The sequence below is a fragment of the Amycolatopsis sp. PS_44_ISF1 genome (assembly GCF_032335455.1).
In the GTDB taxonomy this organism is placed as follows: Bacteria; Actinomycetota; Actinomycetes; order Mycobacteriales; family Pseudonocardiaceae; genus Amycolatopsis.
The window spans coordinates 3314381-3371761 of record NZ_JANUXO010000001.1; the positions used below are offsets into that span (position 1 = coordinate 3314381).

The 57381-nt window shown below is 71.9% G+C and carries 50 protein-coding genes and 1 pseudogene (1 of these 51 running past the window's edge); 22 read left to right on the forward strand and 29 right to left on the reverse strand.

Annotation, left to right across the window (positions count from 1 at the left end; all coding sequences use genetic code 11):
• Positions 1-123 precede the first annotated feature (123 nt).
• A complete protein-coding gene (locus NYF13_RS36705; RefSeq protein ID WP_396287175.1) occupies positions 124-267 on the reverse strand; it encodes a hypothetical protein in 144 nt (47 codons plus the stop codon).
• A gap of 38 nt (positions 268-305) precedes the next feature.
• Here NYF13_RS36705 and NYF13_RS36710 point away from each other — a divergent pair, with 38 nt between their 5' ends.
• Positions 306-752 carry an SDR family oxidoreductase gene (locus tag NYF13_RS36710; RefSeq protein WP_396287177.1) on the forward strand — a complete coding sequence of 149 codons (447 nt, stop codon included), beginning with the start codon at positions 306-308 and terminating at the stop codon, positions 750-752.
• Positions 753-843: 91 nt separating this feature from the next.
• Here NYF13_RS36710 and NYF13_RS14815 read toward each other — a convergent pair whose 3' ends face one another.
• Entirely contained in the window at positions 844-2001 is a 1158-nt protein-coding gene (locus NYF13_RS14815) for a saccharopine dehydrogenase NADP-binding domain-containing protein (RefSeq protein ID WP_315657026.1), read from the reverse strand.
• 426 nt (positions 2002-2427) lie between these two features.
• Here NYF13_RS14815 and hrpA point away from each other — a divergent pair, with 426 nt between their 5' ends.
• Complete coding sequence (gene hrpA / locus NYF13_RS14820; RefSeq protein ID WP_315657348.1) at positions 2428-6303, forward strand: ATP-dependent RNA helicase HrpA; 3876 nt, start codon at positions 2428-2430, stop codon at positions 6301-6303.
• 266 nt (positions 6304-6569) lie between these two features.
• On the opposite strand, the gene NYF13_RS14825 is transcribed toward hrpA, so the two are convergent.
• Complete coding sequence (locus NYF13_RS14825; protein WP_315657027.1) at positions 6570-8405, reverse strand: bifunctional 3'-5' exonuclease/DNA polymerase; 1836 nt, start codon at positions 8403-8405, stop codon at positions 6570-6572.
• A 165-nt stretch (positions 8406-8570) separates the two neighbouring features.
• Between NYF13_RS14825 and NYF13_RS14830 the strand changes: the two genes are divergently transcribed.
• Positions 8571-10217: an acyl-CoA synthetase gene (locus tag NYF13_RS14830; RefSeq protein ID WP_315657028.1), complete on the forward strand. Its 1647-nt coding sequence runs from the start codon at positions 8571-8573 to the stop codon at positions 10215-10217.
• 3 nt (positions 10218-10220) lie between these two features.
• On the opposite strand, the gene NYF13_RS14835 is transcribed toward NYF13_RS14830, so the two are convergent.
• On the reverse strand, positions 10221-11153 hold the full coding sequence (locus NYF13_RS14835; RefSeq protein ID WP_315657030.1) for a hypothetical protein: 933 nt from the start codon (positions 11151-11153) through the stop codon (positions 10221-10223).
• A 328-nt stretch (positions 11154-11481) separates the two neighbouring features.
• On the opposite strand from NYF13_RS14835, the gene NYF13_RS14840 reads away from it, so the two are divergent.
• Genes NYF13_RS14840 through NYF13_RS14855 form a run of 4 tightly spaced genes read left to right on the forward strand, consistent with a single transcriptional unit; the run spans position 11482 to position 14887 of the window.
• The gene (locus NYF13_RS14840; protein WP_315657032.1) at positions 11482-12234 is read left to right on the forward strand and encodes an SDR family oxidoreductase; all 753 of its coding nucleotides are present in this window, start codon (positions 11482-11484) and stop codon (positions 12232-12234) included.
• Complete coding sequence (locus NYF13_RS14845) at positions 12231-13298, forward strand: phosphotransferase family protein (protein WP_315657033.1); 1068 nt, start codon at positions 12231-12233, stop codon at positions 13296-13298. Before NYF13_RS14840 ends, NYF13_RS14845 begins: the two co-directional genes overlap by 4 nt.
• A gap of 2 nt (positions 13299-13300) precedes the next feature.
• Positions 13301-13957: a histidine phosphatase family protein gene (locus NYF13_RS14850; RefSeq protein WP_315657035.1), complete on the forward strand. Its 657-nt coding sequence runs from the start codon at positions 13301-13303 to the stop codon at positions 13955-13957.
• Between the two features lie 9 nt (positions 13958-13966).
• Positions 13967-14887, forward strand: coding sequence for an SMP-30/gluconolactonase/LRE family protein (locus tag NYF13_RS14855; RefSeq protein ID WP_315657037.1), 921 nt, complete (start codon positions 13967-13969; stop codon positions 14885-14887).
• A 192-nt stretch (positions 14888-15079) separates the two neighbouring features.
• On the opposite strand, the gene NYF13_RS14860 is transcribed toward NYF13_RS14855, so the two are convergent.
• Together NYF13_RS14860 and NYF13_RS14865 are read right to left on the reverse strand one after the other, a co-directional pair.
• On the reverse strand, positions 15080-15907 hold the full coding sequence (locus tag NYF13_RS14860) for an enoyl-CoA hydratase family protein (protein WP_315657038.1): 828 nt from the start codon (positions 15905-15907) through the stop codon (positions 15080-15082).
• Entirely contained in the window at positions 15904-16614 is a 711-nt protein-coding gene (locus NYF13_RS14865; protein ID WP_315657039.1) for an SDR family oxidoreductase, read from the reverse strand. The genes NYF13_RS14860 and NYF13_RS14865 overlap by 4 nt, the downstream gene beginning before the upstream one ends.
• Before the next feature lie 47 nt (positions 16615-16661).
• Here NYF13_RS14865 and NYF13_RS14870 point away from each other — a divergent pair, with 47 nt between their 5' ends.
• The 5 genes from NYF13_RS14870 to NYF13_RS14890 all read left to right on the forward strand — a co-directional run bounded on the left by NYF13_RS14870 (position 16662) and on the right by NYF13_RS14890 (position 21514).
• Complete coding sequence (locus NYF13_RS14870; RefSeq protein ID WP_315657041.1) at positions 16662-17477, forward strand: PaaX family transcriptional regulator C-terminal domain-containing protein; 816 nt, start codon at positions 16662-16664, stop codon at positions 17475-17477.
• Positions 17478-17485: 8 nt separating this feature from the next.
• Positions 17486-18277 (forward strand): tryptophan 2,3-dioxygenase family protein, encoded by a 792-nt coding sequence (locus NYF13_RS14875; protein WP_315657042.1) that lies wholly within the window; start codon positions 17486-17488, stop codon positions 18275-18277.
• Positions 18274-19467, forward strand: a complete 1194-nt coding sequence (locus NYF13_RS14880; RefSeq protein WP_315657043.1) for a kynureninase — start codon at positions 18274-18276, stop codon at positions 19465-19467. Before NYF13_RS14875 ends, NYF13_RS14880 begins: the two co-directional genes overlap by 4 nt.
• Before the next feature lie 158 nt (positions 19468-19625).
• Positions 19626-20699 carry a Glu/Leu/Phe/Val dehydrogenase dimerization domain-containing protein gene (locus NYF13_RS14885; protein ID WP_315657044.1) on the forward strand — a complete coding sequence of 358 codons (1074 nt, stop codon included), beginning with the start codon at positions 19626-19628 and terminating at the stop codon, positions 20697-20699.
• The gene (locus NYF13_RS14890; protein ID WP_315657045.1) at positions 20696-21514 is read left to right on the forward strand and encodes a serine hydrolase; all 819 of its coding nucleotides are present in this window, start codon (positions 20696-20698) and stop codon (positions 21512-21514) included. The genes NYF13_RS14885 and NYF13_RS14890 overlap by 4 nt, the downstream gene beginning before the upstream one ends.
• A 235-nt stretch (positions 21515-21749) precedes the next feature.
• Here the strand turns inward: NYF13_RS14890 and NYF13_RS14895 are convergent, their stop codons facing one another.
• A complete protein-coding gene (locus NYF13_RS14895; protein ID WP_315657046.1) occupies positions 21750-22715 on the reverse strand; it encodes a LysR substrate-binding domain-containing protein in 966 nt (321 codons plus the stop codon).
• Positions 22716-22915: 200 nt separating this feature from the next.
• Between NYF13_RS14895 and NYF13_RS14900 the strand changes: the two are divergent.
• Positions 22916-23563, forward strand: a pseudogene (locus NYF13_RS14900) (MBL fold metallo-hydrolase); the annotation flags it as partial.
• A 265-nt stretch (positions 23564-23828) separates the two neighbouring features.
• Here the strand turns inward: NYF13_RS14900 and NYF13_RS14905 are convergent.
• The 10 genes from NYF13_RS14905 to NYF13_RS14950 all read right to left on the reverse strand — a co-directional run bounded on the left by NYF13_RS14905 (position 23829) and on the right by NYF13_RS14950 (position 34575).
• Complete coding sequence (locus NYF13_RS14905; protein ID WP_315657048.1) at positions 23829-24014, reverse strand: DUF5302 domain-containing protein; 186 nt, start codon at positions 24012-24014, stop codon at positions 23829-23831.
• An 81-nt stretch (positions 24015-24095) separates the two neighbouring features.
• On the reverse strand, positions 24096-24533 hold the full coding sequence (locus tag NYF13_RS14910; protein WP_315657049.1) for a hypothetical protein: 438 nt from the start codon (positions 24531-24533) through the stop codon (positions 24096-24098).
• 89 nt (positions 24534-24622) lie between these two features.
• Positions 24623-25489 carry an alpha/beta hydrolase gene (locus NYF13_RS14915; RefSeq protein ID WP_315657050.1) on the reverse strand — a complete coding sequence of 289 codons (867 nt, stop codon included), beginning with the start codon at positions 25487-25489 and terminating at the stop codon, positions 24623-24625.
• Between the two features lie 247 nt (positions 25490-25736).
• On the reverse strand, positions 25737-26375 hold the full coding sequence (locus tag NYF13_RS14920; protein ID WP_315657052.1) for a TetR/AcrR family transcriptional regulator: 639 nt from the start codon (positions 26373-26375) through the stop codon (positions 25737-25739).
• Positions 26376-26487: 112 nt separating this feature from the next.
• On the reverse strand, positions 26488-28182 hold the full coding sequence (locus tag NYF13_RS14925) for an NAD(P)/FAD-dependent oxidoreductase (RefSeq protein WP_315657053.1): 1695 nt from the start codon (positions 28180-28182) through the stop codon (positions 26488-26490).
• Complete coding sequence (locus tag NYF13_RS14930; protein ID WP_315657055.1) at positions 28179-28958, reverse strand: carbon-nitrogen hydrolase family protein; 780 nt, start codon at positions 28956-28958, stop codon at positions 28179-28181. Before NYF13_RS14930 ends, NYF13_RS14925 begins: the two co-directional genes overlap by 4 nt.
• Positions 28955-30385 carry an amino acid permease gene (locus NYF13_RS14935; RefSeq protein ID WP_315657057.1) on the reverse strand — a complete coding sequence of 477 codons (1431 nt, stop codon included), beginning with the start codon at positions 30383-30385 and terminating at the stop codon, positions 28955-28957. Before NYF13_RS14935 ends, NYF13_RS14930 begins: the two co-directional genes overlap by 4 nt.
• A gap of 117 nt (positions 30386-30502) precedes the next feature.
• The gene (locus NYF13_RS14940; protein WP_315657058.1) at positions 30503-31792 is read right to left on the reverse strand and encodes a HAMP domain-containing sensor histidine kinase; all 1290 of its coding nucleotides are present in this window, start codon (positions 31790-31792) and stop codon (positions 30503-30505) included.
• A gap of 533 nt (positions 31793-32325) precedes the next feature.
• On the reverse strand, positions 32326-33009 hold the full coding sequence (locus tag NYF13_RS14945) for a response regulator transcription factor (protein WP_315657060.1): 684 nt from the start codon (positions 33007-33009) through the stop codon (positions 32326-32328).
• Between the two features lie 528 nt (positions 33010-33537).
• Positions 33538-34575, reverse strand: coding sequence for a LacI family DNA-binding transcriptional regulator (locus NYF13_RS14950; protein ID WP_315657062.1), 1038 nt, complete (start codon positions 34573-34575; stop codon positions 33538-33540).
• Between the two features lie 37 nt (positions 34576-34612).
• Between NYF13_RS14950 and pip the strand changes: the two genes are divergently transcribed.
• From pip to NYF13_RS14975, 5 genes are all read left to right on the forward strand, one after another.
• On the forward strand, positions 34613-35575 hold the full coding sequence (pip, locus tag NYF13_RS14955; protein WP_315657064.1) for a prolyl aminopeptidase: 963 nt from the start codon (positions 34613-34615) through the stop codon (positions 35573-35575).
• A 515-nt stretch (positions 35576-36090) separates the two neighbouring features.
• Positions 36091-36885, forward strand: coding sequence for a lysophospholipid acyltransferase family protein (locus NYF13_RS14960; protein ID WP_315657065.1), 795 nt, complete (start codon positions 36091-36093; stop codon positions 36883-36885).
• A 75-nt stretch (positions 36886-36960) separates the two neighbouring features.
• The gene (gene lpdA / locus NYF13_RS14965; protein ID WP_315657067.1) at positions 36961-38346 is read left to right on the forward strand and encodes a dihydrolipoyl dehydrogenase; all 1386 of its coding nucleotides are present in this window, start codon (positions 36961-36963) and stop codon (positions 38344-38346) included.
• 888 nt (positions 38347-39234) lie between these two features.
• The gene (locus NYF13_RS14970; RefSeq protein ID WP_315657069.1) at positions 39235-41142 is read left to right on the forward strand and encodes a S8 family serine peptidase; all 1908 of its coding nucleotides are present in this window, start codon (positions 39235-39237) and stop codon (positions 41140-41142) included.
• A gap of 113 nt (positions 41143-41255) precedes the next feature.
• Complete coding sequence (locus NYF13_RS14975; RefSeq protein ID WP_315657071.1) at positions 41256-41549, forward strand: DUF1905 domain-containing protein; 294 nt, start codon at positions 41256-41258, stop codon at positions 41547-41549.
• 186 nt (positions 41550-41735) lie between these two features.
• On the opposite strand, the gene NYF13_RS14980 is transcribed toward NYF13_RS14975, so the two are convergent.
• Entirely contained in the window at positions 41736-42401 is a 666-nt protein-coding gene (locus NYF13_RS14980) for a methyltransferase domain-containing protein (RefSeq protein WP_315657072.1), read from the reverse strand.
• A gap of 35 nt (positions 42402-42436) precedes the next feature.
• Between NYF13_RS14980 and NYF13_RS14985 the strand changes: the two genes are divergently transcribed.
• Positions 42437-43174 carry an SDR family oxidoreductase gene (locus NYF13_RS14985; protein WP_315657074.1) on the forward strand — a complete coding sequence of 246 codons (738 nt, stop codon included), beginning with the start codon at positions 42437-42439 and terminating at the stop codon, positions 43172-43174.
• Position 43175: 1 nt separating this feature from the next.
• On the opposite strand, the gene NYF13_RS14990 is transcribed toward NYF13_RS14985, so the two are convergent.
• Entirely contained in the window at positions 43176-44210 is a 1035-nt protein-coding gene (locus NYF13_RS14990; protein WP_315657076.1) for an SDR family oxidoreductase, read from the reverse strand.
• Between the two features lie 70 nt (positions 44211-44280).
• On the opposite strand from NYF13_RS14990, the gene NYF13_RS14995 reads away from it, so the two are divergent.
• The gene (locus NYF13_RS14995) at positions 44281-45159 is read left to right on the forward strand and encodes a LysR family transcriptional regulator (protein WP_315657077.1); all 879 of its coding nucleotides are present in this window, start codon (positions 44281-44283) and stop codon (positions 45157-45159) included.
• A 377-nt stretch (positions 45160-45536) separates the two neighbouring features.
• On the opposite strand, the gene NYF13_RS15000 is transcribed toward NYF13_RS14995, so the two are convergent.
• Positions 45537-47012 (reverse strand): ABC transporter substrate-binding protein, encoded by a 1476-nt coding sequence (locus NYF13_RS15000; RefSeq protein ID WP_315657078.1) that lies wholly within the window; start codon positions 47010-47012, stop codon positions 45537-45539.
• A 101-nt stretch (positions 47013-47113) separates the two neighbouring features.
• On the opposite strand from NYF13_RS15000, the gene NYF13_RS15005 reads away from it, so the two are divergent.
• Positions 47114-48448, forward strand: a complete 1335-nt coding sequence (locus tag NYF13_RS15005) for a hypothetical protein (protein ID WP_315657080.1) — start codon at positions 47114-47116, stop codon at positions 48446-48448.
• Here NYF13_RS15005 and NYF13_RS15010 read toward each other — a convergent pair.
• The gene (locus NYF13_RS15010; RefSeq protein WP_315657081.1) at positions 48438-49334 is read right to left on the reverse strand and encodes an alpha/beta hydrolase; all 897 of its coding nucleotides are present in this window, start codon (positions 49332-49334) and stop codon (positions 48438-48440) included. The two genes, NYF13_RS15005 and NYF13_RS15010, sit on opposite strands and share 11 nt — an antisense overlap.
• 41 nt (positions 49335-49375) lie before the next feature.
• On the opposite strand from NYF13_RS15010, the gene NYF13_RS15015 reads away from it, so the two are divergent.
• On the forward strand, positions 49376-49837 hold the full coding sequence (locus NYF13_RS15015; RefSeq protein ID WP_315657082.1) for a MarR family transcriptional regulator: 462 nt from the start codon (positions 49376-49378) through the stop codon (positions 49835-49837).
• An 81-nt stretch (positions 49838-49918) separates the two neighbouring features.
• Here NYF13_RS15015 and NYF13_RS36715 read toward each other — a convergent pair whose 3' ends face one another.
• The 8 genes from NYF13_RS36715 to NYF13_RS15050 all read right to left on the reverse strand — a co-directional run.
• Entirely contained in the window at positions 49919-50296 is a 378-nt protein-coding gene (locus NYF13_RS36715) for a transposase (RefSeq protein ID WP_396287190.1), read from the reverse strand.
• Complete coding sequence (locus tag NYF13_RS15020) at positions 50257-50739, reverse strand: transposase (RefSeq protein ID WP_315657083.1); 483 nt, start codon at positions 50737-50739, stop codon at positions 50257-50259. Before NYF13_RS15020 ends, NYF13_RS36715 begins: the two co-directional genes overlap by 40 nt.
• Before the next feature lie 119 nt (positions 50740-50858).
• On the reverse strand, positions 50859-52481 hold the full coding sequence (locus NYF13_RS15025; protein ID WP_315657084.1) for an alpha-amylase family glycosyl hydrolase: 1623 nt from the start codon (positions 52479-52481) through the stop codon (positions 50859-50861).
• Positions 52482-52515: 34 nt separating this feature from the next.
• Positions 52516-53433 carry a carbohydrate ABC transporter permease gene (locus tag NYF13_RS15030; RefSeq protein WP_315657085.1) on the reverse strand — a complete coding sequence of 306 codons (918 nt, stop codon included), beginning with the start codon at positions 53431-53433 and terminating at the stop codon, positions 52516-52518.
• Positions 53434-53442: 9 nt separating this feature from the next.
• Positions 53443-54411, reverse strand: a complete 969-nt coding sequence (locus NYF13_RS15035; protein ID WP_315657087.1) for a sugar ABC transporter permease — start codon at positions 54409-54411, stop codon at positions 53443-53445.
• Positions 54389-55780, reverse strand: a complete 1392-nt coding sequence (locus NYF13_RS15040; protein WP_315657089.1) for an extracellular solute-binding protein — start codon at positions 55778-55780, stop codon at positions 54389-54391. The genes NYF13_RS15035 and NYF13_RS15040 overlap by 23 nt, the downstream gene beginning before the upstream one ends.
• A gap of 196 nt (positions 55781-55976) precedes the next feature.
• Positions 55977-56993 carry a LacI family DNA-binding transcriptional regulator gene (locus NYF13_RS15045; RefSeq protein ID WP_396287193.1) on the reverse strand — a complete coding sequence of 339 codons (1017 nt, stop codon included), beginning with the start codon at positions 56991-56993 and terminating at the stop codon, positions 55977-55979.
• 325 nt (positions 56994-57318) lie between these two features.
• Positions 57319-57381, reverse strand: partial view of a discoidin domain-containing protein gene (locus NYF13_RS15050; RefSeq protein WP_315657091.1) — the 3' end only. It continues 2145 nt past the right edge of the window; 63 of the gene's 2208 nt are visible here — the last part of the coding sequence; its start codon lies off the right edge, out of view — the gene reads right to left on this strand; its stop codon occupies positions 57319-57321.

The following is a 57381-nucleotide window of genomic DNA, read 5'->3' on the forward strand; positions in this document are numbered from 1 at the left end:
AGCGGCGGTGCCGAGCCTGGGGCGGCGGCTGCTGCGGCTGAGCGTGCGGGACCCCGCGCTGCGCGAGGCCCTGACCCCGGACTACGCGCTGGGCTGCAAGCGGCTGCTGATGTCCAGCACCTCCTACCGGGCGCTGAACCGGTCCACTGTGGACCTCCACCCGACCGCCGTGCGCGCGGTCGAGGGCTCCCGGGTCTTCGGCGCCGACGTCTCCTCGGCCGAGGTCGGCGCGATCATCTTCGGCACCGGCCACACCTCGGCCGTCATGATCATGGAGGCTCAGTTGCGGCGCGGGGGCGCTGGAGGTGCGGCGCGAGGCGCAGGACCGGTTCAACGCCGAGGTGCAGGCCGCGCTGCCGGGCACCGTGTACCAGTCGGGCGGGATGTTCCAGCTACTACACCGATGTCAACGGGCGCAACAGTTTCAGCTGGCCGCTCCGACCGGGAGGCTGCGCGGCCGGGGCATCGGCCTCGCGACCGCCGCGGAGTTCGCCCGCGCGGGCGCCGCGGTGTGCGTGGGCGACCTGGACCTCGCGGAAGAAGCCGCCGCGGCGTACGGCGGCCGGGCCTGCACGCTGGACGTGCGTGAGCGGGATTCGCCCGCAGCCTTCGCCGACGCGGTGACCGAGGCGTTCGGCCGGATCGACGTGCTGGTGGACAACGCCGGGGTGATGCCGCGGCGGTCTGCAACGCGAGCAAGTTCGCGGCCGGCGGCTGGGACCTGCTGTCCGCCCGCACCCCGGAGCCGCTGATGGCGCGCGCCCTGATCAGGGACGACCGGGCGTTGACCGAGCTCGACCCGCTGGCCGGGTCCCGTCTACGCGGACCGGGTCGCCGCGCAGGTCAAAGGGTCCGGAAAGTCATCCCGGCGCGACTGAGCCGGGTGGTCAGCGCGTCGCCCATCGCGGTCGCCGTGGTGACCTGGCCCGCGGTCTCGGGCAGTGGGTCGAAGGCCAGGCAGAGAGCGGATTCGCCGAGCATCTTGGCCGTCTCGTCGTAACCGGGGTCGCCGCCGGAGACCTCCGTGCGCACGTGCTCGCCGCCGCCGGTGCCCTCGAAGCACACGGAGAACCACGACCGCGCCCGGCGTTCCGCACTCGGCCCCTGCCCCGGCGCCAGCCTTCGGGAGAGGGCCCGCCGCGCCGGTGGCAGCTGCGCGGCGGTGAAGAGGGCACCCAGGCCGAGGGCTCCGGCTGCGACCGAGGGCAGGTGCGAGAACGCCGCGAAGTGCCGGTAGCGGAAGTCGGGGCCGTACCGTTCGCAGGACCGGGCCGAGTGGCCCACCACCTGCGGGTCGATCGTGGGGAGCGGCACGGCCCACTGCCCGCCGGGGGAGCGGTGCGGGGTGCCCGCCGGTGTCCGCACGGTGCGGCCGGGTATCCCGCCCTCGGCCGCGGCTCGGTCGCGGGCCGCGCGGGCGGTCTGGGGCAGGCGTGACATCGCCGTCATCGCGGTGAGCAGGGTGCCGCCCGAAGGCATCGCGCCGGCGCGCACGTAGCCGTCCACCCGGAGCGGGACGCCCTCGGGCAGGAGCTGCACGGTGTAGCGGACGCCGAGGTCGTGCGGGATCGAGTCGAAGCCGCAGCAGTGGACCAGCCGCGCGCCGGTCTCGGCCGCCTTCGCGTGGTGGGCGAGGTACATCCGGTCGACGAACTCGGCCTCACCGGTCAGGTCGACGTAGTCGGTGCCCTCCGCGGCGCAGGCCGCGACCAGCGGTTCGCCGTACTCCAGGTACGGGCCGACGGTGGTGATCACGACCTTCGAGGCCGCGGCGACGGCCCGCAGCGAGCCCGCGTCCGTGACGTCCGCGGTCAGCAGCGGCAGCTCGCCGAGCCGGTCGTCGATCCCGGCGAGCCGGGTGCGCAGCGCGTCCAGCTTGCCGGGGTTGCGCCCCGCCAGCGCCCAGCGGCAGCCGGACGGCGCCGAGCGCGCCAGGTACTCCGCGGTCAGGGCGCCGGTGAAGCCCGTGGCGCCGAACAGGACCACGTCGTAGTCGGCCATCGGGGTGCCTCCCGGTAGGTGGGTGGGACCTGAGGTTACCGCCGGGTCACCCCGGCCGCCTCCCCCCGCGTGACCGGTGGCCGACCGGTGGTCCACAGTGGACTTCCAGGGTGGCGGATGTTAAAGGGATGGTAAATTCGAAGCTGCGATGACTGCTTGGTGCCCGATCTCGCCGCGGGGGTGTTCGCGGCCCGGCTGCACTCGGTCGACCGGCGGGCCGGGGTGGACCTCGGCCCGACCGGGCCGACCCGGGGTGAGTTCTCCCTGGTGCTCGCGGCCCTGGCCCCGTTCGTCGCGGGGCACGTGCTGCTCCGGTCGGAACGGCTGCCCCCGGGCGGCCGCGCGCCGCCCGGTGAGCGGGGATTGTGTCACTCGCGGCATATTCGGGAGCCCGGCCGGGCGGGCCCGACTATCCTCGGGGCCAGTATGTCCACTCAATCCCCGCTCGAAGCGCTGCGCGCCCGGCTGCCCGAGTTGATGTCGCGTGACCAGCACCGGCTGCGGCGGCGGCTGGACGGCGCCCGCCGGGCCCGTGACCAGCAGTCCGCCGCCGAGAAGCTGGCCGCCGACTTCAACGCCGCCGAGCTGCGGGTGCGGCGGCGGCGCGAAGCCGTGCCCGAGATCGAGTACCCGGCCGAGCTGCCGGTCAGCCGGCTCAAGAACGAGATCGGCGACGCGATCCGCGACCACCAGGTGGTGATCGTCGCGGGTGAGACCGGCTCGGGCAAGACCACCCAGCTGCCGAAGATCTGCCTGGAGCTGGGCCGGGGGATCCGCGGCCAGATCGGGCACACCCAGCCGCGGCGGCTGGCCGCGCGCACGGTCGCCGACCGGATCGCCGCCGAGCTGAAGACCGAACTGGGCGAGGCCGTCGGGTTCAAGGTCCGGTTCACCGACCAGTCCGGGCAGCACACCCTGGTCAAGCTGATGACCGACGGCATCCTGCTGGCCGAGGTCCAGACCGACCCGATGCTGCGCCAGTACGACACGCTGATCATCGACGAGGCCCACGAACGCAGCCTCAACATCGACTTCATCCTCGGCTACCTCAAGCAGCTGCTGCCGCGCCGCCCCGACCTCAAGGTGATCATCACCTCGGCGACCATCGACCCGCAGCGGTTCTCCCGGCACTTCGACGACGCGCCGATCGTCGAGGTCTCCGGCCGCACCTACCCGGTCGAGGTCCGCTACCGCCCGCTGGTCGACCCGGACGACCCCGGTGCCGACCCGGACCGCGACCAGACCCAGGGCATCGCCGACGCCGTGGTCGAGCTGTGCGCCGAGGGCCCGGGCGACATCCTGGTGTTCCTCTCCGGCGAGCGCGAGATCCGCGACACCGCCGACGTGCTGAACCGGCTGGACCTGCGGGGCACCGAGGTGCTCCCGCTGTACGCGCGGCTCTCCTCGGCCGACCAGCACCGGGTGTTCCAGCCGCACACCGGCCGCCGGGTGGTGCTGGCCACCAACGTCGCCGAGACCTCGCTGACCGTGCCGGGCATCAAGTACGTGATCGACCCGGGCACCGCGCGCATCTCCCGCTACAGCCACCGCACCAAGGTCCAGCGGCTGCCGATCGAACCGGTTTCGCAGGCTTCGGCCAACCAGCGCAAGGGCCGTTGCGGCCGGACCTCCGACGGCATCTGCATCCGGCTCTACACCGAGGACGACTTCGACGCCCGGCCCGAGTTCACCGACCCGGAGATCCTGCGCACCAACCTCGCGTCGGTGATCCTGCAGATGACCTCGCTCGGGCTCGGCGACATGGCCGCGTTCCCGTTCGTGGAGCCGCCGGACCGCCGCCAGATCGCCGACGGCGTGCAACTGCTCCAGGAGCTCGGCGCGTTCGACACCGCCGAGACCACCCGGCTGACCGAGACCGGGCGTCAGCTCGCGCTGCTGCCGGTGGACCCGCGGATGGCGCGGATGGTGCTGGAGGCTTCGCGCAACGGCTGCGTGCGCGAGGTGATGATCATCACCGCGGCTCTGTCCATTCAGGACCCGCGCGAGCGCCCGGCGGAGAAGCAGCAGGCGGCCGACGCCCAGCACGCCCGGTTCGCCGACCCGGCCTCGGACTTCCTGGCCTACCTCAAGCTCTGGGACTACCTGGCCGAGCAGCAGCAGGCGCTGACCGGCAACCAGTTCCGCCGGCTGTGCCGCGCCGAGTACCTGAACTACCTGCGGGTGCGCGAGTGGCAGGACATCTTCAGCCAGCTGCGCCAGCTCGCGAAACCGCTGGGCATCGCGCTGAACACCACCCCGGCCGAGCCGCAGCGGGTGCACACTTCGCTGATCGCCGGGCTGCTGTCCCACATCGGGCTCAAGGACCCGGCGAAGGGCGACTACCTGGGGGCCCGGGGCGCGCGCTTCGGGGTGTTCCCGGGCTCGTCGTTGTTCAAGAAGCAGCCGCGCTGGGTGATGTCGGCCGAGCTGGTGGAGACCTCGCGGCTGTGGGGCCGGGTCAACGCGCGCATCGAGCCGGAGTGGGTCGAGCCGCTGGCCGCGCACCTGGTCAAGCGCAACTACTCCGAACCGCACTGGGAGCGCAAGCAGGGCGCGGTGATGGCGGTGGAGAAGGTGACGCTCTACGGCGTCCCGCTGATCACCGACCGGCGGGTGAACTACGGCCGCATCGATCCCGAGCTCTCGCGCGAGCTGTTCATCCGCCACGCGCTGGTGGAGGGGGACTGGCAGACCCACCACAAGTTCTTCTCGGAGAACCGCGCGCTGCTCGAGGAGGTCGAGGACCTGGAGAACCGGGCGCGCCGCCGCGACATCCTGGTCGACGACGAGACGCTGTTCGAGTTCTACGACCGGCGCGTGCCGGCCGACGTGGTTTCGGTGCGCCACTTCGACACCTGGTGGAAGCAGGCCCGGCGCGAGGACCCGGACGCCCTGTCGTTCGAGAAGTCCATGCTCATCAACGAAACCGCGGGCGGGGTACGCGAGTCGGACTACCCGGACTCGTGGACGCAGGGCTCGCTGGTCTTCAAGCTCACCTACCAGTTCGAGCCGGGCGCGGACGCCGACGGCGTCACCGTGCACGTGCCGCTGCCGGTGCTGAACCAGGTGACCTCGGACGGGTTCGACTGGCCGGTCCCCGGACTGCGCGAGGAACTGGTCACCCAGCTGATCAAGTCGCTGCCCAAGGCGGTGCGGCGCAACTTCGTGCCGGCCCCGGACACGGCGAAGTACGTCCTTTCGCGAGTGTCGCCTTCGGACGGTCCGCTGGTCGACGTGCTCTCGGACGAGCTGGAGGCGCTGCGCGGGGTGGCGGTGCCGTACTCCGCGTGGGACCTGGCGCAGGTGCCGGACCACCTGCGGGTGACGTTCCGGATCGTCGACGAGCGTGGCCGGAAGGTGGCCGAGGGCAAGGACGTCGAGGAGCTGAAGCGGCGCCTGGCCCCGCGCGTGCGCGAGACGATCTCCAAGGCGGCGAACAGCCTGGAGAAGGCGGGCCTGACCGCGCCCGCGTTCGGTGAATTGCCGAAGGTGTTCGCGTCGAAGCAGCGCGGCCACGACGTGAAGGCGTATCCCGCGCTGGTGGACGAGGGTGCTTCGGTGGCCGTGCGGCTGCTGGACACCCCGGCGCAGCAGGAGCACGCGATGTGGGCGGGCACGCGGCGGATGCTGCGGCTGAACCTGAACTCGCCGATGAAGTTCATCACCAGGTCGCTGTCGAACTCCTCGAAACTGGTGCTGAACCGCAACCCGCACGGCAGCGTCGCCGCGCTGCTGGAGGACTGCGTCGACTGCGCGGTCGACGCCCTGATGGCCGCGGCCGGCGGACCGGTGTGGGCCGAAGCGGGCTTCGCGAAACTGCTGGAGCAGGTCCGGGCGGGGCTGAACCCGGCGGTGCTGGACGTGCTCACGGAGGTCGAGCGCATCCTGCGCGCGGCCAACGACGTCGAGACGCTCCTGCCGGACACCCGGGGCCCGGCGGAATCACTGGCGGACATCCGCGTCCAGTTGGACGGGTTGGTGCACAAGGGTTTCGTCACCGAGACGGGCGCGCCCCGCCTGCGTCACGTGGTTCGTTACCTGCGCGGCATCGAGCGCCGGCTGGAGAAGCTGCCCACCGAGCCGACCCGGGACCTGCAGCGTACCGCCGACGTCGCGTGGATCACGGGGGAGTACCGGGCGGCGCTGGCTTCGTTACCGCCGGGCACTTCCTCCCCGGCCCTGGACGAGGTGCGGTGGATGATCGAGGAGCTGCGGGTGAGCTTCTTCGCCCAGACGCTGGGGACCGCGCACCCGGTTTCGCTGAAGCGGATCACGAAGGCGTTGGACGACGCCTTCGCCTGAGACAGCTCGGTTCGCGGGTGACGGACTTCTCAGGCGCTTCTTCGTCGACTTCCGCATCATGCGAACTCGACGCAGTGATCGCCGAGCGGGCCTCGACAGCGCTGCACGGTTGACTTCGCTCCGGTTGAACTGGGTCGGTGATTTCCCCTTTTCACGCCGGAGAAGCCGATCCGCCGACCAGCCCCGGCCGTCCAGAGGGCGGCGTCCCGCCATCGGGTTACCCGGGCGGGGGTCAGCCGCTCGAAGGGGTCTGCGGTCCGGAGTGGCTACTTCGCCTCCGCGTAGGTCTCCACCGGGGCGATGTGCAGGGGGAACCGGACCGGGCAGGCCTCGCCGAACAGCAGGCGGGCCGATTCCGCCACGCCGGCCTCGATCTGCGCCGACACCTCGTCCGCGAGGTCGGCCGGGGTGTGCACGATGACCTCGTCGTGCTGGAAGAACACCAGGTGCGCGGGCGGGGGCAGGCGCTGGCGCAGGGTGGCGAGCAGCACGGCCGTCAGGTCCGCGGCGCTGGCCTGCACCACGAAGTTGCGCGTGAACCGGCCCCAGTCCCGCGACGCGCGGCGGGCGCGGGTCTCCGCGGCCTCGTCCTCGGCCAGTCCGCCGGTCAGCGCGCGCCAGGCGGCCGACGGAGCCGGGGACGTGCGGCCCAGCCGTGAACGCACCCGCTCGCCGCGCTCGCCCGCCGCCGCGGCGTGCTCCACATAGGACATTGCGTCCGGGAAGCGTTGACGCAGCAACGCCAGCAGCGGGGCGGCCTCGCCCGAGGTGCCGCCGTACATGGCCGAGAGCATGGCGGTCTTGGCCTTCGTGCGGTCGTCGCGCGGGTCACGGGAAACCACTGGCACGGACCGCGGGCCGGGCGCCAGCGCCTCGCCCAAACTGGTGTACAGGTCCGTGGCCGCGGCCACCTGCGCGAGCCGTCGGTCGCCGGACAGGGCCGCCAGCACCCGCGGCTCCAGCTGCGCAGCGTCGGCCACCACGAGCTGCCAGCCCGGGTCCGCCCGCACGCAGGTGCGCAGCACCTTCGGGATCTGCAACGCCCCGCCGCCGCGGGTGGCCCAGCGCCCCGACACCACCCCGCCCACGATGTAGTGCGGCCGGAACCGCCCGTCGGCCACCCACTCCTCCAGCCAGGCCCAGCCGTTGGCCGAGTGCAGCCGGGACAGCTCCTTGTACTCCAGCAACGGCTCCACGGCCGGATGGTCGATCTCGCGCAGGAAGTGCTTGCGCGCCGAAGGCACCTCGATGCCTTCGCGCGCCAGCGCCCGCACCACGCTCGGCGGCGAGTCCGGGTTCACCGCCCGGCCGCCGAACGCCTCGGTGATCCGCCCGGCCAGCTCCAGCAGCGCCCTCGGCCGCTGCCCGGCCGGGACCCGTGGCCCGAGCCGCTGCTCCAGCAGCTCCGAATGCAGGTCCGCCCGCCACGGCAGCCCGTCGGCGGTCATCTCCCCGGCGGCCAGCGCACTCGCCGACTCCGCGGCCAGCAGCAGCCGCATCCTCCCGGGCGCGGGCAGGGCCGCGATCCGCCTCTCCTGCTCGGCCAGCACCCGCCGGGCCGCGGCCAGCACCGTCACCCCGGCCGGCAGCCCCGGACCGCGGGGGGAGAACAGCGTGGGCTGAACCTCCTCACCCGCACCGCCGTAACCGCCATGAGCACCGTGCCCGCCATGACCACCGTGCCCGCCATGACCACCGTGCCCGCCATGACCACCGTGTCCGCCATGAGCACCGTGCCCGCCGAAACCACCGTGCCCGCCGCCACCCCCGTCGTCGAACACCGTCCCCTCGCCCGGCGCCTCCTGCCCGTTCGCCCGGGCCCACGCCGCGCGCAGGCTTCGGGACTGTTCCTCCCGCCCCTCGTGGGCCAGCAGCAGCCCCTCGGCCAGGCCGAGGTCGTGGCAGCGCCGGAGCCGGACCCCGGCCGCGATCAGCACCGGGTACACCGCCGCCACCGACGGGAACACCCACCGCGGCGCGCTCTCGGCCTCCTGGCGCCGCACTTGCGCCACCCACTCGGCCTCGGACAGCCCGGTCCGCGGGCCCGAGGGGGAGTCGATCGTGTAGCCGGAGTCCTCCTCCGGCCCGGTGAGTACCTGCACCCCGGCATTGTGCGCGAGAGCACCGACAATTCCGGCCACCGAAGCCGCCCGAGGTTGCCTGGTGCACGCGGGCCCGGCTTGGGCTACTGTCGAGTAGCTCCCATACCGCCGGTACGCCGACGGCGGTCTGGCTCTCTCTCCCGCCGCAGCAACGGAGGTGCCCGGATGAGATACCCGGCCGGTGTGTTCGAGCTCGCCAGCCTGGTCACGGACAAGGTGGCGGAGACCGTGCGCAGCGTCGAGGTGATGCGCCGCGCCGGACTGGTGCCGTTCCCCCGCCTCGACGAGGGGCTGCGCTCGCTCGTGGCCATCCGCAGGTACGGCCCGTTCGCCGGGGCCACCCACATCGCCGCCCGGCGCGACCCCACCGCGGTCGGGATCGTCGACGAGGTCGGCCCGCTCACCTACAAGCAGCTCGACGACCGGTCGAACGCGCTGGCCCGGGCCTGGTCGGAGCGCGGCCTCGGGCCGGGCTCGGTGATCGCCGCGCTGTGCCGCGACCACCGCGGGCTGGTGGTGACCATGGCCGCGTCCGGCAAGCTCGGCGCGCGCCTGCTGCTGATGAACACCGGGTTCGCGAAACCGCAGCTGGCCGACGTGGCCGAGCGCGAGGGCGTCACCGCGCTCGTCCACGACCAGGAGTTCACCGGGCTGCTGGACGCCATCTCCCCGTCGGTCGAGCGGTACCTGGCCTGGGTCGACCCGGACGGGGACCACGCCGGGCGGGACCTCCCGGTGCTCGACGAGATCATCGCCAGCACCGACGACCGGCCGGTGCCGCCACCGGCCAAGCCCGGTGGCTTCGTGCTGCTCACCAGCGGGACCACCGGGACGCCCAAGGGTGCGCCGCGGCCGCACACCTCGGCGCTGGCCTCCGCCCAGTTCCTGGACCGCATCCCGCTGCGCACCGGCGAAGCGACGTACATGGGTGCGCCGCTGTTCCACGGCACCGGGCTTTCGCAGTTCATCCTGTCCTTCGCGCTCGGCTGCACGGTGGTGATGCGGCGGAAGTTCAGCCCGGAGGAGACGCTCAAGGGCGTCGCCGAGCACCGCTGCACCGCGCTGGTGCTGGTGCCGACGATGCTTCAGCGGATCGTCGACCTGCCGGCCGAGACCCGCGCCCGGTACGACACGTCGTGCCTGCGGATCGTCTTCGTCGCCGGCTCCGCGCTGTCGCCGGATCTCGGCAACCGCGCGAACGAGGCGTTCGGCCCCGTGGTGCACAACCTGTACGGCTCCACCGAGGTCGCGGTCGCCACCGTCGCGACGCCGGAGGACTGGCAGCGCGCGCCCGGTACCGTCGGCCGCGCGCCGGTGGGCTGCCGTGTCGCGCTGTACGACCAGGACGGCCGGAAGGTCACCGAGCCGCACGTGACGGCGCGCGTGTTCGTCGGGAGCGGCCTGAGCTTCGGCGGCTACACCGACGGCCGGCACAAGGAGATCATCGACGGCCTGCTCTCCAGCGGTGACGTCGGCCACTTCGACGACGACGGCCTGCTCTTCATCGACGGCCGCGACGACGAGATGATCGTCTCCGGCGGTGAGAACGTGTTCCCGGTCGAGGTGGAGAACCTGCTGGTCGAACGCGAGGACGTGCTGGAGGCGGCCGTGATCGGGGTCGAAGACCCGGAGTTCGGCCAGCGGCTCAAGGCGTTCGTGGTGCGGGCGGAGGGATCGGACCTCGACCTCGAAGGCGTGCGGGAGTACGTGAAGGCCAACCTGGCCCGGTACAAGGTCCCGCGGGAGGTCGAGTTCCTGGACGAGCTGCCGCGCAACGCCACCGGCAAGGTGCTCCGTTCGAAGCTCGGCTGAGCGCTACTCCCACTCGATGCCGTAGATCCCCGGCCCGAAGTCCAGCGCGACCGCGTGGACGCCGTTCCCGCCGTCGAGCTCGAGACGGCGGCGGGACGGCGGGCCGTCGTTCGGCCGGCCGTACTGCCAGCAGCGCGTGGGCACCGCTTCGGGCGCGAAGCGGACCTCCAGCAGGTACTCGCGCACCGGCCGCCGGAACTCGCGGTAGTGCGTGTTCCGGCACTCCGGGTACGGCGGGCCCGCGTTGGTCAGCGAGTACTCGATCAGCTGGGTGTCACCGCGGTCCACGGTGCGCTCGAACAGCAGCTCGGCGACCAGCACGCCCTGGGTTTCGTCCACTTCGGCGCGCCCGACGCGGCAGTTGCGGACCGCATGCAGCTCGGGCACCGCGGCCGCGTCCCCCTGGGTGTAGACCAGCAGCCAGCGGTCCTGGCCGTCCGCCCCCGCCTGGAACACCGCCCGTGCGGTGACCGAGCGCTGGCCGCCGTCCTCGGCGATCTCGCACAGGTCGTGCAGGCCGACGAGCTTGAGCTGGTTCTGGCGGTTCAGCGCGTTCGGCGCGCCGACGCGGTCGAGCAGCGGCTGGAGCGTTTCGCGGTCGAAGGTGAGCGGCTCCTCGCCGGCGCGGTCCCGCCGGGCGCCGCCTCGTGGCCGGGGCGGCGGCAGCAGGCCGAGCAACGAGCCCGCGGGCACGCCGAGGATCTCCTCCAGCACGCGCACCGCCGAGAGCGAGCCGGGCCGCTCGGGCCGGCGTTTGCCGGACTGCCAGTAGCTCAGCGCGGTGACGCTCACCGCCGTGCCCCGGGCGCGCAGCCGCGCCTGGATCCGGTCGAGGGAGAGCCCGCTGGTGGCGATGGCGGCCCGCAGCGCGCTCGCGAACGCCGTCCGGTCCGGCGCCGCGCCCGGTCCGGCGCCGTTCGCCGCTCCACCCGCCATCGCTCTGCCCGACCGTTCCCGCCGCTGGTCCGTTCACCTGGAGTGTCCAACCCGACACTCAGACGTTAGCAGGGTCCCGCCCAGCTCAGGACCGGGTCACTGCAGCGTTCGGCCTAGTACTGGCAACTGGCAACCATTGCCCTGACCTGCGCGGTCGCGTTTGGATGGTGGTCGAGCCCCGCGCCCGCCCCGGCGCGTCGGCACCTCCCCCGGCCTCCGGCAGCCGGACCGCGCCCCGTGCCTGCCGATGGCCGTACCTGGTACCGGTGGCCCGGCGATGCCCCGCGCCGGGCCACCGGCGGGGTTACCAGCCGGTAAGGTCTGATCCATGGTCCTGCGGAAGAACATCCTGATCACCGGTGCCAGCTCCGAACTCGGCGAGGGCATGGCCCGCCAGTTCGCCGCGCGGGGCCGGGACCTCGCGCTCTGCGCCCGGCGCACCGACCGGCTCGACGCGCTGGCGGCCGAGCTCAAGGCGGCCTACCCGGGCATCAGGGTGGTGACCCACGGCCTCGACGTGACCGACCACGACCGCGTGTTCAGCGTGTTCGACCGGTTCCGGGCCGACCTCGGCTCGCTCGACCGCGTGATCGTCAACGCCGGGCTCGGCAAGGGCCGGCCGGTGGGCACCGGCCGGTTCGACGCCAACCGGCAGACGCTGGAGACCAACTTCGTCGCCGCGGCGGCCCAGGTCGAGGCCGCCGTCGGCATCTTCCGCGAGCAGGGCGACGGCCACCTCGCGGTGATCTCCTCGTTCGCCGCGGTCCGCGGGCTGCCCGGCAGCGTCACCGCGTACGCGGCGGCGAAAGCGGGCATTTCGGCGCTGGCCGAGGGCACGCGGCTGGAACTGCGGGGCAAGGGCATTGCCGTGACCGACGTGCGGCCGGGGTACATCCAGTCCGAGATGTACGACCGGCTCGAGGGCCGGCGGCTGGCCACCGGGGCGGAGGCCGGTGCCCGCGCGCTGGCGAAGGCGATCGAGGCCGAGCCGAAGGTGGCGTACGTGCCGCCGTGGCCGTGGCGGGCGCTGACCCTGGCCCTGCGGGTGGCACCGGCAAGCGTGCTGAGGAGGTTCGCATGAGCGCCGGCGGACCGGTCGAGGTCCGGGCCGAAGACGGGTTCGACGCGGCGGCCGTGCATTCCTGGCTGTCCGGGCGGGTGCCGGGGCTGGGCGGGCGGCCGCCGGCGGTCCGGCAGTTCCCGGGCGGTGCGTCCAATCTGACCTACCTGCTCTCCTACCCCGGCCGCGAGCTGATCCTGCGGCGCCCGCCCGCCGGGCCCAAGGCCGCTTCGGCGCACGACATGCGGCGCGAATACCGCGTGCAGCGCGCGGTGAAGCCGGTGTTCCCGTACGTGCCGGAGATGCTGGCGTTCGGCCGCGGGGACGAGGACAGCCCGCTCGGCGAGGACTTCTACGTGATGGAACGGCTGGACGGACTGATCCTGCGCGGCGACCTGCCCGCCGGCCTCGAGCTGACGCCGGGGCAGGCGCGCGAGCTGTCCGGCCGGGTGGTCGACCGGCTGGTGCGGCTGCACGCGGTGGACGTCGACGCGGCGGGGCTGGGCGATCTCGGCCGGGGCGCGGGTTACGTCGAGCGGCAGGTCCGCGGCTGGGCCGGACGGCTGGAGAAGGCGCGCACGGACAACGTCGGGGACTTCGCCGACGTGATCCGCTGGCTGGAGGACCACCGGCCCGGCGAGACCCGGATCTGCCTGATCCACAACGACTACCGCCTCGACAACCTGGTCCTCGACCCCGCCTCGCTGGACATCACCGGCGTGCTCGACTGGGAGATGGCGACCCTCGGCGACCCGCTGATGGAGCTCGGCAGCACGCTGTCCTACTGGGTCCAGGCCGATGACGACGACGTGATGAAGGCCAGCCGCCGCCAGCCGACGCACGTGCCGGGCATGTACACCCGCGAGGAGTTCGTCGCCCACTACGCCGAGGCGACCGGGACCGAGATCGGCGACTGGCGGTTCTACGAGGTGTACGGGCTGTTCCGGCTCGGCGTGGTGATCCAGCAGATCTACCGGCGCTACCACGACGGCCGGACGCACAACCCGGCGTTCAAGGACTTCTGGCGGTTCGTCCGCTACCTCGAACAGCGTTGCCGCGAGGTCATCGCGAAGGGCCGGGGCTGAAAGTGGGCGCCATCTACCTCGTCCGCCACGGCCAGGCCTCGTTCGGCGCCGAGGACTACGACGCGTTGTCCGGGCTGGGATTCGAGCAGTCCACTGTGGTCGGTGCCGAGCTGGCGCGCCGCGGGCTGCGGTTCCGCCAGGCCCGCTCCGGCTCGCTCGCCCGGCAGCGGGACACCGCGGCCACCGCGCTCGGTGCGCTCGGTGCCGGCCCGCCGGTGGTGGAGGACCCGCGCTGGAACGAGTACGACCACGTCGACATCGCCCGCCACCACGCCGGCGGGGCCGCGCAGGAGGACTCCCGCGCGTACCAGAGCGTGCTCGACGCCGCGCTGGCCGCGTGGGTCGCGGCGGGTGCGGACGGGCCGTGCGCCGAGACCTGGCCCGCGTTCCTCGCCCGCTGCACGGACGCGCTCGCCGAGCTCGTGGCGTCGCTCGGGAAGGGGGAGCACGCGGTGGTGTTCACCTCCGGCGGGGTGATCGGCGCGGTCTGCGGGGCGCTGCTGGGCACGCCGGAGACCGGACTGCTGAAGCTGAACCGCGTGACGGTCAACGGCGGGCTGACCAAGCTCGCCTCCGGCCGCGGCGGCGTGCACCTGCTGACCTTCAACGAGCATTCGCACTTCGAGGCGGGCGCCGCCGGTCTGCTCACCTACCGTTAGGAGACGACGATGCACTTCGGCCCGGTCACGGTCGTGCCGGTCAACGGGTACGCGCCCGAGGACGTGGTGGTCGACGGGCGGGGCCGGGTGTACACCGGCGTGGACGACGGCCGGATCCTGCGGCTGTCCCCGGACGGCGACCGGATCGACGTGCTCGGCGACACCGGCGGCCGGCCGCTCGGGCTGGAGCTCTACGGCGAAGACGAGCTGCTGATCTGCGACGCCCGCGCCGGCCTGCTCACCATGCCGCTGGCCGGCGGCCCCGTGACCACACTCGCGACCGCCGGCGCCGGGCTCGATTTCGTGTTCTGCAACAACGCGGCCGTCGCGCCGGACGGCACGGTGTACTTCACCGACTCCTCGCGCCGGTTCGGCATCGACCGCTGGCGCGACGACCTGATCGAGCGGACCGCGGGCGGGCGGCTCCTGCGCCGCACCCCGGACGGCGCGATCGACCTGCTCGCCGACGGTCTCCAGTTCGCCAACGGCGTGGCCCTGCCCCCGGACGGGTCGTTCGTGGCCGTGGCCGAGACCGGCGCCTGCCGTGTCACGCGGATCTGGCTGCACGGCCCGCGCGCCGGGCAGCGTGACCGGCTGGTGGACGAGCTGCCCGGGCACCCGGACAACATCGCCACCGGGAGCGACGGGCTGATCTGGATCACGCAGGCCAGCCCGCGGGTGCCCGCCCTGGCCGTGGCCCAGCGCCTGCCCGCGGCGCTGAGGTCGGCGGTGCGGCGGCTGCCGGTCGCGCTGCAGCCCGCGCCGAAACGCGAGGTAGGCGTGCTCGCGGTCACTCCGGACGGGAAGGTGGAGCGGGAACTGCGGGGGGAGATCCCGGATTTCCACCTGCTGGTGGGCGTCCGCGAGCACGCGGGCCGGGTCTACTTCGGCAGCCTGGGCGAATCGGCGATCGCCTACACCGACCTGTGACGGCCGGCGGCGCTCGCCGTTCGAGGCACCCGAATCGCCGGTGACCACTTCGCGGCCGGGACCGGGGTGGTCTGGCGGATTCCGCCGGAACGGCACGGTTCGGGGAGGGCGGTCGGCGATCGGTTCCCGGACTGCCGTGGCCCACCAGGTGCGATCCCGCCCGCTGCTCGTCTGCGCTCGGCCGGGCCGGCGCTAACGACCCGTCCACTGTGGACTGCGACCGGCCGTCCACGCGGCGTAGAACTCCTGGTGGTCCTCGGCCGTCATCAGCAGCGCCTGGGTGATCGCCTCCAGCTCGATCGCCCCGCCCAGGTCGGTGTCGAGTTCGCGGGTCAGCAGGACCTTGGTGGTGGAGTGGGCCAGCGCCGGTCCATCGGCCAGCCGGCGCGCCAGCGCCTGGGCCTCCGCCGGCAGCTCCTCGTCCTCGACGACTTGGGTGACCAGGCCGATCGTCTCGGCGCGGGCGGCCTCGATCCGGTCGCCCAGCATCAGCAGTTCCGTGGCGCGGCCGAGGCCGATCAGACGCGGCAGCAGGTAGGCCGCGCCCATGTCCGCACCGGCCAGGCCGACCTTGGTGAACAGGAAGGCGAACTTCGCCGAGCGGGCCAGCAGCCGGAAATCGCTGGCCAGCGCGATCACCGAGCCCGCGCCCGCGGCGATGCCGTTGACGGCGGCGATCACCGGGATCGGCGTCTCGCGCAGCGCCTTGACCACGGCCCCGGTCATGCGGGTGAACTCCAGCAGTTCGGCCGTCTTCATCTTCTGCAGCTCGCCGATGATCTCCTCGACGTCGCCGCCCGAGCAGAAGCCGCGTCCGCGCCCGGTGATCACCAGCACCCGCACGTCACCGCGGTGCGGCAGCTCCAGCACGAGGTCGCGCAGGTCCGCGTAGACGTCGAAGGTGAGCGCGTTCAGCTTGTCCGGCCGGTCGAAGGTCAGCGTCGCCACGCCGTCCTCCACCGCGAAACCGAAGTGCTCCCACGAGTCCGTGAGCGGGGGCGTGGCGCGGAACGGGCTCATCTCTGGATTCCTCCACCGTCGAGTACGAGGGTCTGTCCGTTGATCGCGGCGGCCTGGTCCGCGGCCAGGAAGGCCACCGCGAACGCGACCTCCCGCGGTTCGAGCAGGCGCCCGAGCGGCGAAGCGGCGGCGAGCGCGGCCTCGGCCGCCGCCTCGTCCCGCCCGGTGCGCTCGCGGATGCGCGCCACCGAATCCGCCGTCATACCGGTGCGCACGAACGCCGGGCACACCGCGTTCGCGGTCACGCCGGTGCCCGCGACCTCCGCCGACACCGCGCGCATCAGCCCGACCGCCGCGTGCTTGGACGCGGTGTACCCGCAGGTGTAGCGGACGCCCGCGTGGCCCGCGGTCGACGCCACCGTGACGATCCGGCCACGGTCGCGCTCGCGCATGCCCGGCAGCACCTCGCGGGTGCACAGGAAGGCGCCGGTGGCGTTGACCGAGAGCTGGCTCCACCAATCGTCCACAGTGGTCTTCGCGATGGGCGCGCTCGACGCGATGCCCGCGTTGTTCACCAGCACGTCGACCGGGCCCACCCGGGCGAAGTAGGCGCGCACGGCCGCTTCGTCGGTCACGTCGCATTCGGCGCGGCCCGGGGCGAGCACCGTGTCGCCGGCTTCGGCGAAGTGCGCGGCGACGGCGGCGCCGATGCCCCGCGTGCCGCCGGTGACGACCACCAACCGGCCCGGGTTCGCGTAGGAGGTCACATCGGGAAAGCTACACCGCAGCGGGATGGGGTGTATAGAGTCGTGGCGTGCCCGAACCGAACGCCGCCGGCCCGCAGGAGCTGGTGATCACCCTGCTCGGCAGCTACGTTTCGCCGCGCGAGAGCCGGCGCGTCTGGTCCGGCGGGCTCGTCACCCTGCTCACCGAGCTGGGCTTCTCCGACGGCGCCGCCCGGATCGCGCTGACCCGGCTGGTGCACCGGGGCCTGCTGGCCCGCCACCGGGACGGGCGCCTCGTGCACTACTCGCTCACCCCGCGCACCGTCGCGCTGCTCGCCGACGGCGACCGGCGGATCTTCGGCCTCGGCCGCGGCGACCGCCCGGCCGGCACCTGGACCGTGCTGTGGCCGGCCGTGCCGGAGAGCCGGCGGCCGGCCCGGGAGCGGCTCGTGCGGCGGCTGCGGTTCCTCGGCTTCGGCCCGGTGCAGGACGGCACCTGGATCGCGCCCCACGACCGCGAGGCCGAAGTGCTCGCGCTGCTGGCCGAGCTGGACGTGACCGAGCACGCCGGGCTGATGCTCGGCTCCCCGTCCGCGGCCCTCGACCTGCGCCGGTTCGCCGGGCGCGCCTGGGACCTGGATGAGCTTTCCGCGCGCTACGACGCTTTCGTCACCGATTTCGGCGCCCTCGCCGTCCGGGGTCTCGGCGACGCCGAAGCGTTTTCCGCGCGGACCCGGCTGGTGCACACCTTCCGCGTGTTCCCCTCGCTGGACCCCGAGCTGCCGGGCGAGCTGATCCCCGCCCCCGGACGGCGCGCGGCCGCCATCGAGCTGTTCCACGACCTGTACGCGGCGCTGGCCCCCGCGGCCCAGCGCCACTTCGACCAAGCCCTGACCCCGAGGTGAGGAACCCCATGACCGGAACCACCGACACCCAGGCCGCGCTGAGCTACACCTCCTACCTGGCGCTCGGCGAGCTGCTCGAAGCGCAGCGCCCGCGCTCGGACGAGCACGACGAACTGCTGTTCATCGTGATCCACCAGGTGTACGAGCTGTGGTTCAAGCAGCTCCTGCACGAGGCCGAGTTCCTGCAGGAGAGCCTGGCGGCCGGCCGGACCGCGCACTCGATCCGCACCCTGCGCCGCATCCTGACCGTGCTGAAGGTGGTGGTCGCGCAGATCGACGTGCTGGAGACCATGACCCCCAGCCAGTTCACCAGCTTCCGCGCCCGGCTCGACGCGTCCAGCGGCTTCCAGTCCGCGCAGTTCCGTGAGCTGGAGGCGGTGCTCGGCCGGCGCGACGAGCGGGTCTTCGCGCACTACCCCGAAGGCGGCGAACAGCGCGAGCGGATCGCCGCCGCCATGGCGCGGCCGTCCGTCTTCGATTCGTTCCTCAAGTATTTGTCGGTCCGTGGTTATGCCGTCAGCTGTGATCGAGACGTCACTCGCCCGGTGGAACCCTCTTCCGAACTCCAGGCGGTACTGCTGAAGGTCTACCAGGACGACGGTGGCCCCTCGGTGGTCGCGGAGTGCCTTGTCGACCTCGACGAAGGGATGCAGGAGTGGCGGTACCGGCACGTGAAGATGGTCGAACGGACCATCGGCGACAAGACCGGGACGGGCGGGTCGTCCGGCGCGACCTATCTGCGCACCACCCTCTTCCAGCCGATGTTCCCCGACCTTTGGGCAGTACGGAGCCAGTTGTGACCTCGCTAGAAGCCTTGCGCACCACCCCCAACGCGCTCGCGCCGCACTATTCGCGCTTCGCCGTGGCCGACCGGCTGCTGCTGTCCGCGCATTCGCACCAGGCCTGGCCCGACGTGGCCGAGGAAGGGCTGCTGGAGGCGTTCGCCGACGCGGCCCGCGACGTCGACGAGAAGTGGGACCGCGCGTTCGCCAAGGCCGACGAGCTGCGGGCCGGGTTCCGCGCGCTGCTCGCCGACCCGCACGGCGAGTACGCGCTCGGCGCGAGCACCCACGAGCTCGTCCTCCGGTTCCTGTCGGCGGTCGAGCTGCCGAAACGCCCGCGCCTGGTGACCACCGGTGGCGAGTTCCACACCCTGCGACGCCAGCTCGCGCGGCTCGAAGAGGAGGGCGTGGAGGTCGTGCGCGTCCCCGTCGAACCGGTTCCGACGCTGGCCGAGCGGGTCGCGGCGGAGGTCGACGACCGCACCGCCGCGGTGTTCGTCTCGGCCGTGTTGTTCGAGACCGGCCGGCTGGTCCCCGGGCTCGCGCACCTGGCCGACGCCTGCCTCGGCGGCTCGGTGGAGCTGGTCGTGGACGCCTACCACGCGCTCGGCGTGGTCCCGTTCTCGCTGCACGACCTGGGCCTGACCAACGCCTGGGTGCTCGGCGGCGGCTACAAGTACCTCCAGCTCGGCGAGGGCAACTGCTTCCTGCGGCTGCCCGCGCACGCGCAGGAGCTGCGCCCGGTGGTGACCGGCTGGTACGCGGAGTTCGGCGAGCTGGCCGAGGCCCGCCGTCCCGGCGAGGTCGTTTACGCCACCGGGGGGACCCGGTTCGCGGGCGCCACCTACGACCCGTCCAGCCACTACCGCGGCGTGCGGGTGCAGCGGTTCTTCGCCGAGCAGGGGCTGACCCCGGAGTTCCTGCGCGAGGTCTCCCGGCACCAGGTCGGGCTGCTCGCCCAGTGCTTCGACGAGCTCGGCCTGCCCGACGAGGTGGTCAGCCGCGACCGCGAGACGCCACTGGACCGGGTCGGCGGGTTCCTCTCGCTGCGCAGCCCGGAGGCCGGACGGCTGCGGGCGGCGCTGGCCGATGAGGGCGTCCGCACCGACAGCCGGGGCCACCACCTGCGGTTCGGCCCGGCGCCGTACCTTTCGGACACCCAGCTGGAGACGGCCATGGGCACCCTCGGCAAGGTCGTTTCGCGGTAACCACCGACGACCTCCGGTGGTCTCCCCGCGCGCGGGGATCTACGTTGGCGGTGTGCGCGGTGCCCGGGCGGACGACCTTCGCCCGGGCACGGCGGGCAAGCCATCCCACACAGCGCGCGGCCACGAACCGCGCGCGGGTCGACAAAGGAGTCACCACCGTGACCGAAGGCGTTTTCGGCCGGCACAGCGGCCATGAACAGGTCGTGTACTGCCACGACGAGGCCAGTGGCCTGAAGGCCATCATCGGCATCTACTCCACCGCGCTGGGCCCCGCGCTCGGCGGCACCCGGTTCCACCCCTACCCCTCCGAGGACGCGGCGCTCGACGACGTGCTCGCGCTGTCCAAGGGCATGGCGTACAAGAACGCGCTGGCCGGCCTCGACCTCGGCGGCGGCAAGGCGGTGATCCTCGGTGATCCGGCCACGATCAAGTCCGAAGCACTGCTGCGCGCGTACGGCCGCTTCGTGCAATCGCTCGGTGGCCGCTACATCACGGCCTGCGACGTGGGCACCTACGTGCAGGACATGGACCACGTGGCCCGCGAGACGAAGTTCGTCACCGGCCGTTCGCCGGAGGACGGCGGCGCGGGCGACTCGTCCGTGCTCACCGCGTACGGCGTCTACCAGGGCATGCGGGCTTCGGCCGACCACACCTGGGGCAGGCCGGAGCTGGCCGGGCGCCGGGTCGGCGTGGCCGGGGTGGGCAAGGTCGGGCACATCCTGGTCGGCCACCTGGTGGAGGCGGGGGCGCAGGTGGTGATCACCGACGTTTCGGCCCCGGCGCTGGAGCGCACGCGCGCGGCGTACCCCGGGATCGAGGTCGTGTCCGATGTGGACACCCTGATCCGGACCGAGCTGGACGTGTTCGCGCCGTGCGCGCTGGGCGGGGTGCTGACCGACGAGACCGTCGCGGCGCTGCGGGCCAGGATCGTCTGCGGCGCGGCGAACAACCAGCAGGCCCACCCGGGCGTGGACAAGCTGCTGGACGACCGCGGCATCCTGTTCGCGCCGGACTACCTGGTCAACGCCGGGGGCGTGATCCAGGTGGACGACGAACGGCACGGCTTCGACTTCGCCCGCGCACAGCGCAAGACCACGGCCATCTTCGACACCACGAAGGCGGTGTACGCGCTGGCGAAGGCCGATGGAGTTCCGCCCGCGGCGGCCGCGGACCGGCTCGCCGAGCGCCGGATGGCCGACGTCGGCCGGCTGCGGTCCATCCTGACCGTGTGACTCCCGAACAGATCCTGACCGCGGCGGGCGTGCGGGGCTTCCTGCACGTCCGCCGCGTCGACGGCCACGGTACGGACGCGGGCTCCGGGATCGACGAGCCGGTGGTGCTGTCGTCGGTCGTGAAAGTGCTGCTGGTGCTGGAATTCGCGCGGCAGGCCGCCGCCGGGCAGCTCGACCCGCGTGATCGCGTCCGGGCGCGGGCGGCGGACCGGCTGGGCGGTGCGGGCTCGGCCGGCTTCGCCGACGACGTCGAGTACAGCCTGCGTGACGCGGCCCGGCTGGCCCTCTCGGTCTCCGACAACACCGCGGCCGACCTGCTCTTCGACCGCGTCGGGGTGGAGAACGTCCGCTCGCTGGCCACCGAGCTGGGCCTGGTGCGGACCCGGATCTTCGGTGCCCCGCGCGAGGTCCTGGGCACCATCCTCGACGACGGTGCGGCCGGGCGGCCGCTGCGCGCGCTCGACCCCGCGCACACCTCGGCGAGCACCCCGCGCGAGATGACCGAGCTGCTTTCGCTGATCTGGCGGGACGAGGCCGGTCCGCCGGCGGCCTGCGCACGGGTCCGCGATCTGATGGGCCGCCAGGTGAACTGGTACCGGCTCACCGCGGGATTTCCGGCCGAGGTCGCCGTCGCGGGCAAGACCGGCACGATGCCGGGGCTGCGCAACGAAATCGGCGTCGCGTCCTATCCGGACGGCACGGACTACGCGATCGCGGTCTTCACCCGCGGCGGCTCGGAAAACCTGCGCGAACCGGCGATCGACCGCGCGATCGGGGAAGCCGCGCGGGCGGCCGTGGAGCAATTGCGCGCGTGAGGCACCAGCTCGGCCGCTCCTCCCGGGACAACCCGGCGAGGGCCGGTATAGCACGATCCGGACGCGTCCGCGGCCGCCCGACGCCCGCCTGGGGCACCCGGATCCCGGCCAGAACCGGAACGAACTGCGGACTGCCGTCGACGAACCGACTACCGGAGACCTCACCCCTGCCGGACGCCGACACGTCCAGCCCGGTCGACTCCACCTCGCTCTACCGGAAACTTCGATACCGGTCCTAGAACCCCGGGCCGCGCTGGTAGAACACGTCCCACGGGCGCGCGGCCTCGGCCGGGGCGGGCAGGACCCGCGACACGCCGTCGTCCTGCAGCACCCGCGCGGCCACCTCCGCGAGCCGCGCGGCCTGTGGATGCGGGCTGGTGACGGGCCAGGCGAAGGACATCCGCGCGTGCAGCACGCCTTCGGCCAGCGGACGCCAGACGACCCGCGGCTCCTTGCGCGCCAGCGTTCCCGGCTCGAACGCGACCCCCTGTCCGGCCAGCACCAGCCCCAGCACGAACTCCGGATTGCGCGCGTGGTGCACGGCCGCGGGCCGGAACCCGTGCTCCCAGCAGGTCCGCAGCACCGCGTCGTACCAGCCGGGCGCGGCCGCGCGCGGGGACAGCACCAGTCCTTCGCCGGCCAGCTCGGCCAGGCTCAGCTCGGCGCGGCGGGCCAGCGGCGAATCGCGGGGCAGCACCACGCCGAGCGGGGTGTCGACGACCGGGCCCAGCCGCAGCCCGACGACGTCCACCGGGTGCTGGAGCAGGCCCGCGTCCAGCTCGTGGCCGGTGAGCAGCCGGGATTGCTCGGCGGTGGTCAGCTCCTGCAGGTCCAGGCGAACGTCGGGGTGCGCCGCGGCGAACGCGGTGACGACGGCCGCGAGCAGGCGGCCCGGCACCTCCGGCGGGATCCCGACCCGCAGCGCGTCGAGCTCGCCGCGCCCGGCCTTGGCCACGAGCGTGGTCATCCGGTCCCAGCGGGCGAGCACGTCGCGGGCCTCGGCGCGCAGGACCTCACCGGCCTCGGTCAGCGTGGTGGGCCGGGGACCGCGGTCGAACAGCCGCGCGCCCAGCTCCGCTTCGAGCCGTTTGATGCGCTGGGAGAGCGGCGGCTGGGCGATACCGAGCCGTTCGGCCGCGCGGCCGAAGTGCCGTTCATCGGCGACGACCAGGAAGTACCGCAACGAACGGAGGTGGTCCACGCTGCGACGATAGCTTTCCGGGTATCGGGAGCGCGAGGGTCCGATCTTGGACACCGCCCGCCCGTCCGTGCTTCGGTGCGGGCATGAACGAACGACTGACCCGGCGCGGCCTCCTCGGCGCGGGTGCGGCGGCGGCCGCCCTGCTGACCGTCCCGGCGGGGGCCGCGTCCGCGGGCACGCCCAAGCCGGGTACCTCGCGGATGACCTTGCGCTGGTGGGGAAACAACGGCTGGGAGATCCGCGTCCCGAGCGGCGACGGGCGGAGCGAAAAGACCGTGCTGATCGACCCGTGGCTCACGCGCTTCAGGACCGGCACCTACACCCCGCAGGGCGCGGACCCGAAGACCCCGCTCTCGGTGGACCGCGCGCTGATCGACCACTACGCCGACCGCGGTGAGCTGCGCGCCGACCACATCCTGGTCACCCACGGGCACTACGACCACCTCACCGACGTGCCCTACCTGGCCGAACGCACCGGCGCCACGGTCTTCGGCACCGAGACCCACCTGAGTCTGATGGCCGCGCTGGGCGCGCCGGAAGACCAGCTCGCCGTGGCCAGCGGGGGAGAGCACTTCGCCTTCGACGGTTACACGGTGCGGATCCTGCGCTCCCTGCACTCGGCCACCGGCGCCCGCGCTCAGGCGCCGTTCCCGGGCTCGCGTCCCCTTTCCCGCCGCGACCGCCCGCGGACGATCGAGGACCTGACCGAAGGCGGCACCCTCGCCTACCTGGTCACCGGCGGTGGCGCGAGCGTGCTGGACCTCGGCGGCTCGAACTACGTCGAGTCCGAGCTGTCCGGCCTGACCCCGGACGTGCTCCTGATGCCCACCGGCGGCGCCGCCGTCGCCGGCTACGCCGAACGCCTGCTGCGCGCCACCGGCTACCCGCGCTGGGTGGCGGCCACGCACTGGGACGACTTCGATCTTCCGCTGACCGATCCGCCGAAGGACGCGGGCGGTTTGGCCACGCTGCGGACGGCGGTGGCGGCGGCCAGTCCGGGCAGCCGGTTCGTGGTGCTCGACCACCTGGGCTCGTTCGTCCCAGTGAGCACCGCGAACACACCGGAGGCCCCCTCGCGCACGAAGGGGCCTCCGGTTGGCGGTGCGGCGGGGGTCAGCCGCTCTTGCGGCGGAAGGTGCGCTTGTTCGCGGCGGGGCCGTGGGCGTGCTGGTTCTTGCCGCCCGCGCTCTCGTGCGCGGCGCCGCTGCGGGCCCCGGACTGCTTGCGCTCGAGCGCTTCGCGGAACTTGCGCTTGACGTCGTCCTCCTCGCCGCTGGGCGACGGGTTCGGTTCACTCATGCTTACCTCCGGCAGTGACGACGTGTGACTGCCTCAGCCTGGCACTCCCACCACGGGTTGGCGAGTCGATTTCGACCCTCGTCACGCCGAGGCGATCCGATCGGCCACGGGCTGCGACCGGCCGGATCGCGGTGCGGGGATGGGCCGCAGGGCAAGCCGCGGCCCGGCCACCCGGCGGCGAGCCGCCCGGACGATCGCCGCGGCCACCACGCCGGCGGCGGCGACGGCCCCGAGCACCAGCGCGACCTGCCCGCTCGCGGCGTCGAACACCAGCCCGCCGGCGCGGCCGAGCACGAAACCGGTGTCCACGGCCCACGCGACCAGCGCGGTGCCCGCCACCGCCGCCGGGGTCGACATCGAGGCGGCGGCGAGCACCACGAGGGCCAGCGCGGCCAGCGCGTACCCCGGATGCCGGGTGGCTCCCGCGAGGTCCGCGACGATGGTGGCGGCGACGACGGCCACGCCGCCGAGCGGGAAGCCGAGACCGCCCGGGAGGCGTCCGTCCGTGCTGGTGCGCATGGGGCCAGTCCAGCGCGCCCGTCCGGGACCGGCCGGGCCGGGGACGTTTTCCCTACGCCCGCCGTCTTCTTCTTGACGCCGCCTTGACTTCAGGCCCGGGCGGTGGTCCGCACGATCGCGTCGGTGATCTCCGGCCACAGCGGCGCCGGCAGGTCGTGCCCCATCCCGGGCAGCAGCACCAGCTCGGCGCCGGGTACCGCGGCCGCGGTGGCCTTGCCGCCGCTCACGTTCACCAGCGGGTCGTCCTCGCCGTGCACGACGGTGAACGGCAGCCGCACCTCGCGCAGCCGCTCCGTCCGGTCGCCGGAGGCGATGATCGCCGCCATCTGCCGGAGGGTTCCTTCCGGGTGCAGCGCGCGGTCGTAACCGTCGGCGGCCTTCTGCCGCAGGTACTCCTCGGTCGCCGGGTAGCCGGGTGAGCCGGTCGTGCGGTACGCCGCGACGCTCTGCTCGATCGACTCCTCGCGCGTCGCGGCGGGCGTGCGGCTGAGCGCCGCGAACGCGGCCGGCGAAGCCTGCCCGACCGAGGGGTCGCCGGTGGTCGACATGATCGAGGTGACGCTCAGCAACCGCTCGGGGTGGTCGATCGCGAGCTGCTGCACGATCATCCCGCCCATCGAAGCGCCGACCACGTGGGCCTTCTCGAACCCGAGCGCGTCGAACAGCCCGACGGTGTCGTCGGCCAGGTCGGCCAGCAGGTACGGCGCGGACGCCTGCCCGGTCAGGACCGCGGCGACGTCCGTGGCGCCCAGTTCGTCGAGGTAGCTGGACAGCCCGATGTCGCGGTTGTCGAAGCGGACCACGTGGAAGCCGTGGCCCGCGAGGAGTTCGCAGAAGCCGGGTTCCCAGGTGATCATCTGGGCGCCGAGCCCCATGACCAGGACCAGAGGCGGGTCCGCCGGGTCGCCGAAGGTGTCGTATTCGAGTTCGAGGCCGTTGGCCCGCACGCGTGGCATACCCCGATAGTGCCCGACCGGGCCCGGCCCCGGCGATCCCGCACCACCGGACGATGGTGGCGAGTCGCGGCGCGAAGAGTAGCCGAGAGCACTCCCGGCTACGGATTCGGCAAAAAATTCGGAACTGATTGGCCAAACCGGCAACGGAGCCCGGCTCGGTCGGCGTAACCTGACGGGCACCGGGGGCTCAGGCCACCGGCCGGGACCCCTGGCACCCTCCTCCCCCTCGTGGTGCCAGGGGTTCTGTTCACTCCCCGGCCGGGCGCGGCGGGTCCTGGATCAGCGGCAGGACCTGCCCCACGAGGGTGACCAGGGACTTGCTCAGCAGGATGTGCACCTGCGCCCGGTCCAGCGCCCCGCGCACCAGCCACTCCCGCCCGGCCGCCTTCACCATGCCGGCGAAGGCGCGCACGGCCGCGTTCAGCTGCTCGCCGTGCGCGCTCCCGCCCGAGAAGCCGACCGCTTCGAGCACCCGGTCGGCCGACACCCGGTCCGCCTGTTCGAGCAGCGCGTCCACCTCGGGGTCACGGCCGATGCCCTCGGGCGCGATCGCCGCGAGCCAGGTCTTCTCCTGGCCCTGCACCATGTCCAGGAACCAGTCGATGGCCGCCTCGGCCCGCACCTCTAGCGGTCCCTCGGGCAGGATCTCCGCCGCCAGCCGCGGCACGGTGAGCGCACGGCGCACGATTTCCAGGTACAGCTCCCGTTTCGTGCCGAAGTAGTGGTTGATCAGACCCCGGGCCACCCCGGCCGCCGCGGCGATGTCCGAAGTGGACACAGCCGAGTACGGCCGTTCACCGAACAGCCGCGCCGCGCACGCGTAGATCTGCTCCCTGCGCTCGTCCGGTTCCATTCTCCGCCATCTCGGCGCCGGCTCGATGCTCATGCGCGTCATTTTCGCATGATCGGTTCAGTGGGGCAGCTCAATCCGGACGGGTATCGGGGCCGGTGAACACCATCGGCTGGTACCGCCGGGTAAACCTTGACGGGCCCGCCCGTCAGTCGTCCAGCGCGATCGGCGCGAGGTCGTCGAACCGGTCCCCCGGCCCCGGGTTGGCGGGCGGGGTTTCGCCGCCGAAGTGCCGCAGCACGCCCCACACCGCGTTCAGCGCGGTCTGCACCGCGCCCTCGGCCCAGCCCGCCGTCCAGGAAACGTCGTCGCCGGCGAGGAACAGCCCGCGGAAACGCTCCTCCAGGCCATCCTGGCGGAAATGCGTGAACAACCGGTGCTGGTAGCGGTAGTGCCCGGGCAGGTTCGCCTTGAACGCGCCCATGAAATGCGGTTCCGCCTCCCAGGAAACGGTCACCGGGTCGCCCACGATGTGCCGGCGCACGTCGACGCCGGGATAGATCTCCCGCAGCGACTGCAGCATCACCTCCACCCGCTCCGACACGCTCAGCGGCAGCCACTTCGACGAGTCGTCGGCCCAGGTGTAGGACAGGCAGATCACCGCGGGGGCGGCCGGATCGTCGCCAAGCAGGTAGGTGCCGCGCGGCATCCGGTCGGTCAGCGTCATGCTCATCGTGTCGCGGCCGGTGACCGGGTCCGGGTCCAGCCAGAACGGCCGGTCCACCGGCACGAACACCTTCGAGGACTCCATGTAGTGCGTGCGCTCGATCGCCGTCCAGTGGTCGATCGGGAACAGCGCCTCGTCGCATTCGATCTTCGACAGCAGCATCCAGCTCTGCGCGGTGAACACCGCGGCGCCGAACGTGCGGATGTGGCCGGAGGCGTCGGTCACGGTGATGTTGTTCGGCGCCGTGCGGTGCAGCCGGGTGACGCCGGGGCGCGGGCGGCCGCCTTCGTGCAGCGAAGCCAGGTTCGTGCCCGGCGCCCAGTGCGCGAGCCGTTCCGGGATGTGCTCCCACAGCCGCAGCGGGAGCCGGCGGCTGCCGCCGACGATGGAGCGGTGCTCGTCGTCCGCCCCGGTGTAGACCACGCGCAGGATCTCCAGGATCGAGTTCGGGAAGTCGGTGTCCCAGCCGCCGGTGCCGAAACCGACCTGGCCGAAGATCTCGCGATGCCGGAACGAGGCGAAAGCCGGCGAATCACAGAGGAATCCGTAGAACGTCTGGTGGTCGAGCCGCGGCACCAGCTCGTTCCAGATCCGCTTGACCGTCTTGACGTCGCGGTCGCGGATCGCGGTCTGCATCTCGGCGAACGACGCGTGCTCGTCGAGGGTCCGCTGCCACGCCCTGGCCACGTCGCGGAACACCGGCGGCAGCTCCTCGGAGGTGCGCGCGTAGTGGCTCTGCCCCTTGAGGTCGACGACCGTGCTGGGGGTGGTGGGCGCGAGCGGGTTCGGGAACGGCGTGGTCTCCAGCCCGACCTTGTCGATGTAGTGGAACAGCGAGGTGGACGCGGGCGGGAACCGCATCGCGCCCATCTCCGCCACCACCTCGTCCGGCAGCCCGGGGAAGTGGTGCGTGCGCAGCCGGCCGCCGAGCCGGTCGACTTCGTAGACCACCGGGCGCAGGCCGAGTTTCATCAGCTCGTACGCGGTGACCACGCCGGAGAGCCCGCCGCCGATCACGGCCACCTCCGTGCCGTGCCGCCCGGCGGGCACCGAGCCGAGGCCGTCGGGGTGGGCCAGGTAGTCGTCGTAGGCGAACGGGAAGTCCGGGCCGAACATGGTGATCGGCCGCCCGGGCGGTTCTTCCGAGGGGATCGCGGTCGGGACGGCGGAGGTCATGCACGGGGTCCTTCGGTCAGTGATCGGTACAGCCCCGGCCTGCGGTCGGCCAGGTGGGTGTTCTCGGCGCGCGAGCTTTCGAGCGTGGCGACGTCGACTTCGGCGCTGATCAGCGCCGGGCCGTCACCCGCCTTCGCCAGCACCGCGCCGGTGGGCGCGACGACGGTGGAAAGCCCGCAGTACGCCAGCTCTCCCTCCGTGTCGCACCGGTTCGCGTACGCCACGTACAGCTGGCTCTCGTACGCGCGCGCCGGGACGAGCGTCTCGGCGATCAGCTCGTACGGGCGCATCAAGGCTGTCGGCACGAGCAGCAGTTGCGTGCCGGAGAGGGCGTGCGCGCGGACGGCTTCGGGGAACTCCACGTCGTAGCAGATCAGCAGTCCCACCCGCAGTCCGTCGAGCCGGGCCTGGACCACCAGCTCCCGGCCGGGGGAGAACTGGCTGTGGTCGAGTTCGCCGAACAGGTGCGTCTTGCGGTAGTTCGCGAGCTGTTCCCCTTGCGCGGAAAGCAGTTGCACGGAGTTGTAGACCGTGTCCCCGTCGCGTTCGGGGTAGCCGTAGGCCAGGGCGACGCCGTGTTCGCGGGCCAGCTCGGCGAGGTCTTGGGCCACCGGCCCGTCGGGGGCTTCGGCCCGTTCGGCGACCGCGGCGGCGCCGATCGCGTAACCGCTGGTGATCATTTCCGCGGTCAGGACCAGGCCCGCGCCCTTCGCCGACGCCTCGGCCATCGCGGCGGGCAGGTCCTCGTACGGTCCTTGGTGGACGGTGATGATCACGGCCGCACCGCCAGCCGCGAGCGCCGGATGCCGTAGCCGAAGTACAGCACCAGCCCGAGCGCCATCCAGGCGCCGAACACGATCCAGGTCGCGCCGTCGAGGCTGAACATCATGTACGCGCAGCACAGCACGCCCAGGATCGGCGTCACCGGGGACAACGGCACGCGGAACGACCGGGCGTCGTCCGGCCGCCGCTTGCGCAGGACCAGCACGGCGATGTTGACCAGGCCGAACGCGAACAGCGTGCCGATGCTGGTGGCGTCGGCCAGCTTGCCGAGCGGGATGAACGCCGCGAGCACCGCGACGAAGCCGCAGACCACCAGCGTGTTGGTCCGCGGCACCCCGGTCTTCGGGTGCACTGTGGACAGAGCCTTCGGCACCAGCCCGTCGCGCGACATCGCGAACAGGATGCGCGTCTGCCCGTACAGCACGGTCAGCACCACGCTCGAGATCGCCACGATCGCGCCGACCGCGAGCACCCCGGCCCAGAACTTGTCGTCCAGCACGGAGCTCAGCACGTGCGAGAGCGCCGCCTGCTGGTCGCCGAACTGCTGCCACGGCAGCGCGCCGACCGCCGCGAAGGCGACCAGGCAGTACAGCACCGTGACGATGGCGAGGGAGAGCAGGATCGCCCGCGGGAGGTCGCGCTGCGGGTTGCGCGCCTCCTCGCCGGCCGTGGAAGCGGCGTCGAAACCGATGTAGGAGAAGAACAGCTTCGCCCCGCCCGCGCTCAGTCCGGCCAGCCCGAGCGGCAGGAACGGGGTGAGGTTCTTCGCCTGCACGGCGGTGAAGGCGATGGCGCAGAACAGGACCAGCGTGGCGATCTTGACCGTCACCATGACCGCGTTGGCCCGCGCGCTCTCCTTGGCGCCGGAGAGCAGCAGCAGCGTGGCGAGCACCACGACCAGGATCGCGGGCACGTTCACCAGGCCACCGGCCCCGGGCGGCTGGCTGAGCGCGTCCGGGATGGCCACGCCGAAGGCCAGGTGCAGCAGCTCGTTGAGGTACTGGCCCCAGCCGACCGCGACCGAAGCCACCGAAACGCCGTACTCCAGCACCAGGCACCAGCCGCAGACCCACGCGACGACCTCGCCGAGCGTGGCGTACGCGTAGGAGTAGGACGAGCCGGAAAGCGGGATCATGCCGGCGAGCTCGGCGTAGGACAGGGCCGAGAACAGCGCGGTGACCCCGGCGAGCACGAAGGACAGCACCACCGCGGGCCCGGCCACCGGCACCGCCTCGCCGAGCACCACGAAGATGCCGCTGCCGAGGGTGGCGCCGATGCTGAGCATGGTCAGCTGGCCGAGGCCGAGTGATCGCCGGAGTCCTCCGTGGCCGGCTTCCGCCACCAGGTCGGCCACGGGCTTGCGGCGCAGCAGAGCCGTGCGCAACCCGGGACCGGGCGGGACGGGGGTATCGGACTTCACCGGGCTGCTCCTCGTCGAGATCGGGTCCGAACCACGGTATCGATCGGAATTCGACCCGAAAACTCGTTATCGTTGTGTTGTGCTGGCAATTTTCGGGTTTTCATTGTCTTTTTGCGGTCAGTGCTGGCGATTCGTTCCGTCCACCCCGGGCAGGAGCAGGGTGAAGGTCGGCGGATCGGGCCGGGACAACCGCAGCCGCCCACCCTCCGCTTCGGCCAGGCTGCGGGCCAGGCGCAAGCCGATGCCGTGCGTGCCCGGTGGCGCCGGGTTCCGGCCGAACGGATCGGTTTCGCCGAGGTCGGCGCCCTGATCGGCGACGTCGACCGCCAGCGCCCCGCCGATGTCCCGGGCGGTGACGGTGATCGTCCCCCGGCCGTGCGCCACGGCGTTGTCCAGCAGCACGGCGAGCACCTGCCGGACGGCGGCCGCCGAAGCCCGCGCGGGCGGTGGGTCCACGACCTCGATCCGCAGGTCACGGTCGTTGAGCCAGGTGGTGTCGCGGAGCTCGGCCAGCACGGCGTCGAGGTCCAGCCGGGCCCGGGGCGCGCGGCGTTCGCCGGAGAGCGCGAGCAGGTCCTCGATGGTGCGTTCCAGCCGGTCGGCCGAGCCGATCCCGGCGCGGATCGCCTCGTACGGATCCGACGCCGGGGCTTCCAGGGCCGCTTCGAGCTGTAGCCGCAGCCCGGTCAACGGCGTCCGCAACTGGTGGGAGGCTTCGGCCGAGAACGCGCGTTCCCGGTCGAGGGTGTCGCCGATCCGCGCCGCGGTGACGTCGAGGGCCGCGCCCACCTCGTCGATCTCGGCGATCCCGGCCCGGGGCGCCCGGACGGTGAAGTCGCCCTCGCCGAGCTGGGCCGCCGCCGCGGCCAGCCGGTCCAGGGGCCGCGTCAACCGGGCCGCGATCCGGCGCGCAACCAGCCAGGCCGCCAGCACCGCGGCGACCGCGAGCCCGGCCATGGCCAGCCAGGTCAGCCCGATCCGCCGGCTGAGCTCGGCCCGCGGCACGGACGCGCGCACCACCCCGGTCACCCGCGGCCCGCTGAGCACGGGCACCGCCAGCACCTGCTCGCCGCCCACCGGACCGGTCACCATGTCCGCGTCCACGGCCGCGGCTCCGCGCACCACCTCGTCCGCCCGCGCCGGACCGTGCCCGGCCAGCAACCGCCCGGCCGCGTCGTAGACCCCGACCGCCCCCGGCTCGTCGCCCCCGGCCGCGGGAATCTCCGGCGTCCGCCCCGCCGCGAGCGCATCGGACACGACCACCGCCGCCGCGTCGGCGGCCCGCTCCAGCTCGGAGGTGGAGTCCGAGCGGTAGTACCAGAACACGGCCACGGCCAGCGGCAACCCGAACAGGCTGGTCGCCACCACCGCGGCCAGCACGGTGAGCGTCACGATCCGGCGATGCACGGGCTGCTCCTCGGGGTGGTCGGTTCGGGCGGGGTCGGGGTGGGGGTGGGGGTGCAGCGGTGGGGTGGTGTTCCGGTCTGCCGGTGCCCGGGAGTTGGCCCGGTGGGCGTCGGGGTCTGAGCCGCGGTCGTTCCTCCGGGGCGCGGGCCGGTCACCGGCGTGGTCGGTTCGGGCGGGGTTGGGGCGGGGGTGCATCGTTGGGATGGTGTTTCGGTCTGCCGGTCTGCCGGTCTGCCGGTCTGCCGGTCTGCCGGTGTCCGGGAGTTCGTCCGGTGGGCGCCGGGGTCTGAGCCGCGGTCGTTCCTCCGGGGCGCGGGCCGGTCACCGGGGTGGTCGGTTCGGGCGGGGGTCGAGGTGGGGGCGCAGCGGTGGGATGGTGTTCCGGCCTGCCGGTGCCCGGGATTTCGCCCGGTGGGCGTCGGGGTCTGAGCCACGGTCGTCCCGGCGGGGCGCGGGCCGGTCACCGGCCCCGGAGCCGGCCGGTCCGGCGGCCCGGCCCGGACCGCGCGGGCCGAGGTGGGGTAGGGCACAGGTCAGGCCTCTTCCAGCCGGTACCCGTGGCCGCGCAGCGTCACGATCCGCGGCACGTCGGCCGGGGAGGGGGCCGCGGCCGTGAGCTTGCGCCGCAGCGCCGCGATGTGCACGTCGAGGGTTTTCGTGGAGCCGTGCCAGTGCGCGTCCCAGACATCGGCCATCAGCGTGGCGCGGCTGACCGCGACGCCCGGCCGCTCGGCGAGCCGCGCGAGCAGGTCGTACTCCCTGGCCCGCAGGTCCAGCTCGCGCTCACCGAGGCTGACCCGCCGCCGGGCCGTGTCCACCACCAGCGCCCCGACGACCACCGGCCGCCGTACCTCGGCCGGAGCCCCGACCCGGCGCAGGTGCGCGCGGACCCGGGCCAGCAGTTCGCGGAGCCGGATGGGCTTGGTCAGGTAGTCGTCGGCCCCGGCGTCGAGGCCCATGATCACGTCCATTTCCTCCTGCCGCGCGGTCAAGATCACCACCACGGCGGCCGGCAGCGCGGCCCGCAACCGCCGGCAGACCTCGAGCCCGTCTAGATCGGGCAGGCCGAGGTCCAGCAGCACCAGATCGGCTTCGGTCACCTCGAGCGCCCCACGCCCGTCCCGGCACCAGCGCACCACGTGCCCCTGTTGCCGCAGGGTGGCTTCGATGACCCCGCCGATCGTCGGGTCGTCCTCCACCACCAGCAACTGAGCCACACCCGGCAGCGTAACCAACCCCCCGCACCACCGGCCCCGTCGCCACGGTCATCCACTGTGGACAGCCCCGCCGGACGCGATGCCCGTCGTTCGCACGCGGCCGACCGGGTCCAGCGGAAACGGCCTGCAGGAACTCCGCCGCAGCCGACGAGCCGACATCGGGCGACAGGCATCCGGCCCTCGGTCGTGGCCAAGCGCTGCGCGAGGGGTCAGCCGCACACGACGGGTCGGCGTTGCGCGAACGACAACCGGCGAAGGGACGGGCCGACGTCGGTCGTCCGGCAGGCGACGGGTCTCCTGCCGCCCGGCCGCAGGCAGAGCCAGGCGGGTCGAGACAGGCCGATCGAGGTGAACAGGTCCAGGTCAAGCAGACCGAGTCAGACGGGCCCGGGCAGGTAGGCCGAGCCAGGCCGATTGCGGCCGGGCGATCGAGACAGGCCGATTGCGGCCGGGCAAATCGCGACAGGCCGGTCGAGTCAGGCAAGGCCGAGACAGACAGACCGCGGCAGACAGGGCCGAGCGGCCAGGTCAGCGGCGCGGCCGGGCCGTGCTTTCCCGGAGGACGACCTCGCCCGGGAGCCGGACCGTGCGCGGGCGGGCGCCGGGATCGGCCAGGGCCAGGTCCATCACCCGAGCGCCCAGTCGTTCGAGCGGGAGGGCGAAGGTGGTCAGCGGCGGGGTCAGATCACGCACCACCGGGATGTCGTCGAAGCCCGCGACCGAGACCTGGTCCGGCACGCGGACACCGGCTTCACGCAGCGCCGTCAGCGCGCCGATCGCCATCACGTCGGTGACAGCGAACAGACACGTCGGCAGCTTTCGGCGTGGACGGGCGAGAAGGCGCTTCGCCGCTTCATAGCCGCCTTCGCGCGTGAATGCCGCTTCGAGCACGTCGTCCTCGTGCAGGATGACTCCGTGATCGGCCAGTTCGGTGGTGAAGCCGTCCAGCCGGTCGACGACCGTGCTCAGCTGCCGCGGCCCGGACAACACGGCGAAGCGCTTGTGCCCCAAGCCCAGCAGTGCCCGGGCGAGCTCGGCCGCACCGCCGCGGTTGTCCGGCTGCACGGTGTCCACCTTCAGGCCGCGGTGCCGGCTCACGGCGGCGACCCGGCCGCCGCCGCGCCGGGACGGCTCCAGTTCGGCGGCCATCGCGCGTTCCCACGCGCGGTCTTCGAACGCGGAGCCGATCAGCAGGATCGCCGACGCACGCTGGGCCCGCAGCATCGAGACGTACGCGACCTCGCGCCCGGGATCGCGGAAGGTGCCCGCGAGCATGACCATGAGCCCGCTGCTGTCCGCGGCCCGCATCACGCCGCCCGCGATGGTCGCGAAGTACGGATCGGACACATCGTGACAGACCACCCCGACCGTCCGATGTGTCCCGCCGGCCAAGGCCCGGGCGTGCGCGTTGGGCGCGTAGGACAGTTCCGCCGCGGCCGAGACGACCCGGTCGCGCAGGTCCGTCCGCACCGAGGTCGTGCCGTTGAGCACCCGCGAAGCCGTGGCGAGGGACACGCTCGCGCTGCGCGCCACCTCTTCCAGCGTCACGTGCGGCCGCGGCTTCATCGCTCCTCCAAGGTGCCTTCTCGGGCATAGTGGCGTCATGCTCGGTCTGTACCCGGAAATCGAACCCTACGACCACGGGATGCTGCCGGTGGGCGACGGAAACGTTATCTATTGGGAGGAGTGCGGGAGCCCTGAGGGCAAGCCGGTCGTGTTCCTGCACGGCGGCCCGGGCAGCGGCGCGTCCACCCGCCACCGGCGGCTGTTCGACCCCGAGCGCTACCGGATCGTCTTGTTCGACCAGCGCGGCTGCGGGCGCAGCACGCCGCACTGCAGCACCCCGGAGGCCGACCTCGCGGTCAACACCACCTGGCACCTGGTCGCGGACATGGAACGGCTGCGGGAGGACCGCGCCATCGAAACCTGGCAGCTCTTCGGCGGCTCGTGGGGCAGCGTGCTCGCTCTCACCTACGCCGAGGCGTACCCACACCGCGTCAGCGAGCTGGTGTTGCGCGGCGTCGCGACGCTTCGGGTGAAGGAGCTGCAATGGCTCTTCGGCGGCGGCGCGGGCTGCCTGTTCCCCGAAGCCTGGTCCCGGTTCCTGGCGCCGGTGCCGTACGCGCGCCGCGGCGAGAACCTGATCGAGGTCTATCACGAACTGCTCCACCACCCGGACCCCGAACTGCACGGACCGGCCGCCGTCGCCTGGAGCCGGTGGGAAGGCGAGACGGTGAAGTTCACGCCCCAGGAGGAGGTCGTCGCCGCCTTCACCGAGCCCGGGTTCGCGCTCGCCATCGCCCGGATCGAGAACCACTACTTCCGCCACGGCGGCTGGCTCGCCGACGACCAGCTGATCCGCGAGGCCGGCAAGCTCACCGGTGTCCCGTGTGTACTCGTGCAGGGCCGGTACGACGCCGTCACCCCGGCCACCACCGCGTGGGAGCTGGCCCAGGTGCTCCCGACCGCCGAACTGAAGATGATCGACGCCGCCGGCCACGCCTTCGACGAACCCGGCCTCCTGCACGAGCTGATCAGCGCGACCGACCGGTTCGCCGCAGGCTGACCGTGCTTGCGCCGGTCTTGGGACAACGCCGCCCCGCGCACCAAGATCGCACCCTGACCGCGACCGGTCGCCCTGACCGAGGCCCAGAACCCGGACCGCTGCCGTGACCTGGCCGAACCGGCACCGTGACCGGCTGGGCCGCCGCCGTGACCGGCTGGGCCGCCACCGTGCGCCGGGCGAACCGGCACCGTGACCGGCTGTACTGCCGCCGTGACCTGGGGAACCGGCACCGTGACTGGCTGGACTGCCGTCGTGACCGGATGCGATCGCACCGTCGCCGAGACCGGATCGAGCCGTGGTGCGCCGCCACCGTGGGCGGCCGGGCCGCCACCGTGACCGGCTGGGCCGCCACCCGGACTTGACCGACGCCTAGCCCAAACCTGGCCGGGCCTCGTCGTTGGCTTCTTCGCACAAGCCGTCACCATCGCTGCCTGAGGTCGACGGCGGTGTGATCCGCGCCGCGTCCGGTGGCGAGGGGCACCGATCGGCGTTCGAATCGGCTACGAATAGCGGTTATGGCGCTGTTGAACCGGACGCGGGAACGCTGGAACCGGCTGGAGTCGGCGGCTCCCGAGGGCGAGCTGCTGACCTTCCGGCAGATGGAGGTCTACGGCCGGCGGTTCGCGCGCCGCGGCCGCGGCGCGTGGTACAGCGTGGCGATCGAAGTGATCTGGCAGTTCCTCGTGCTGTTCTCCCGGTTCCGGGTGCGGGGGGCCGGGCACATCCCGGCCTCGGGTGGGGTGCTGGTCGCTTCGAACCACCTTTCGTTCGCGGACCCCGCGACGGCGACCGCTTTCTGCCTCGCGGCCGGGCGGGTACCGCGCTACCTCGCGAAGTCGAGCCTCTGGAAGGCGCCGGTAGTGGGGCGGATCATGCTATCGGGGCGGCACATCCCGGTCTACCGCGGCGCGGCCACCGCGTCCGGTGCCTACCGTGACGCGGTGGTGGCGGTCCGTGCAGGCGAGTGCGTCGCGATCTTCCCAGAATCCACGTTTTCGAAGGATCCGGACGGCTGGCCGATGAAGGGCAAGACCGGAGCCGCGCGCATCGCGCTGGAGACCGGGGTGCCGGTCGTCCCGCTCGCCAACTGGGGTACCCACCATCTGCTGCCCGCCACGGCGTGGTTCCCGCGCGGCATCCCGCGCAAGACCGTGGACCTCGTCGCCGGTCCGCCGGTTGACCTCTCGGACCTGCGCGACGCCAAGCTCACCCGCGTCGTGCTGGACGAGGCGACCGCGCGGATCATGGCCGCGATCACCGAACTGCTGGCCGGGATCCGCGGCGAGCAGCCCCCTGCGAACCGGGTCTGAGACACCGGCCCGGCAGCCCCTGGGGCGAGCACGGTCACGCTCCTCCACCGCCCGGAGGGGAGTAGATTTCGACCTATGAGTGCACACTATGACGTCGTGGTGCTGGGGGCCGGGGTCGGCGGGTACGTAGCAGCTATCCGGGCGACCCAGCTGGGGTTGAGCGCCGCCGTCGTGGAGGAGAAGTACTGGGGCGGGGTGTGCCTGAACGTCGGCTGCATCCCGTCGAAAGCGCTGCTGCGCAACGCCGAACTGGCGCACATCGTGACGCAGGAGGCCAAGACCTACGGCATCTCCTCCGACGGGGAGATCCGCTTCGACTACACCGCCGCGTACGAGCGCAGCCGGAAGGTGGCTGACGGCCGCGTCAAGGGTGTGCACTTCTTGATGAAGAAGAACAAGATCACCGAGTACGACGGTCACGGCACGTTCGTCGACGCGCACACCCTCGAAGTCAACGGCGAGCAGCTCACCTTCGACCACTGCGTGGTGGCCACCGGTGCGACCGCGCGGCTGCTGCCCGGCACCGCGCGCAGCGAGCGCGTGGTGACCTACGAGCAGCAGATCATGGAGAGCGACCTGCCGGGCAGCATCGTGATCGCCGGGGCCGGCGCGATCGGCGTCGAGTTCGCCTACGTGCTGCACAACTACGGTGTGGACGTGACCATCGTCGAGTACCTCGACCGGATGGTGCCGCTGGAGGACGCGGAGATCTCGGCGGAGCTGCTGAAGCGCTACCGCAAGCTCGGCATCAAGGTGCTGACCTCCACGAAGGTCGAGGCTATCGACGATTCGGGCGGCAAGGTCCACGTCACCGTCTCCCAGGACGGTGCGAAGCAGGTGCTGGAGGCCGACAAGGTCATGCAGGCCATCGGGTTCAAGCCGAATGTCGAGGGTTACGGACTGGAGAACACCGGCGTCGGGCTGACCGAGCGCGGCGCCATCTCCGTGGACGGCCGCGGCCGCACGAACGTGCCCCACATCTTCGCGATCGGCGACGTGACGGCGAAGCTCATGCTGGCCCACGCCTCCGAGTCGATGGGCGTGGTGGCGGCCGAGACCATCGCCGGCGCGGAGACCATGGAGCTGGACTTCGTGATGATCCCGCGCGCCACCTACTGCCAGCCCCAGATCGCCAGCTTCGGCTGGACCGAGGCCCAGGCCCGGGAGCAGGGCTTCGACGTCCAGGTGGCCAAGTTCCCCTTCACCGCCAACGGCAAGGCCCAGGGCCTCGGCGAACCGGGCGGCTTCGTCAAGCTCATCAGCGACGCCACCCACGGCGAGCTGCTGGGCGGGCACCTGATCGGCCCGGAGGTGACCGAGCTGCTGCCGGAGCTGACCCTGGCCCAGCAGTGGGACCTCACGGTGCACGAGGTGGCTCGCAACGTGCACGCCCACCCGACTTTGGGCGAGGCGGTGAAGGAAGCCGTGCACGGGCTGGCCGGACACATGATCAACATGTGACCGTGAACCTGCCCTGACCTGCTTTTTCGTAGTTTGGGGCCGGTGACAGGCCGTGGCCGAGCCGTCGAGCGGTTCGATCATTGGCGGAGAGCTGTCGGGCGCTTCCCTGAAGAAGCCGCCGACAGCTTTCCGCACTCGGATGGGGCCGTTCGGCCGGAGATGTACGGACGCTGAGTCCTCGTGATCCGGCACTGCATACGCGCTGCCGTGGGCGTACCGCCGCGGCTTGGCGCGACCGCTCAAGCCCTTGAGCCTCAACGATCTGGCCGTCGATGTTGTCCAAGACGAGCACGCTTCTCGAAGATCAGGCGAGGGTCTCGCGCACTGATGGCCAGTCATCAGGCACCTCCTGTTTCGAAATTCGACTCCGGTGGTTCCGGAGATCTTCGGACGCTAACCACGGTCACCGACAAAACCCGATCGGCAACGTGCCCCGGGCGCGGGACCGTCCGGATCGTGCGACAAGAAAGCGTTGCAGGATAACGAGAAAAACTCCGGGCTTCACCGAATCGGGTGGACCCGAATTCCTGCGCAAATATCTGGCGAAGCATCGATCTTCCAGTTGCCGCCCCGGAGCTTCAGCCCTCGGCGAAGGCGCGGTTCGGCTGGGACAGCGAACTGCCCCAGTGGTGTTCACCGACGCCGTGGCGAAGGCGGCGATCGCGTCGCTCCCGCCGCTGACCGGTGAGTAGTCGCACTGGCGTGACACCGTTCCGGAACTCGTTCCGCTCGGCTCAGCTGGGTCGTCCCAGCATGTGGAAGCGCCGATGATCCAAACTTTGGTCGGTGTTCACCGCCGGGCCCGCTCCTTAGATTCACCTGATCAAGGCCGGTGCTCGACCGGCTCCGCAATCGCGCGCCCGGCGCGTTCAGCCAGGGAGTACTCGGATGGTGAGATTCAGGCGGGTTGCCGCGCGCTCGGTGCCTCTCGCGGTGGGCGCGTTGCTGCTCACGGCCGGGGTGTCCTCCGCCCAGACTTCGGCGGCCGACGCGGCCACGGCACGTACCGAGGCCGGGATCAACGCGTTGCAGGGCATCAAGAAGACGTTGACGCCGGCCGAGCTCAAGCAATCGAGCCAGCTCGTGGTGGAGAAGCGCTTGCGGGCGGACCGGACGCTGGCCGCCGCCCTTCCCGGTTACCAGTCCGGTCTCGCGGTCGGCCCGTCCGGCACGGTTTCCGTGGACATCGACAGCACCGCCGGCCCGGCTGTTTCGCGCGCCGTCCAGGCGGCCGGCGGCACGGTCCGCTCTGCTACGCCGGGCGGTGCCGTGCGCGCCGACCTGCCGCTGTCCGCTGTGGACGCGATCGCCTCGCGCGGTGACGTCAGCACCGTTGCGCCTGCGGTGCAGGCGATGACGTGGAACGAGTCCGACCCGCAGCAGCAGCGTCGGCAGCTAGCCGCGAAGGCGGTCGCCGCCACTCAGGTGTCCGAAGGGGACAAGGCGCACGGTGCCGACACTGCGCGCACGAAGTACGGCGTGAACGGCACCGGCGTCAAGGTGTGCGTGCTCTCCGACGGCGTCGACTCGCTGTCGAAGTCGCAGACCGCGGGTGAGCTGCCCACCGTCGACGTGCTGTCCGGTCAGGCCGGCAGCGGCGACGAGGGCACCGCCATGCTGGAGATCGTGCACGATCTGGCGCCGGGCGCGACGCTCGGGTTCGCGACCGCTTTCGGCAGCGAAGCGGGCTTCGCCGCGAACATCCGCGCGCTGCGCACCCTCGGCAAGTGCACCGTGATCGTGGACGACGTCGCCTATTTCGACGAGTCACCGTTCCAGGACACGCAGGTCGCCCAGGCCGTCAACGACGTCACGGCCGCCGGCGCGCTGTACTTCTCCTCGGCCGGTAACTCCGGCAACCTGACCGACGGCTCCAGCGGCTACTACGAGGGCGACTTCCGCGCCTCGGACACCGCACTGCCGGGTGTGACCGGTACGCCGCACGACTTCGACCCCGGCAGCGCCACCCAGACCAGCGACGCGCTGTCCCCGAACTCGCTGGGTCGGCCGGTGACGCTGTTCTGGTCCGACCCGTGGGGCAAGTCCGCCAACGACTACGACCTCTACATCCTCAACTCCTCCGGCAGCGTGGTCGCCTCCAGCACGAACAAGCAGACCGGCACTCAGAACCCCTACGAGAGCGCGACCGTGCCCAGCACCGGCTCGGGTTACCGCGTCGCCGTGGTGAAGACCAGCGGCGCCGACCGGTTCATCGCGCTGAACGTGATCCGCGGCCGGTTCGTGGACTCGGGCTCGCTCAAGGCGTTCAGCACAGCGGGGGTGACCTCGGGCCATTCGGCGGCGGCCGCGGCGTTCAGCGTGGCGGCGGCTCCGGCGGCGACGGCGTTCGGCCGGGCGCTTGAGGCCGGTGACCCGGCGAACCCGACCGGCCCGTATCCCGGTCTGTTCAGCGCATCGAGCAAGTGGGAGCGCTTCAGTTCCGACGGTCAGCGTCACCTGTTCTACGCCGCCGATGGCACCGAGCTGACCCCCGGCAACGTCTCCTCGACCGGCGGCGCGACCCGGGCCAAGCCGGACATCACGGCGGCGGACGGTGTCGCCACGTCGGTGCCGAACTTCCAGCCGTTCTACGGCACGTCGGCCGCGGCCCCGCACGCCGCGGCGATCGCCGCCCTGCTGCTGTCCGGAAAGCCCACCGCGACCCCGGCCGAGATTCGCACGGCGCTGGTCTCGACCGCGATCGATCTGGGCGCGCCCGGCTACGACGCGGTGACCGGGAACGGCGTGATCATGGCCGGCCCCGCGCTGGCCGCGCTGGGGGTCGCCGCGAAGTAGTTTTTCGTTGTCCCGCAAGGCGGCCCGGTGAGCACAGCGCTCACCGGGCCGTTTTTGTCGGAGTGCCTCGATAGGGTCCTCGACAGACCCGGACAACGAAGGGAGGTGGCCCGGTGGAGTTCGAATTCGCGCTCGGCGGCGAGCTGTGGTTCTGGCGTGGTCCGGCGCCCTGGTACTTCGTCACCGTGCCGGAGGAGGAATGCCGGCTCCTGCGGGCGGAGTCGGGTTCGGTGAGCTACGGCTGGGGCATGATCCCGGTCCGGGCTCGGATCGGGTCCAGCACCTGGTCGACTTCGTTGTTCCCGAAGGACGGGCGTTACGTCGTGCCGGTGAAGGCCGCGGTGCGCCGGGCCGAAGGTCTGGAAGCGGGCGACGTCCCGAGCGTGCAGCTGGCGATTCGAGCGTGAGGGGGTGATTTCGATGATGCTGGTGGGGTTGATGGTGCTCGTGGTGCTGGGGTCGGCCGGCTGGAGCCGGGGAGTTTCGGTGGCCGGACCGAGCGGTGGCCCGGCTGCCGGGCGTGACGAAGTTCGGTCACCGGTCCGGCCCAGTGTCGGACCATGGTCGGGCGGCCTGGCTGCGCGCTGGTTCGGTCACCGGGGATCGGCCGATGGTCGGAGGTGGATTCCCCGGTGGCCGAGGCCTTGTCCCGGTTCGGCCATCAGGAGGTGGAAGGCCGAAAGTCTCTCGCCGATCCGTTGGTGCCCGCGCACCACGAGCCCGGCCGTGGCCAGGGCGCGTTCGAGGTCCGCCACCGGGCGTAGCCGGAGACCGTGGCCGGTGAGGGGTGCCTTGGCCATCGCGGCCGGGTTGCCGATGACGAATGGGCTGCCCGGGGCCGGTATCCGGGCAATCTCTTCGGAAGCCGGGGCCAGGTCCGGTACGAAGTACACCGTGTTGGCCGTGATCACGGTCGTCACGGCGGCGTCGGGCAGCGGCGACGCGGTCAGGCTGCCCTTGTGCAGGACGAGGCGTCCCGCGGTGCGGTTCGTGGGGAACGCCCGGCGGGCGCGGGCAAGCATCGTGGCCGCGCCGTGCACGGTGCCGCCGTTCGTGGCCTGGAGCAGCAGGCCGAGGCCGCCGCCGAAGCCGATGTCCAGCGCCGTTTCGCCCGGCGTACCGCCAGTGCCTCGACCGCCGTCGTCACGCGGCCGCGGTTGGTGCGGTTGAGCAGCCGGGCGACGGTATGGGCCGCGCAGCCCGATCGAGCGACCCGGCTGTCGGGCGATCCCGGCGAGCAGGGTGTCTCGTGGTCCCATCAGCGTAGTCTGCGAAATTTCGGGAGGAGAACGGTATGACCGGCAAAACGGCGGTGGTCACCGGGGCGGGCTCCGGGCTGGGCCGGCGGATCGCCCGTGCGCTGCTCGGCTCGGGTCACCGGGTGGCGCTGGCCGGGCGTCGCGCGGAGGCGCTGCGGGAGACTGCGAACGGGGACGCGAACGCGCTGGTCGTCCCGGTCGACGTCGCGGAACCCGGGGCGGTGGAGGGGCTGTTCGCGGCCGTGCGTGACCAGTGGGGCCGGCTCGATCTGCTGGTCAACAACGCCGGTGTGTCCGCCGGTGGCACGGTCGCGGACCTGTCGGTGGAGGACTGGCGCCGCACCGTCGACACGAATCTCACCGGTATGTTCCTGTGCGCGCAGCAGGCTGTGCGCCTGATGCGCGACCAGGATCCGCAGGGCGGCCGGATCATCAACAACGGTTCGATCTCCGCGCACGTCCCGCGTCCGGCCAGTGTCGCCTACACCGCGACCAAGCACGCGGTGACCGGACTGACCCGCTCGATCTCCCTCGACGGCCGGGCCTGGAACGTCGCGTGTGGACAGATCGACATCGGCAACGCGGCCACCGAGATGACCGGGCCCATGGCCTCCGGTGTCCCGCAGGCCGACGGGCACCTGGCCGCGGAACCGACGTTCGACGCCGGCCACGTGGCCGACGCGGTGCTGTACATGGCGGCGCTGCCCCTGGATGCCAATGTCCAGTTCCTCACCATCACGGCCACTACGATGCCGTTCATCGGGCGGGGGTGAGTCAGGGGATCACGCGCCGGCGGCGGAACTCGTCGAAGAGGCGGTAGAACATCTGCTCGGTCTCCACGTAGGAGTGGAACCCGGCGCGCCGGGACTTCGAGGAGTCGGCGAACACGTCGTAGTCCCAGGAAAACACGAAGTCACCGAAACCCCAGGCGGACACTTCGGCGTAGGCGGGCGTGAGGCCGTGCTCGGCCGCCAATTCAGTCCACAGTGGAGCTTTGTCGGCCATCACGACCGCCAGTGACATGGGCAGCGGTGGTGCCACTTCCAGCTCGAAGTAGGCGGCGATCTTGGGCCACAGCTCGCTCCAGCGGAACAGATCGCCGTTGGCGATGTTGTAGGCCTGGTCGGCGGTCGAGGTCGCGGCCCAGACCGTTGCCTCGGCCAGCAGGCGGGCGTCGGTCATCTCCAGCAGGCTGGTGTACGCGCCCGGGCGGCCGGGAAAGCGCAGGGGCAGGCCGAGCTTCTTCGAAATCGACGCGTACACCGCGATCACCAGGGCCAGGTTCATCGGGTTGCCCAGTGTCGTGCCGCCGACCACGGACGGGCGGATCGCCGACCACGACCAGGGCCGGCCGGCGCGGCGGCGTTCGAGGAAGGTTTGCTGGTCGACGTTGAACTCGGGCGGCATGTGGCCCGCGTCGGTCTCGCGCGCGGGCGTCTTGAACGGGCCGAGGTGGGCGCCGTAAACCTTGTAACCCTGCATCAGGCTCACGTGCCGCAGCCCGGGTGCGGCCGGTTCGAGGCCGTTCACCAGGTTCTCGAGCATCGCCAGGTTGGGTGGTACGAGCTCGGCCCAGGTCGGGCGGTCCTGGTAGGCGGCGTAGAAGAGGTGGGTCACGTCGCCGGCGTCCGCCAGCTTCGCGCGGGTGTCGGCGGCGTCGAGCAAGTCGACGGCGATGGTGCCGGGGCCGCCCCGGCGCGACAGGCCGACGACGTCCCAGTCATCAAGGCCGCCCAGGTGCTCGATCAGGTTCCGGCCGATGATCCCGTTCGCCCCGGCGACCAGGGCGACGTTCCGCGTTGTGCTCATGGCTCGATCCTGGAGCCGATTCGGGCATGAGTCCAAGGCTTAGTTTTCACGGTTGCGATAAGATTCGTGCATGGCCAGCTTGCGGCAGCTCGAGTACCTCGTCACGGTCGTCGACACGGGTTCGTTCACCCGGGCGGCCGAACAGCTACACGTGACGCAACCGGCCCTTTCACACCAGGTGCGGGCGTTGGAGCAGACCGTCGGCGGCCCGCTGCTGGAGCGGCTGCCACGCGCGGTGCGGCTGACGCCGATGGGCCGGGCGATGCTGCCCCACGCGCGGGCTGCACTGGCCGACGCCGAGCGTGCCCGGTGCGCGGCCCGGCAGGCCGGGGGTTTGATGGCCGGTGAGCTGCTGGTCGCGACCGTTTACTCGGTGAGCCTCGGCGTGCTGCCGCCGGCGCTTCGGGTCTGGCGCCGTGAACGGCCGGAAGTGGATGTGCGCCTGTTCGAGTACCGCCACGCCGCGGAACTGCGCGAGGCGATGGCGGCGGGGGAAGCCGATGTGGCGATCGGCCCGGTTCCCGGGGACTGGGACGGGCCGGTGCGTGACCTCGGTACGGAGGAGTTCGTGGTGGTTCTCCCCATCGACGGGGCGTCCGAGCCGAGCGCGGACGGAACTGTCGACCTGGCCTCGCTGGCCGATTGCGCGTGGGTGCACTATGCGCCCGGGCACGGTCTCGCCGAGCTGGTCGACCGGGCCTGTGCCGAAGCGGGTTTCCGGCCGCGGCCCGCGGTGCGCACGGAGCAGACCGCGGCGGCGCCGATCCTGGCGGCGGCGGGCCTCGGACCGGCGCTGGTGCCCGCGGACGTCCTGCCGTCGCGGTTCGAGGGGCGGGTGCTGCGGCCGTCCACCCCGGTCCGCCGCCGCCTGGTGGCTTACACCCGGCCGGGGCCGGATCCGCTGACCTCGGGGTTCGTCGAGGTGCTGGCGGAGCACGCGACCGTTTGACGGCTCAGGTCGCGAGTGTGGACGCGGTGACGCCGGAGAAACAGGCGGGCTGAGGCGCCGGGGTGCCCGGCGGTGGTTGCTGGGACGCGCGGCCGAGTCGGTGCCCGTGATCGGTGACGGCTCGGGCGGTGAGGCCGCCCAGGCTGATACCGGGAACGATGGCAGTTCAGTTCGCGAGCCCGGCCGAGTTGATGCCGGTAAGTGGTGACGGTTCAGGTGGCGGGCTGCCGAGTGCGGGTGAGCGGTGGCGGTTCGGTTCGCGAGCCCGGCCGAGTCGATACCGGTGAGCGATGACGGTTCAGGCGGACAGGCCGAGTACCAGTGAGCGATGACGGTTCAGGCGGCGATCTGCCCGAGTGCCGGTGAGTGGTGACGGTTCACATCGCGAGCCCGGCCAGGTCGAGGCCCGCGAACGGTGTCGCGGTGACCTCGTGCACCCGTGGCGACCAGACGGCATGGCCGTGGCCGGTCCACAGTGGCACCACCGGCAGGTCGCGCAGTAGCTGGTTCTCGGCGACGCGGTAGAGCTGCCCGGCCTCCTCGGGGGTGGCGGCGGACTCGGCCGCCGCGAGGTCCTGCGTGAATCCCGGGTCCTGGTAACCCGATGCCGCGGCCAGACCGGTCAGCAGCTCCGCCGGACTCGGGGTGGCCGCCTTCAGTTCCATTGTGGACGGACTTTCCAGCGGTCCGTCCGAGGGCTTGGGCCGAGCGGTCACGGGCACGCCGAGCGTCTTGCTCAGACCTGCGGTCAGCGAATTCGTCCAGGCGCCGGTCCCGGTGTCGAAGTAGACCGTGGCCGGGCCGGTGAAGCCGGCCTGGGTGAGCAGCCCTTTCGCGGCGGGCGCGTCGAACGAGCAAGGCCGGCAGGTGCCGGTGCGCCGGCCGGGGGCGTCGGCGGGCGGCAGCAGAGCCACGGCCGGGTCGACCTGGTGGGCGAGCGGGCCGTCCTCCAGCTCCTGCCGGTTGGCAGCCAGCGCGAAGGCGTGCCGCAGGGTGGCGTCGGCGAATCGGGGCGCGCGTACCGGGAACACGAGGTAACCGGCTTCGGGCAGAGGCCAGGTGGTGTGCCGGTCGGCGAAGTCGGTGTGCATCGCCTCGTGCCGCTCGCCCGGCACCGAGGTCACGAGGTCGAGTGAACCGGCGCGGACCTCGTCGTACTGCTCGACCGGGTCGCCGACCCGCAGGTCGATCTCATGGGCCCGGCCCGGCTCCGGGGTCACGCGCGCGAGCCGGCCGCCGGTACCGGGCGCCCAGCCGTCGGCCAGGCGGTACGGACCGTTGCCGACCGGGTGGCGGGCGAAACCGTTCCAGTCGCGGGAGGCCAGCACGGACGCGGGCAGCGGCACCAGTCCCGGCGCCGAGAGCAGTGCGGGTACCTGGCCGGACGGCCGGTCGAGGTCGATCCGGATCGTCGCCGGGTCCGGGGCGGAGATCTCCTTGGCGCGCAGGGATTCGGTCAGCACCGGGGTGGCGGCCCAGTTCTCCGCCGCCACCGCCTTCCAGGTGTCCACATAAGACTCCGCGGTGACCGGGGTGCCGTCGTGGAACCGGCCACCGCTGCGCAGCCGCACGGTCCAGTGCACGCGGTCCGCGCTGGTGATCGACTCGGCCGCGCGCGGGGTGAGCCGGCCGGAAGCCGGGTCGAAGTCGGCCAGCGGCGTCCAGAGGGCCCCGGTGATAAGGCGCCCGGACTGATCGTCGACGTCGGCGGGCAGCAGCGTGCCCGGCTCCGGCAGGCCGACCGCCAGCGCACCGGACCGGGCCGGTGCGGCGGCGGTGCAGGCGGCGAGGGCGGTGCAGGCGGTGAGCGCCACGGCCGCGGCGGCGAGCAGGACGAGCGGACGCGAACGCATGGTGCCTTACTACCAGTCCTTCGGGACTAAAGACGGTTGTGTCCGGTTGATTACCGTCTTACGGTTCAATCGTCCGGCTGGGCGTTCTGGGAGGTATGCGCGTGCGTCGCTGGTGGCTCCGCCCGGTGGTGGCTCTGACGACGGTGGTCGCGACGCTGGTCGCCACCGGCCTGCCCGCCGGGGCCTGCGGTGAGGACGACAAGCCGGCGGCGCCGGTCAGGCACACCGCCGGTGATCCGGGAGCGGTGAAGGGGGTTCGCGCGGTCGGGAACGTGCCCGACGCGCAAGGGGCCATCTCGGCGAACTTCCTGCAGTACGGCCGACGCGACGTGATGGTGGTGTCCGGCGAGTTCGGTCTCAAGGTCTACGACCTGACCGGGAACCCGGCCGCGCCGAAGGCGATCGGGCAGGTCAGCCTGCCGGACCTGTGGGAGACCGAGGACACCGAGGTGGACGCCCGGCGCAAGCTGGTCTTCCTCTCCCGCGACCCGCGCGCCTTCGACGGGAACACGCACAACGGCGAGTCCGGGATCTACGTCGTCGACGTTTCGCGGCCGGAGTCACCGAAGATCCTGAGCTACGTCCGCGTGCCGGCCGGGCACACCACCAGCTGCGTCGACGACTGCCGCTACCTGTGGACCGGCGGGCCCGCCAAGGCCGACGACCAGCCCGCCGACTGGGGCGGCCGCCCGGTGTGGGTCACCGACGTCCGCGACCCGCGCCATCCGAAGGTCCACCCGGACCCGATCGAGCTGGCCCGCAACGACGGCAAGACCGACTACGTGCACGACGTGCAGGTGGACGCCGCCGGTGTCGCCTGGGTTTCCGGGCGCGGCGGCGTGCGCGGCTACTGGACCTCCGGCCTGCACCGCGACCCGGTGCAGGGCCGCTTCCGCCGCGCCACGGCCGACGCCCCGGTGCCCTACGCCGGCGGTGGGGTGGCCGAGACCGCCGCGCCCTCGCGGTTCATGCACAACAGCTTCCACCCGGTCGGCCCCGGCGCGGACGGAGCCTGGCGCGGCCACGACCTGCTGTACGCCACGGAGGAGAACTTCGTGGACGGCTGCGCGGGCGACGGCGTCCTGACCATCTCGTCGCTGGTCGGCTCCTACCACGGCGAGGGCTGGCGCTCGACCCCGTCGGCGCCGTTCCGGCTGCAGAGCATCGGCACCTGGAGCGTCGAAGGCCAGGAAGGCAGCGACCCCGCCTCCGACGACTGCTCCGCCCACTACTTCGACCTGCGCGGGCACGTGCTGGTGCAGTCGTTCTACGCGCAGGGCACCCGGTTCCTGGACGTCAGCGATCCGACCGCCCCGCGCCAGATCGCCTACTTCCGCCCGGCCGACGCCAGCTCGTGGGCCCCGTACTGGCACGACGGATACGTGTACGTGGCGGACCACACGCGTGGCGTGGACATCCTGAAGCTCACCGCTTGAGCCGCTGGCCGAGGAAGAGCGCCGCGCGGTCGAGCGCTTCGTCGGCTTCGTCGAGCACACCGGCGAACGACTGGAACACGTGCGGCACGCCGGCGACGACGTCCAGGATCACGTCCACCTCGGCGTCCCGGGCGCGGGCGGCCAGGCGAGTGGAGTCGTCCAGGAGGATCTCGTCGGTGCCCACCTGCAGCAGCATCGGCGGAAATCCGGTCAGGTCGGCGACGAGAACGGGGCTGAGCAGCTCCTGGAGCGGGTCTTGGCCCCCGAAGTACATCTCGCCGGTCGGCTTCAGGCCCTCGCGCGTGAGGATCGGGTCGATCCCGTCCTTGGTCTCGAAGCTCTCGCCGCTCCGGGTGGCGTCGAGCCCGGGGGAGAAGGCCACGATCGCCGCGGGCAGCGGCAATCCCGCCGCGCGAGCCGCGAGGCAGGTCGTGACCGACAGCCCGCCGCCGGCGGAATCCCCGGCGAACGCGATGGCCGAAGGGTCCTCGCCGCTTTCGAGCAGGGCCCGGTAGGCGGCCACGCAGTCCTCGATCCCGGCCGGGAACGGGTGCTCGGGAGCGAGCCGGTAGTCCAGCGAAAACGCCCGGAAGCCGGTCCGGGCCACCAGGTTCCCGGTCAGCGACATCGCGGTCTCGGGCGAGCCGACGACGAAGGAGCCGCCGTGGAAGTACAGGATCGTCCCGGCCCGCGGCGGCGCGGCCGGCTCGACCAGCACGGCCCGGCGGTCACCCAGGGTCGCCTCCGTGGTCCGGATCCCCTCCGGCACGAGCATCGAGGCCATCAGCTCCGCGAACCCCGCGCGGAACTCCTCGACCGACTCCTGGTTCATGGTGTTCGGCCGGCGCAGCATCTCGGCGATCTTCGCGCGCTGCTCTTTGCTCATCGGTGTTCCTTCCGCAAGTAGATGCCAGTACAGTATATGCCGTGGCATCTACTTTCCACCCTCAGTCCTGGTTCGCCGACCTGGTCCGCTGCGAGACGCGGCTGTACAACGCGCTCAACGACCGGCTGCGCGAGCGGCACGGAATCGTCACGTCGCAGTACGAGTTCCTGCACTACCTGCGGGAGCACCCCGGGGCGCGGGTGGCCGACCTCGCGGCCGAGTTCGCCATCGGGATCGGCTCGACCAGCAAGGGGATCGACCGCCTGGAGCGGTGCGGCTGGGTCGCCCGGCAGCCGAACCCGGCCGACCGCCGTTCGTCGCTGCTGGTCTTGACCGGCGAGGGCGTGAACCTGGTCGACGCGGCTGAGCAGACCTTCGCCGGACGGCTGACCGAACTGCTCGAAGGTGTGCTGGACCCGGCGCAGGTGGAGGCCGGGGCGCAGATCTTCTCGTTGCTACGCGGGGCGTTGGAGCGTGACCAGGTCGGCACGCCCACGGGCTAAGGCGTGTCTGACAATGCTTTGGTCCAGGTGATCACGGCCGTGAAGGACGACTGCTGATCGGTAGATGGTGGCCGACTTGTCCTAGCGAGTGGCCAGTCCCCGCCACTGCTTGAGTAGGTTGAAGCGGCGTTCGACGACGTTGCGGCCGCGGTAGTCGACCGGATCGAAGGCGGGCGGTCGTCCGCCGCGGGAACCGTGGCGTGTGCGGTGCCCGACCTGATCAGCTGGCTCGGGGATCACCGCGACGATCCCGCGGTCACGCAGATACCCGCGGATCGCCCGCGGGGAGCAGGCCTTGTCACCACGGACACGCTCAGGCCGGGTCCGGGCTCGGCCACGCCCGCCCCGACGGATCGCCAGGTGCCGCATCAAGTGCGGAAACATCGGGGAGTCCCCTGCCTGGCCGGGACCGGCCGACGTCACCAGCGGCCGGGCGTTCCCGTCGACGAGGTGGTGCACTGTGGTGCTCCAGCCGCCGCGGGAGCGGCCGATCGCGTGGTCAGGCGGCTCGGCGCGTAGATCCGTGTAGTTCGACCCAGCCCCCGGTGGGGCGGGTGATGGTGGTGGCGTGCTGATGCGCCCGCGCGATCCACCAAGCCGGCCGCGTCGGCTTCGGCGAGCAGGCGCTGCAGCACGGTGTCCCAGGTTCCGTCGCCGGCCATACGGCGGTGCCAGGTCCAGATCGTCTGCCACGGAACGAACACCGCAGGCACATCCTGCCACGTCAGCCCGCACCGATAGCGGTAGATGATTCCTTCGACCATCGCCCGGGCGGGGGAGAACGGACGGCCACGCTTACCGGCGCGAGCTGGCAGCAGGTCCTCGATCAACACCCACTGAGCATGCGAGAGCAACCGGAATCTCGACACGCCTGGCAGCATCACAGCCGTCAGACGAATCATTTGTCAGACACGGGCTAGGAGCTGCCCGGAGTTGCCGTCCTGGGTCCATAACCGCAGCCGCACATGCGCGGTCCTCCACGGGCTGGCCCCGCCCCGGAACACCGGAGCGGGGCCGAGGCTCAGGAACGCAGCCAAACCGCCGTGTCCGTCGGCAGCCGTCCCCCGGTCAAGGGGCCGCTGGCGAGCAGGATTCCCGTGTGCTCGGGCAGGGGCACCGGAGCCGCCGAGAAGTTCAGCAGGAACACGAAACCCGGCGCCCGTGAGAAGGCCAGCACCTCCGGTCCCGCGTCGAGCCACGTCACCGCTGGCTCGCCGAGGGCCGGCCGCAGGGCGAGGCCGCGGCGGTAGAGCGACAGCATCGAGTCCGGGTCGCCGGCCTCGGCTTCCGCTGTGTACGAAGCCCACTCCGCCGGCTGGGGAAGCCACGACTCACCCGTGCCGAAGCCGAACGGGGCGGCCTCGCCGGACCACGGGATCGGCACCCGGCAGCCGTCCCGGCCCGGGTCGGCGCCCTGGGTCCGGGCCCAGACCGGGTCCTGGCGCAGGCCGGGCGGAAGGTCTTCGACCTCCCACAGGCCCAGCTCCTCACCCTGGTAGACGTACAGCCCGCCGGGCAGTGAAAGCGTGAGCAACGCGGCCGCGCGGGCTCGGCGGGTGCCGAGCCCGCGGTCGACCGGTGTCCCGTGTAGACGGTCGGCGAAGGCGAAACCCGTGTCGCCCGCGCGTCCGTACCGCGTGACGTGCCGGGTGACGTCGTGGTTCGACAGCACCCACGCCGCCGGGGCGCCCACCTCCTCGTGCGCGCGCAGGGTGCGCGAGACGACGTCACGCAAGCGGCCGGGGTCCCACGGGCAGGTCAGGAAGTCGAAGTTGAACGCCGAATGCAGCTCGTCGCGGCGCAGGTACCGGGCCGCGCGCGACATCTCGGGCAGCCACATCTCGCCGACCAGGATCTTCTCGCCCGGGTAGCTGTCGGAGATCTTGCGCCAGGAGCGGTAGATCTCGTGCAGCCCCTCCTGGTCGGAGAACGGCGTCTCGTCGCCGTCCTCGACGTCGGGCAGCGCCGGGTCCTTGACCAGGCCGTCGGCGACGTCGATGCGGAACCCGTCCACCCCGCGGTCGAACCAGAACCGCAGCACGTCCTCGAACTCCGCGCGGATGTCCTGGTTGTCCCAGTTGAAGTCCGGCTGACGCGAGCTGTACAGGTGCAGGTACCACTCGCCGGGGGTGCCGTCGGCCTCGGTCACGCGGGTCCAGGCGGGCCCGCCGAAGCGCGACTTCCAGTTGTTCGGCGGCTGCGCTCCGTCCGGGCCGCGGCCGGGACGGAACCAGAACCGCTGCCGTTCCATCGATCCCGGTCCCGCGGCCAGCGCTTCCTGGAACCACCGGTGCTCGTCCGAGCAGTGGTTCGGCACGATGTCGATGATCACCCGGATGCCCCGTTCGTGGGCTTCGGTGAGCAGTTGCCCGGCCTCGTCCAGCGTGCCGAACAGCGGCTCGATGTCGCGGAAGTCGGCGACGTCGTAGCCGCCGTCGTCCATCGGCGACGGGTACCAGGGGGTGAACCAGATCGCGTCCACGCCGAGCTCGGCGAGGTAGTCCAATCTGGACCGCACCCCGGCCAGGTCGCCCACCCCGTCGCCGTTGCCGTCCGCGAAGCTGCGGATGTAGACCTGGTAGATCGCCGCGCTGCGCCACCAGGCCGAGTCCTCGGTGGTGGCCAGTTGCCCCGAAGCGGTCACTGCGTTACCCCTCCCTTGTCGTGGTCAGAGACCTTCAGCCCTTGATCGAACCGGCGGTCAGCCCGGCGAAGATCTGCCGCTGGAACACGAGGAACAGCGCGATCATCGGTACGCTCGCCAGCACCATGCCCGCGACGAGCAGGTTCAGCGGCAGGTCGGTGGCCACGCGCTGGAGCATCACGCTCAGCGTCTGCTTGCCGGTGTCCGGGAACACCAGCAGCGGCCAGATGAAGTCCTTCCACGCGGCGACGATGGTCAGGATCGACACCACCGCGAGGATCGGCCGGGAGATCGGCAGGATGATCCGCCACAGCGTGCGGATCGGACCGGCCCCGTCGAGGCGCGCGGCCTCGACCAGCTCGTCCGGGATCTGGTCGAAGAACCGTTTGAGCAGGTAGATGTTGAACGCGTTGGCCGCCGCAGGCAGCCAGATCGCGGCGGGGGAGTCGATCAGGTTGAGGTGCAGCAGCGGCAGGTCGGTCACGGTCACGTAGGTCGGCACCAGCAGGGCCGCGGCCGGCAGCATCAGCGTGACCAGCATCAGCCCGAGCACGAGGTTGCCGAACTTCGGCCGCAGCTTCGACAGCGCGAACGCCGCCGGCACGTCCACCGCGAGCTGCACCAGCCAGGCGCCGCCGGCCACGATCACGGTGTTCAGGAAGTACTTCCCGAGGTTCAACTGGGCCCAGGCCGCGGCGAACGACTCCGGGTGCCAGTCGTGCGGCACCAGCGTCGCGGGAGTGGCCGCCAGCTCCGCCGGGGTTTTCATCGCGCCGGTCACCGCCCAGTACAGCGGGAACAGGAACGCGATGGTGAACGCCACGAAAGTGCCGACGAACACGATCGCGTACAGCGCCCGGCCACCGCGCGTGCGCAGCTGCGACGGCGAGACCAGCGTGCGCCCGGACGGCTCGTCGGCGCGTTTCTTCTTCTGGGGCAGGGCTGTCGTCATCAGAACCTCCTAAGCGTCCACGCGCCGGGTCAGCCGCACGTACATCGCCGAGAAAACGCCGAGGGCCACGAACAGCAGCAGGCTCATCGCGCTGGCCGAGCCGAAGTCGTTGTAGACGAACGCGTACCGGTACAGCAGCAGGAGCACGGTCACGGTCGAATCGTCCGGGCCGCCGCCGGTCATCACGTACGGTTCGGTGAACACCTGCATGGTCGCGACGACCTGGAGCAGCAGGAGCACCAGCAGCACGAACCGCGTCTGCGGGAAGGTGACGTGCCGCAGCCGCCGCCACAGGCCCGCGCCGTCGAGCTCCGCGGCTTCGTACAGCTCACCGGGGATGGTCTGCAACGCGGCCAGGTAGATCAGCGTGGTGCTGCCCATGTTCGCCCAGGTGGACACGAACACCAGCGAAAGCATGGCCGTGGTGCTGGAGTCGAGCCACTGCGCGCCGGGCAGGCCGACCGCGGTCAGCGCCGAGTTGAACAGGCCGGGACCCGGGTCGTAGAACCACTTCCACATCAGCGCGGTGACCACCGGCGGCAGCATCACCGGCAGGTACACGGCCAGGCGGAAGTACGCCCGCGCGTGCCGGATCTCGTTCAGCAGCACCGCGGTCAGGAACGGCACGGCGAAGCCGAACACCAGCGCGAAGCCGGTGAACAGCAGCGTGTTGCGCCAGGCCACGCCGAACAGCGGGTCTTCGAACAACCGGGTGAAGTTGCCGAAGCCGACCCAGGTCGGCGGGTTCACGAAGTCCACCTGCTGGAAGCTCAGCAGCACCCCGCGCACGATGGGGTACCAGGAGAACATCGCGAACACCAGGACGGCGGCGCACAGCAGTCCGTACGCGGTGGTGTTCTCCCTGATCCGCCGCCGCAGCCGCGCCCGGCGCCGTTCGGCCGCCGTGGCGGCGGCCCGACCGGGCCGCGGGGTGACCGCGGGCCGGTCGAGCACGTCAGCGGACCTGGGCGAGGGCACTGTCGACCTTGGACGTCGCGGCGGAGAGCAACTGGTTCACGTCGGCGTTGCGGTCGGTCAGCACCGCCTGCATCACGCTGTCGAGGGCCGCGTAGATCTGCTGCGCGTTCGGCGGCTCGATGCTGCCCTTGATGCGGTTCGCGGTGTCGACGTAGGCCTGGTAGTTCTGCGCCGGCACGTTCGCGTACTTCTTCTTCACGGCCAGCTGCTGGTCTCGCACCGCGCCCTGCCAGACGTCCGGGGTCGGCTCGGTGGGCAGCCCCACGGGCTGCCGGCCGTCGGCGTACTGCTTGACGTGCCGGTCGAACCGGTCCGGGTTGAGGTACTTCCACTGGACCCACTCGAGCCCGGCCTTGATCTTCGCGGCCGACGCCTTCGGGTTGACCATGTAGCCCTCACCGCCGAGCAGGGTGCCCTGCCCGCCGGGCAGGCCGGCGATCCCGTAGTCCTCGTACTGGCCGTTGAACTGCTTGACCAGTACCGGCACGTTGTCCGGGGCGGCCATGTACATGCCGAGCTGGCCGGCGCCCATCATCCGCTGCACGTCCACGTCCTGCAGCAGTTGCTTGCTGCCCATGGAGTCGTCGTCCCAGCGCATCTCGTGCAGGTAGTTCAGCGCGGCGCGGGCCTTGGCGTTGTCGAAGTCGGCGACCCACTTGTCCCCGTCCTTGCGGGCGATGTCCCCGCCCATCGAGTACATCCAGCCGGTCAGGTGCCAGCCGCCCTGGTTGTTCTTGCTGTAGTCGGCGTAGCCCACGATGCCGTTGCCCAGGGCCGAGATCTTCTTCGCGTCGGCGCGGACCTCGTCCCACGTCGTCGGCGGACGGTCCGGATCGAGTCCGGCCCGCCGGAAGAGCTGCCGGTTATAGACCAGCCCCATGGTGTAGTTCGCGGTCGGCAGACCGTAGAGCTTGCCGCTCGCGTCCCGGAAGTTGTCCAGCAGTTGCGGCTGGATGTCGTTGATGTGCGGGACGTTCTTGGCCGCTTGCGTGAGGTCGGCGGCCTGATGCCGGGCGATGATCTGCGCCGGGTCGGTGAAGTAGACGTAGTAGACGTCCTCGAGCTGACCGCCGGCCAGCTTGGCCGAGAACGTCTTGGGGTCCATGAACCCCTCGTGGGGGACGATGTCGATGTTCGGGTGGGAGGCTTCGAACTCGGCCACGTCGGCGTCGAACACCTTGCGCTCGAACGGCTGGGTCTGCGGTGGCTGGCCGGTCACGGTGATCTGGACCTTCCCGCCCGCGGCGCCGTCGTCCGTCCCGCTGCCGCAGGCGGCCAGGCTCAGGGCCAGGCCGCCCGCGGTGAACAGGGCGAGCACGGTGCTGGGAGTGCGGCGGGATCTGGGCGCTCGGGACCAGGGACTGCTCATCTCAAGCCTCTTCTCGCGGGTCGCGACGACGGTGCCGTGATGGCGGTCACTCTAAAGTGTCAGACCAGAATCTCGCAATAAGACGACGAGAAGTTGCAAGTTACGAACAGGAGGCGATTTCGTCCGGCTCGTGGACGCAGCTCAAGGCCCCCTCGTCGACGCGGTCGATGAGGGGGCCTGGCTGGCACGAGATCGGCTACGCCGGGTGCGCGGTGTACCGGGCGGTCGATCCCCGGACCACCAGCTCGGGTGCGAACAGCAGCTCCTCGGCCGCCACCTCGCCCCCGTTGATGCGCTTGACCAGCATTTCCACCACCGCGCGGCCCATCGCCTCGATCGGCTGGCGGGTGGTGGTGAGCGGGGGGTCGGTGCAGTTCATCAGCGCCGAGTCGTCGTACCCGACCACCGAGACGTCGTCCGGTACCAACAAGCCCTGCCGCCGGGCGGCGCGGATGGCGCCGAGCGCGAGCAGGTCGCTGGCGCACAGCACCGCGGTGGCCCCGCGCGGGTAGAGGCGCGCGGCCGCCGCGTGCCCGCCTTCGATGGAGAACATCCCGTGCTGCACCAGCTCGTCGAGCACGGGCAGGCCGAGCTTCCCGGCGTAGGCGCGGAACGCTTCGAGCTTGCGCTGCGAAGGCACGTGGTCGGTCGGCCCGAGGACCAGGCCGATCTTCTCGTGCCCGAGCGAGCTGAGGTGCCCGACGACCTGTTCGACGGCCACCGCGTCGTCGCAGGAGACCTGCGGCAGCCCGAGGTGGTCGACCGCGGCGTTGATCAGCACCGTGGGCAGCCGGCGCTCGACCAGGTGGTGGTAGTGCGTGTGCACGGCGTCGGCCTGGGCGAACAACCCGCCGGCGAACACCACCCCGGACACCTGCTGCTGGAGCAGCAACTCCACGTACTCCGCTTCGGACACCCCGCCGGCGGTGCGCGTGCACAGAACCGGCGTGAACCCCTGCTGGGCCAGCGCGTTGCCCATGATCTCGGCGAGCGCGGGGAAGATCGGGTTCTGCAGCTCGGGCAGCACCAGCCCGACCAGGCGGGCCCGCTCCCCGCGTAGCTGGGTGGGCCGCTCGTAGCCCATCACGTCCAGCGCGGTGAGAACGGCGGCCCGGGTGCTCGCGGAAACCCCGGACCGGCCGTTGAGCACCCGGCTGACCGTGGCTTCGCTGACCCCCACTTGGTGGGCCACTTCGGCAAGTCGACGCGTCATAGCTGCAATTTTACTGCAATCGAGCGCAAGAGTGCGACGGACCCGAAATCGATCAAGGCGCCCGACGGTGGCGCGACGCTCGATCCGAGCGGTTATCTTCGCCCAATCGAGTTACGAACATACATTCGATTTCGCGATAGGGTCGTGGTGCGCCGCTCGGCCGGGCGCACCGGTGGTTCCGAAGAGCGGAGGTGTTCCGATGGTCGGCTGGCTTCGCGTCCTGTGGTGGATGAGCATGGATTTCGCCGTGGCTGTGCGGGAAATGCCCCGACCGCCGGCCGGCCTCCCTGCCCGCGCCACGGCTGGGGCAGGGAGGCTTCCGTGCTCAGGCGGCCGCCACCTCCAGTTCGGAGACCTGCCCGGCCGGCCAGCCGGTGTTGCCGGTGAC

Excerpts from the sequence above, each read along its gene's own strand:
- NYF13_RS36705 (WP_396287175.1), bottom strand. The coding sequence starts at position 267 with ATGACGGCCGAGGTGTGGCCGGTGCCGAAGATGATCGCGCCGACCTCG.
- NYF13_RS14815 (WP_315657026.1), bottom strand. The coding sequence starts at position 2,001 with ATGGCCGACTACGACGTGGTCCTGTTCGGCGCCACGGGCTTCACCGGC.
- hrpA (WP_315657348.1), top strand. The coding sequence starts at position 2,428 with ATGTCCACTCAATCCCCGCTCGAAGCGCTGCGCGCCCGGCTGCCCGAG.
- NYF13_RS14830 (WP_315657028.1), top strand. The coding sequence starts at position 8,571 with ATGAGATACCCGGCCGGTGTGTTCGAGCTCGCCAGCCTGGTCACGGAC.
- NYF13_RS14835 (WP_315657030.1), bottom strand. The coding sequence starts at position 11,153 with ATGGCGGGTGGAGCGGCGAACGGCGCCGGACCGGGCGCGGCGCCGGAC.
- NYF13_RS14840 (WP_315657032.1), top strand. The coding sequence starts at position 11,482 with ATGGTCCTGCGGAAGAACATCCTGATCACCGGTGCCAGCTCCGAACTC.
- NYF13_RS14845 (WP_315657033.1), top strand. The coding sequence starts at position 12,231 with ATGAGCGCCGGCGGACCGGTCGAGGTCCGGGCCGAAGACGGGTTCGAC.
- NYF13_RS14855 (WP_315657037.1), top strand. The coding sequence starts at position 13,967 with ATGCACTTCGGCCCGGTCACGGTCGTGCCGGTCAACGGGTACGCGCCC.
- NYF13_RS14860 (WP_315657038.1), bottom strand. The coding sequence starts at position 15,907 with ATGAGCCCGTTCCGCGCCACGCCCCCGCTCACGGACTCGTGGGAGCAC.
- NYF13_RS14875 (WP_315657042.1), top strand. The coding sequence starts at position 17,486 with ATGACCGGAACCACCGACACCCAGGCCGCGCTGAGCTACACCTCCTAC.
- NYF13_RS14905 (WP_315657048.1), bottom strand. The coding sequence starts at position 24,014 with ATGAGTGAACCGAACCCGTCGCCCAGCGGCGAGGAGGACGACGTCAAG.
- NYF13_RS14910 (WP_315657049.1), bottom strand. The coding sequence starts at position 24,533 with ATGCGCACCAGCACGGACGGACGCCTCCCGGGCGGTCTCGGCTTCCCG.
- NYF13_RS14915 (WP_315657050.1), bottom strand. The coding sequence starts at position 25,489 with ATGCCACGCGTGCGGGCCAACGGCCTCGAACTCGAATACGACACCTTC.
- NYF13_RS14920 (WP_315657052.1), bottom strand. The coding sequence starts at position 26,375 with ATGAGCATCGAGCCGGCGCCGAGATGGCGGAGAATGGAACCGGACGAG.
- NYF13_RS14925 (WP_315657053.1), bottom strand. The coding sequence starts at position 28,182 with ATGACCTCCGCCGTCCCGACCGCGATCCCCTCGGAAGAACCGCCCGGG.
- NYF13_RS14950 (WP_315657062.1), bottom strand. The coding sequence starts at position 34,575 with ATGAAGCCGCGGCCGCACGTGACGCTGGAAGAGGTGGCGCGCAGCGCG.
- pip (WP_315657064.1), top strand. The coding sequence starts at position 34,613 with ATGCTCGGTCTGTACCCGGAAATCGAACCCTACGACCACGGGATGCTG.
- NYF13_RS14960 (WP_315657065.1), top strand. The coding sequence starts at position 36,091 with ATGGCGCTGTTGAACCGGACGCGGGAACGCTGGAACCGGCTGGAGTCG.
- lpdA (WP_315657067.1), top strand. The coding sequence starts at position 36,961 with ATGAGTGCACACTATGACGTCGTGGTGCTGGGGGCCGGGGTCGGCGGG.
- NYF13_RS14970 (WP_315657069.1), top strand. The coding sequence starts at position 39,235 with ATGGTGAGATTCAGGCGGGTTGCCGCGCGCTCGGTGCCTCTCGCGGTG.
- NYF13_RS14980 (WP_315657072.1), bottom strand. The coding sequence starts at position 42,401 with ATGGGACCACGAGACACCCTGCTCGCCGGGATCGCCCGACAGCCGGGT.
- NYF13_RS14985 (WP_315657074.1), top strand. The coding sequence starts at position 42,437 with ATGACCGGCAAAACGGCGGTGGTCACCGGGGCGGGCTCCGGGCTGGGC.
- NYF13_RS14990 (WP_315657076.1), bottom strand. The coding sequence starts at position 44,210 with ATGAGCACAACGCGGAACGTCGCCCTGGTCGCCGGGGCGAACGGGATC.
- NYF13_RS14995 (WP_315657077.1), top strand. The coding sequence starts at position 44,281 with ATGGCCAGCTTGCGGCAGCTCGAGTACCTCGTCACGGTCGTCGACACG.
- NYF13_RS15000 (WP_315657078.1), bottom strand. The coding sequence starts at position 47,012 with ATGCGTTCGCGTCCGCTCGTCCTGCTCGCCGCCGCGGCCGTGGCGCTC.
- NYF13_RS15010 (WP_315657081.1), bottom strand. The coding sequence starts at position 49,334 with ATGAGCAAAGAGCAGCGCGCGAAGATCGCCGAGATGCTGCGCCGGCCG.
- NYF13_RS15020 (WP_315657083.1), bottom strand. The coding sequence starts at position 50,739 with ATGATTCGTCTGACGGCTGTGATGCTGCCAGGCGTGTCGAGATTCCGG.
- NYF13_RS15030 (WP_315657085.1), bottom strand. The coding sequence starts at position 53,433 with ATGACGACAGCCCTGCCCCAGAAGAAGAAACGCGCCGACGAGCCGTCC.
- NYF13_RS15040 (WP_315657089.1), bottom strand. The coding sequence starts at position 55,780 with ATGAGCAGTCCCTGGTCCCGAGCGCCCAGATCCCGCCGCACTCCCAGC.
- NYF13_RS15045 (WP_396287193.1), bottom strand. The coding sequence starts at position 56,993 with ATGACGCGTCGACTTGCCGAAGTGGCCCACCAAGTGGGGGTCAGCGAA.